Genomic DNA, 57,671 nt, shown 5'->3' on the forward strand with positions numbered 1-57,671 from the left:
CGCGACGACATCCACGAAGCGTTCCTCAGCCTGGCCTGCGGCATCATCTGCTGGCGCCGACTGGTCAACCTCTCACTTTGTTAGGAGTTCTAAGGACGACGTGCATCAGGGGCGGCGCGCCGGTGGGTGTGACGGCCGTCGCCCCACCCCCACCCTGGCTGGAAGCAGGTCGGCGTCATCAGCGGCTCCCCTCTCGATGCTCACGGCGTGTGGCGTCGGCGGGAGGACCCTTCGGCACGGTGGCACGTGGGCTCTTACGGGGCCGTCGGCCGATTCCCGGGAGGGCGTCGCTGTAGCGGAACGCCCCGATTCCTCCGTCATGCTGCGCGTTGAGCCGGTGGATCAGGAACATTCCCGCGATGATCGCGAAGATGATCACGGCGACGGTGACGGCGGTCTCCACGTCCTCACCTCCTCGGGGCGGAACTCGAGATCCCGATCGCGGCTCCGGCCGCCGAAGCGGCTCCGCCGTCGGTCTCCCATTCCTCTTCCAGGATCCGAGCCTCTGTCGCGTCGTGGCTGATGGCCTCGTCGGCCATCAGACCGCTGGCGGTGCGGATACGTCCCGGATCGGTTGCTGCTGCCATCAGCCGGGCGGCGGCGGCCGGCTCCGTCTCCGGAGGGATCACCAGCAGGTCCAGGCGGCCCACCGTGTAGGAGAAGAGCATCACTTTGTTCGGGTCCTGCTCGTCGGCGAACCAGCCGACATGCACCGTGTGCCCCGTGACGGGGACCTTGCGCGGGATGACGGGCCAGTGGGCCGGGTTCACGGTGACGTGGGTGATCCGGCCCCAGCACGCGTCCAGCGCGTCCGTCAGAGTGGGGATCTCCCGGAAGAGATCATGGGAGCGGGGCCACCAGGCACCGTCCAGAAGACCTGGAACCGAGCCGGTCGGGGTCAGGGACAGCCGGGCCGGCGCCGAAGGCAGGCGCTCTTTGATGATCGTAGGTTCGATGGTCGCGGTCATGACGCGGACCTGTCCCCGAGCCTCCTCTCGGAGGCCGGTGTTGCTGCTCGCCGGGAACGACACCGACATGGCGGCCGTTGTGCGAAATACTCCCGGTGCTTTCACTCTACGCCGCTCCGAGGCTCCGGAGCGTGCGCATGAGCAGGCATTTCACCGAGAGACAACGAGTCCGGAACCGTCGGCGAGCGCAGCCGGTGCGGCGGCGCACGACTTACGGTGAGAGGACGAGGTTCCGTGTTCGGCGGCGACTCCGAATCCCGCAGACAGGCGATCAAGGCGGTGCCGCCCGTCGGGGTGGATGTCCGGTAGTGGTGTCCGCTGATGTTCCGCTGGTGCGGGGTGCGCGACATGGCCCGTACTCGGCTGTACCGCGACGGCTCCCTGGTCGAGGAGGACTTCCCGGTCCGGGACATCTCCCGGCATCTGGTGGACCGGTCTTCGACCGTTTGGTTGGACCTGTACCGCCCGGACCGCGCCGAGTTCACGGCGGTCGGCAAGGAACTCGGTCTCCACGAGCTAGCTCTCGAGAACGCGCTGCACGAGAGACAGCGGGCGAAACTCGACAACTACCGCACCCATCACTTCCTCAGTGTCTACGCGGTCGCCGTCGATCCGGACGGCGCAGGACTGACGATGAGCGAGCTCGCGGTCATCCTCACGCCGCGGGCGCTGCTCACCGTCTGCAAGGACCCCACGTTCGCCGTCGACGATCTGGTCGCCCGCTGGGACTGTACCCCGGCTCTGGCAGCACACGGGGTCGCCTTTCTGCTCCACGGCCTGCTCGACCATGTCGTCGACGGGCACTTCGCCGCGGTGCAGCAACTCGACGAACGTATCGAGGAACTGGACGCTCTGCTCTTCGTCGAAGGCGGCCGACAGATCCAGACCGTACAGCGCCAGTCCTACGCCCTGGGGAAATCACTGGTCCGGCTCCGTCGCGTGGTACTGCCCATGCGAGAGGTCGTCAACGCCCTCATGCGCCCCGACCTCGACGTCGTCGACGGCCCCTTGCTGCCGTACTACCGAGATGTGTACGACCACGTGCTGCGTGCCGGCGAGTGGACGGAATCGCTGCGCGACCTGGTGGCCTCGGTGATGGAGACCAACTTGTCGGTGCAGGCGAACCGGATGAACCTGATCATGAAGAAGGTGACGAGCTGGGCTGCGATCATCGCCGTGCCCACGGCGATCACTGGCTTCTACGGACAGAACCTTCCCTACCCCGGCTTCGGACACCAGTCGGGATTCATCGTTTCCAGCGCCGTCATCGTCGTCTCTCTGACGCTGTACTTCGCCTTCAAGCATGGGGACTGGATCTGACCACACGCTCCCGCGTGCTCGTCGACAGACGGGCCCTGGGAGCCGGTTTCTTGAAGGCGGCTCCCAAATGGCTCCCAAAACGGGGCCGTACAGCAAATCAGGCCCGGCGCTGATCTCTCAGCACCGGGCCTGACCTGGTGTTTCTCTGTCGGGGTGGCGGGATTTGAACCCACGACCTCTTCGTCCCGAACGAAGCGCGCTGCCAAGCTGCGCTACACCCCGATGTCACTGCTTGTTGCGGCGACGACGTTTACTTTAGCCCACCGGCGGCTAGAGACGAAATCCGGTTTTCGAGAGGCGGCGGGTGGGGTCCGGGCGGATGTGGTCGAGGGCGACCATGAGGAGGGCCAGGCCGAAGAACGCGAGGCCGAGCAGGAGTGCGTTGGCGAGGACGCTCCTGTAGCCGAGCCGGCCCGCGTCCAGGAACGGGTAGAGGTAGCGCTCCGCGGAGCCTGGTGGGAGTCGTTCCCCGCGGATCAGGGAGAAGAGCAGGTAGGCCAGGGGGTACAGCAGCCACGTTCTCGCCTGCCGCACGCTCAGCGGGGCCGGGCTCGTCAGCGCCAGCCAGTCGAGCAGGGCCGCGACCGGGATCAGTGTGTGCAGAATCTGGTTCGTGAGCGCCTGCCAGAGCGGGTGTGCGCCGGGCTGGCCGGTCAGGGAGAAGGGGCCCGGTTCGTTCACCAGGAGCACGTGGTAGACGAGGCCCGCGATCAGGACGTAGAACACCGTGCCGCCGGTCACCAGCGCGGGGAGCGGCCGCTGGGCCGTCCGTGCTCGCCAGGCCGACAGGGTGAAGACGACCGCGAGCAGCAGGTTGGCCTGGATCGTGAAGTGGCTCAGCACCCGCGCCGGGCTGCCCAGGCGCAGGTCCACGGCCACTGCGGCGACCGCGGTCAGGGCCACCAGCAGGCGGTAGATGCCCGCCTTCGGGCGGTGTACGGGGGTCACCACGGCGGTGGCGGGAACGGCGGACGGCAACACGGTCGGCACGCCCGGTACCGCGGGGAGGTCCGGGATGTCCTTGGGGATCGGCCCGATCATGTCCCTACGCTAAGCAGATCGGGCAAAGCGGGCGATATGGGTGGTCCGGGCGGGTTACGGCGTGGGCCGGCGTCGCCCCCTGCCCGTGTGCGCGCCGGCTCCGCTCACCCTGCCCGCCGGTGTCTCCTCGCTACCCCCTGCCCACCAGCGTCAGCAGGGTCACCTCCGGCGGGCATGCGAACCGTACCCGGGTGTAGCGGTTCGTCCCGCAGCCCGCCGACACGTGCAGATAGGACGTGCGGCCCTCCGCCGTGTGCCGGGACAGGCCCTTCGCCCGGCCCGTGTCCAGGTCGCAGTTGGTGACCAGGGCGCCGTAGAAGGGGATGCACAGCTGGCCGCCGTGGGTGTGGCCGGCGAGGATCAGCGGGTAGCCGTCCGCCGTGAACGCGTCCAGGCTGCGCAGGTACGGCGCATGCACCACGCCCATCGAGAAGTCGGCCGACGCGGAGGGGCCGCCCGCCACCCGCGCATAGCGGTCGCGCTTGATGTGCGGGTCGTCCAGGCCGGTCAGCTCGATCTCCAGGCCCTCGACCTTCAGCGTCCCCCGCGTGTTCGTCAGGTTCAGCCAGCCCGCCGCGTCGAAGCCGTCCCGCAGGTTCTCCCAGGGGTTGTGGACGGCTCCGACCACGGGCCGATTGCCGTTCAGACCGTGCTTTCCCCCGGACTTCTCCAGCAAGTAGCGGGCGGGGTTGCGGAGTCGGGGGCCGTAGTAGTCGTTCGACCCGAAGACGTACGCCCCCGGGAACTCCATCAGCGGGCCCAGTGCGTCCAGCACCTCCGGCACGCCCTCGGGGTCGGAGAGGTTGTCCCCGGTGTTGATCACGAAGTCGGGACGCAGTCCCGCCAGTGAGCGCAGCCAGCGCTGCTTCTTCCGCTGTCCGCTCACCATGTGGATGTCGGAGACCTGGAGCACACGCAGCGGACGTGCCCCCGGCGGCAGCACCGGGACCGTCACCCGGCGCAGCCGGAAGGAACGGGCCTCGAACCCGGCCGAGTACAGCAGTCCGGCGGCGGCCACCGCCGTGATTCCCAGGGGCACTTCGTATCGCGCGCGCATACGACCATCGTGTCAGAACCACGGCACGCCACGCGCCGGCCTGTGGACAAAGGGAGGACTCCCAGAACACCCACACGCCACCGGAAATCATGGGGCGGGAGTCCCGTCACACCTGCGACAATCGGAGCCATGACCACGCTCAAGTCGAAGCTGCAGGAAGACCTCAACGCCGCGATCAAGGGGCGCGACGAGCTCCGCTCCTCGACGCTCCGGCTGACGCTCGCCGCGATCACCAAGGAGGAGGTCGCGGGCAAGGAGAAGCGCGAGCTCTCCGACGACGAGGTCACCAAGGTGATCACCCGGGAGGCGAAGAAGCGCCGCGAGGCCGCCGACGCCTTCGCGCAGGGCGGGCGCGCCGAGCAGGCCGAGCGGGAGAAGGCGGAGGGCGAGGTGCTCGCCACGTACCTGCCCAAGCAGCTGTCCGACGACGAGCTGCGACAGATCGTCGCCCAGGCCGTGGCGGAGGCGAAGGCGGCGGGCGCCGAGGGTCCGCGCGCCATGGGCCAGGTCATGAAGATCGTGAACCCGAAGGTCGCGGGCCTGGCGGAGGGCGGACGCGTCGCCGCCGTGGTCAAGCAGCTCCTCGCGGGGAGCTGACCGGCCCACCCCCTGTCCCGGCGCGTACGACAGCGGGGGCGCCCCTCGGCCGGAGGGGCGCCCCCGTCGTCGTAGGGGACGGTGTGCCGGACCGCGGGGGAGACGGAGTCTTCCGCGGTCCTGAGCGGGGTTAGCCTCGCTGCCCGCCGCCGTGCCCGTTCCTTCCGTTTCCGGTGCCCTGGATCAAGCCCCCCGGGAGGGAGAAGGAGGGCGACGGGAACCTGCCGCCGTTGGCCCCTCCGGTGTCCGGGCCGCCGATCAGTCCGCCCGTGCCCTGCCCGCCGTTGCCGTTGCCGTTCCCGTTGCCGTCGCCCTGTCCCTTGTCGCTGTTGCTCTCGGGGATGTCGACGAGGTTGAAGTTCTCGACCGGCTTGCCCGCCAGCGCGCCCGTCATCATGTCGCGCCAGATCGGCCCCGGGACCTGGCCGCCGTAGACCTTGGCGTAGGGGGTACCGCCGATGGTGATGTCGACCATGCGCCGCTTGTGCGCCGGGTCGCCGACCCAGACCGCGCCCGCCATGTTCGGCGTGTAGCCGACGAACCAGGCCGCGTAGCGGAAGTCCGTCGTACCGGTCTTGCCCGCGCTGGGGCGGCTGCCGAGGCCGGCCTGCGTACCCGTGCCGTCCTCGACCACGCCCTTGAGGATCGTGTTGATCGTGTCGGCGGTGGTCTCCGACATCGCGCGCGAGCACGCCGTCTTCGGGACGGTCAGCGACTTCTTCTGGTTGCCGACGGTCTGCGTGATCGACTCGATGGCGACCGGTGTGCAGTACGTGCCGCGGTCGGCGAACGTCGCGTACGCGCTCGCCATCGTCAGCGGCGACATCTCCTGGGTGCCGAGGGCGATCGACGGAGCCTGGTCGATCTTCAGCCCGTCCGCCCGGTTCACGCCCATCTTCTTGGCCATGTCGATCACCGGGCAGATGCCGATGTCGCCGATCAGCTCCACGTAGTAGGTGTTGACCGACTTGGCGGTCGCCTCCTTCATGCCGTACGGGCCGTGCTCCGACTCGTTCTCGTTCGTGAGCTTGGCGTTCTCCGTGTTCACCCACTGCTTGCCGTCGCAGGCCGCCACGGGGCTCGGATAGTCCATCTCGTACGGCGAGGGGTACTCCTGCGTCGCCGGCTTGCCGCCCTCTATGGCGGCCGCGGCCACGATCGGCTTGAACGTCGAACCGGGCTGGTAGCCCGCGCCGCCGCCCATGTCCTTGTCCACCGAGAGGTTGATCTGCGTCTCGTTCTTGCCGAAGCCGTACGGACGGGACTGGCCCATCGCGAGGATTCTTCCGGTGCCGGGCTCGACGATGGTCGCGGCCGTGGCCACCTCGTCGCTCTTGTTGACGTGGTCCTTGACCGACTGCTCCACCGACTCCTGGGCCTGCGGGTCCAGTGTCGTACGGATCGTCAGACCGCCGCGGTTCCAGATCTGCGCCCGGTCGGCCTTGCTCTTGCCGAACACCGGGTTGTTCAGGAACACCTCGCGGACGTAGTCGCAGAAGAAGCCCGCGCCCTTGACCGCCGTGATACAGCCGTTCTTCGGCTCGCTCACATTCAGCCCGAGGCCCGTCTTCTTGGCGCTGTCGGCCTCGGCCTGGGAGATGTCGTGCACGTCGGCCATGCGCTGCAGCACCACGTTGCGCCGCTTCTTGGCCTCCGCCTCGTCGTTCACCGGGTCGTACCGGGTGGGGGACTGGACGAGGCCCGCGAGGAGCGCGGCCTCCTGGAGGTTGAGGTCCTTGGCATGCTTGGAGAAGTAGCGCTCGGAGGCCGCCTCCACGCCGTAGGCCTGCTGGCCGAAGAACGTGATGTTCAGGTAGTTCTCGAGGATCTTCTTCTTGCCGAGCTTCTGCTCGATCTGGATCGCGTACTTCAGCTCGCGGACCTTGCGGCCGAGGGTCTGCTGGGTGGCCTGGGCGACCTTCGTCGGGTCGTCGCCGGCCTCCTCCACGAAGTAGTTCTTCACGAGTTGCTGTGTGAGTGTGGAGGCGCCCTGGGACACTCCCCCGCTCTGCGCGTTCTGGTTCAGCGCGCGCAGGACGCCCTTCAGGTCGATCGCGCCGTGCTGGTAGAACCGCGAGTCCTCGATCGCGACGATCGCCTTCTGCATGTACGGCGAGATGTCCTTGAGGTCCACCACCGTGCGGTCACGGGAGTAGACCGTGGCGATCTGGCCGCCCTGGCTGTCCAGAATCGTGGTGCGCTGACTGAGCTGGGGGCTCTTCAGGTTGGACGGGATGTCGTCGAATCCCTGGACCGACCCCTTGGCCGCGAGTCCGAGCGCGCCCGCGGCGGGCAGCGCGATGCCGGCCATCACCGCCCCGGCGAGCACACTCACTCCGAGGAACTTGGCGGCCTGCTGCACAGGGGACACTCCCCCGCCCGAGCGCTTCTTTGGCATGAGGGCAGCCTACGTTCTCATTCGCCGGACACGCGTCTAGGCCTTGGCCTAAGCTGCTCTCAACTGTCACAGCAGCAGGGCCACGTATCAAGTACGTCCGGCGACCCCGAATCGTTCCGGTGTTCCCCCGATTTTTTGGTCGGGTGCGTGTCCGAATCCGCCTTGTGTGTCATCAGGCGTCCGTTGTGACGCAGCTGAACTGTGCAGGTTTGTCCCGAAAGTCGCGCATGTCGCCAGCTCACTCCCCCGGGTGATCTGCCGTTTACCCATAGTCCGTTCGGACCATTCAAGATTGGGCCCGCTGGGGGTGTTGCGCTGTGCCTACCTTCCGTAACGTCCTCAACTGGCGGCGGTGAATATGCCGCTGCCGCCGTGGGGGAGCCTCGATTCGGGAGAGGACGGCGCCGGTATGGGCTGGGTAACCGACTGGAGTGCGCAGGCGGCCTGCCGCACTACCGATCCGGATGAACTGTTCGTTCAAGGAGCAGCGCAGAACAGGGCCAAGGCGGTGTGCACCGGATGCCCGGTACGCACGGAGTGCCTGGCCGACGCGCTGGACAATCGCGTCGAATTCGGCGTGTGGGGTGGCATGACGGAGCGGGAGCGCCGCGCGCTGCTGCGCCGGCGGCCGACCGTCACCTCGTGGCGGCGCCTGCTGGAGACCGCTCGTACGGAGTACGAGCGTGGAGCGGGCCTGCTGCCCCTCGACGAGGAAGAAGCGTACGAGAGCTACGCGGCGGTGGGCTGAGGTCGCTCACGGCGGGGCGTGACGGCCCGCCGTCTGAGGGGGCTGCCGGGGTGGGGGAGCGGGTGGTTCGCCGGCTGGTGGATCGCTGTCGCGTAGGGCCGGCAGGTTCTTGCGGGGCCTTGCCGGGCTCTTGTGGGTCCTTGCCGGGCGGGTGGCCGGCCGTGTCTCCGGTGTGCCCTTGAGCGGTTGCGGCATGGCCGTTGAGGGTTTTTTGGGGGGCATGGCCTTGAGGAGGTGGAGCCCCTCGTCGGCCACGGCCTCGAGAGGCGTGCCCGGGGTGCGGCCGTGCTGTGCCGTCGCGGGCATACGGGCGGCCCCGGAGCAGGGCAGGTACCCGGGAGCCCCTACGCGCGCGTCTCGCGCTCCTCGGGGCGCTCCGGCCGGTTGGCCGCGAGGCGGTCCCCGATGTTCCGTAGCCCTACGAGGTCGTGGACGTCGCCGGGCAGCGCGGCCACCTCCGCCACGGCCACCTCGGGATGACGGGCGGTGAAACGGTCACGCGTGCGCTGTTCACGGGAGAGCAGCTGCATGCGTTCGGCATGCAGTCGGAGCAGGCCCTGGGTCAGTTGCTCGACGCTTCGGTCCTGGTCTGTGGAGGCGGGGGAGCCTGCATCGGGAACCGGCGCGTCGGATGAGGGGGAGTCTGAACTGCCGTACGTGTCGGAAGAGTTACGAAGTCCAGCTTTCCCGTCCTGCTGATCCACAATGCGGGGATCTTCAAGATTTTCGGCGGCGGCGAGGGCCCGCTCGGCCGACAGATCGGCGGCGCCGCTGCCGTGCACCCGGTTGAGGACCAGGCCGGCCAGCGGCATGTCCTCGGCGGCCAGACGCTCCACGAAGTACGCGGCCTCGCGCAGCGCGTCCCGTTCCGGAGCTGCCACCACCAGGAACGCCGTGCCCGGCGCCTGCAGCAGCTTGTACGTGGCGTCCGCGCGTGTGCGGAACCCGCCGAACATGGTGTCCATGGCGGCCACGAACGTCTGGACGTCCTTCAGGAGCTGACCCCCGAGCAGCTTCCCCAGGACGCCGGTCATCATCGACATCCCGACGTTGAGGAACTTCATCCCCGCGCGGCCGCCCACCTTCGCGGGAGCCATCAGGACCCGGATGAGCTTGCCGTCCAGGAAGGACCCGAGCCGTTTGGGGGCGTCCAGGAAGTCCAGGGCGGAGCGTGAGGGGGGTGTGTCGACGACGATGAGGTCCCACTCGTCCCGCGCGCGCAGCTGCCCCAGCTTCTCCATCGCCATGTACTCCTGCGTGCCCGCGAAGCCCGCCGAGAGCGACTGGTAGAAGGGGTTGCCCAGGATGGCGGCCGCCCGGTCCGGGTCCGCGTGCGCCTCGACGATCTCGTCGAAGGTGCGCTTCATGTCGAGCATCATGGCGTGCAGTTCGCCGCCCGCGGTGTCCTCGATGCCCTTCACCCGCCGCGGGCTGTTGTCCAGCGCGTCGATGCCCATCGACTGGGCGAGCCGACGGGCCGGGTCGATGGTGAGCACGACCACCTTGCGGCCGCGCTCGGCCGCGCGCAGCCCCAGGGCCGCCGCTGTGGTCGTCTTGCCGACGCCGCCGGAGCCGCAGCACACGACGATGCGGGTGTCCGGGTCGTCGAGGAGCGGGTCGATCTCCAGGGTGGGCACGTGCTTCAACGCGCGCGCAGAGCCCGGGTCGTGGGGCAGCGCCGGGTCCGCCGCGGAGGCGGCACCGCTCGCGGAGGGCGTGTCGGCCGTGGAGGACTCCTCGGCGGAAGCCGTACGGGTGGCGGAGGCCCCCTCGGTGGTGGGGGCCTCGTCGTCGTGCGGAGGGGCCGGGTCCTGACTCATGAGATCCCTTGCTGACGCAGTTCCGTGGCCAGTTCGTACAGGCCCGCCAGGTCCATTCCCTCGGCGAGCAGCGGCAGTTCGTGCAGCGGCAGGCCGAGGTCCGTGAGCACGGCGCGCTGCTCGCGCTCCAGGGCGAAGCGCTCCTCGTACTCGTCGGCCTGCTGGAGCAGCGGGTCCACCAGCCGCTCCGCGAGCCCGCCGCGGCGCGCACCGCCGAGCCCGGCACCCGACAGGGCCTTGGCGAGGGACGTCCGCGGCACGGCGTGCAAGAGGTCCAGCTCCGACTCGTCCAGGACCGCGGGGCGCACCATGTTCACGATCACCCTGCCCACCGGCAGGTTCGCGGCGCGCAGTTCGGTGATCCCGTCCGCTGTCTCCTGGACGGGCATCTCCTCCAGGAGCGCCACCATGTGCACGGCCGTCTCCGGGGACTTCAGCACCCGCATCACCGCCTGGGCCTGATTGTGTATCGGGCCGATCTTGGCGAGGCCCGCCACCTCGTCGTTCACGTTCAGGAACCGGGTGATGCGTCCGGTGGGGGGTGCGTCCATCACCACGTAGTCGTACGCGAACCGGCCGCTTCTGTCCTTCCTGCGGACGGCCTCGCACGCCTTGCCGGTGAGGAGCACGTCCCTCAGACCGGGCGCGATGGTGGTGGCGAAGTCGATGGCGCCGAGCTTCTTCAGGGCCCGTCCCGCGCCGCCCAGCTTGTAGAACATCTGGAGGTAGTCCAGAAGGGCCAGTTCGGGATCGATGGCCAGCGCGTAGACCTCGCCGCCGCCGGGCGCCACGGCGATCTTGCGCTCCTCGTACGGAAGCGCCTCCGTCTCGAAGAGTTGCGCGATGCCTTGTCTGCCCTCGACCTCGACGAGAAGAGTGCGCTTGCCCTCGGTCGCGAGGGCGAGCGCGAGTGCCGCGGCGACCGTGGTCTTTCCGGTCCCGCCCTTGCCGCTGACGACCTGGAGCCTGCTCACGTCTTCGAGCCTAACCAGTCCGCGCGCGGGCTACGCGGGAGGCTGTGGACAACGCAGGTCACAGTCGGCCGCACGCCGGGCCGTGACCGGGCCGGTCGGCCGCATGACCCGGTCGCCGCAGCGGCTACAGTCGGCCCATGACCAAGTGGGAATACGCAACCGTGCCACTGCTCGTCCACGCCACGAAGCAGATTCTGGACACCTGGGGCGAGGACGGCTGGGAGCTCGTCCAGGTCGTGCCCGGGCCGAACAACCCCGAGCAGCTGGTGGCCTACCTGAAGCGGGAGAAGCAGGCATGAGCGCGGTCGAGTCCCGGATCACCGAACTCGGACTGACCCTCCCGGACGTCGTGCCGCCGCTGGCCGCCTACCAGCCCGCCGTGCGGTCCGGGGTGTACGTGTACACCTCCGGCCAGCTTCCGATGGTGGACGGCACGCTCCCGGTGACCGGCAAGGTCGGCGCCGAGGTCACCGCCGAGGAGGCCAAGAACCTGGCCCGCACGTGCGCGCTGAACGCGCTCGCCGCCGTCAAGTCCGTCACGGGTGACCTGGACCGCATCGCGCGCGTGGTGAAGGTCGTCGGCTTCGTGGCGTCGGCCGCGGACTTCACGGGCCAGCCGGGCGTCGTCAACGGTGCGAGCGAGCTGCTGGGCGAGGTCCTCGGCGACAAGGGCGTGCACGCCCGCAGCGCGGTCGGCGTGGCGGTCCTTCCGCTGGACGCACCGGTCGAGGTGGAGATCCAGGTGGAGCTGACGCAGGCGTGACCGCCCGCTGACATCGCGACCTGCGACGACGCCGTCCGGCCGTGACTCCCCGGGGTACGGCCGGTGCGGCCGTGGTTCCCCGGGGTGCGGCCGGTGGCCCGCCCGGGAGCGGCGATCAGTGCCCCTCGAACATCCGCGCACTTAGGGATAGCCTCCGCCCATGGCGAATGGGCAGTGGTTTCCACCGGAGTGGCCGTCGCGGATCCGCGCGCTCGCGGAGGGCACGCTCACCCCGGTCACCCCCAAGCGCGCGGCCACCGTCATGCTGCTGAGGGACACCGACGGTGCCCCCGCCGTGCACATGCTGCGCAGAAGCGCCTCCATGGCCTTCGCCGCGGGCGCGTACGCCTACCCGGGCGGCGGTGTCGACCCGCGCGACCACGACCGCCGGATCGGCTGGGCGGGCCCCACGCGCGCGTGGTGGGCGGACCGCCTCGGCGTCGACGAGTCGGACGCCCAGGCCATCGTCTGCGCCGCCGTTCGGGAGACGTACGAGGAGGCCGGCGTCCTGCTCGCCGGTCCCACCCCGGAGACGGTCGTCGGGGACACCACGGGCGCGGACTGGGAGGCGGACCGCGCCTGCCTGGTCGCCCGGGACCTGTCGTTCGCCGAGTTCCTCGACCGCCGGGGACTGGTGCTGCGCTCCGACCTGCTCGGCGCGTGGACCCGCTGGATCACCCCCGAGTTCGAGCCTCGCCGCTACGACACCTGGTTCTTCGTGGCCGCCCTCCCCGAGGGGCAGCGCACCCGCAACGTCTCCACGGAGGCCGACCGCACCGTCTGGATCCGCCCCCACGACGCGGCAGCCTCGTACGACGAGGGCGAGCTGCTGATGATGCCGCCCACCATCGCGACCCTGCGCCAGTTGGTGCCGTACGCCACTGCCGCCGACGCGCTGACGGCCGCGCCCGGCCGCGATCTGGCCCCGGTGGTGGCCCGGGCCCATCTGGAGGACGGCCGGGTCGTGCTGGTCTGGCCCGGCCACGACGAGTTCACCCAGCACATCCCGACGGGTGGAGCACCCGCATGACCCGCGCGACGGAGGGTTCCCCCGCATGACGGACGCCGTAGCACTCCCCGGCCAGCCGCGCGGCGGGGTCCTCTCCGGTCCCGCGACCACACGCGCCGTGAACGTCCTCGCCCCCAACGCGTCGGCGATGACCCTGGACGGCACCAATACCTGGATAGTCGCCGAGCCCGACTCCGAGCTGGCGGTGGTGATCGACCCCGGCCCGCTCGACGACGGGCATCTGCGCCAGGTGATCGAGACGGCGGAGAAGGCGGGCAGACGGATCGCGCTCACCCTGCTCACGCACGGTCACCCCGATCATGCGGAGGGTGCCGCACGGTTCGCCGAACTGACGCGCACCAAGGTGCGTGCCCTGGACCCGGCGCTCCGGCTCGGCGACGAGGGGCTCGGGCACGGTGACGTGGTCACCGTGGGCGGCCTCGAACTGCGCGTCGTGCCGACGCCGGGCCACACCGCCGACTCCCTGTGCTTCCATCTCCCGGCCGACCGGGCCGTCCTGACCGGTGACACCGTCCTGGGCCGCGGCACGACGGTCGTGGCGCACCCGGACGGCCGCCTGGGGGACTATCTGGACTCCCTGCGCCGTCTGCGGTCGCTCACGGTCGACGACGGCGTCCACACCGTGCTCCCCGGCCACGGGCCCGTCCTGGAGGACGCCCAGGGCGCCGTCGAGTACTACCTCGCCCACCGGGCCCACCGCCTCGCGCAGGTCGAGACGGCGGTCGAGGACGGCCACCGCACGCCGGCCGAGATCGTGGCCCATGTGTACGCGGACGTGGACCGTTCCCTGTGGCCGGCGGCCACGCTGTCGGTACGGGCGCAGCTGGAGTATCTCAGGGAACACGGCCTGATCTGAGCGCCCGGGAGCGGGGTGCTTCGATGTCGGTCTCGCGGGTGAGGCGGGAGCCGGGCCGGTAGCGGGGCAGGCGGCCGGCGAGGTCCTCGCCCAGCAGCGGCGTACACGGGCAGGCGACGAACCACCCCAGGTTGTACGTCTCCAGGTCGCTCAGCAGCCGCGCACGGCTGAACAGCAGCGTGCCGGCACCGTCGGTCTGCGGGAACTCCCTGTCGAGCCGCTCCCCGAGATCCCGAAAATCCCGGCACCTCCGGCAACGGCAGCGGGCCCCGTCTCCTCGGAGGTGTCTCTCCTCGGAGCGCGGGGCCCAGTCGTACGGCCGGGGCCGGGCGTCAGCGGGACCGCTTGGCCAGCCGCTCCACGTCCAGCAGGATCACCGCGCGCGCCTCCAGCCGGAGCCAGCCGCGCTGGGCGAAGTCCGCCAGGGCCTTGTTCACGGTCTCACGCGAGGCGCCGACCAGCTGGGCCAGCTCCTCCTGGGTGAGGTCGTGCACCACGTGGATGCCCTCTTCGGACTGCACGCCGAACCGGCGCGAGAGGTCCAGTAGCGCGCGGGCCACACGGCCGGGCACATCGGAGAAGACCAGGTCGGACATCTGGTCGTTGGTCTTGCGAAGTCGCCGGGCCACCGCGCGCAGCAGCGCCGCGGCCACCTCGGGCCGCGCGTTGAGCCACGGCTGGAGGTCGCCGTGGCCCAGGCCCAGCAGCTTGACCTCGGTCAGCGCGGTGGCCGTCGCCGTACGCGGACCCGGGTCGAACAGCGACAGCTCGCCGATCAGCTCACCGGGGCCGAGCACCGCCAGCATGTTCTCGCGCCCGTCGGGGGAGGTGCGGTGAAGCTTGACCTTGCCGTCCATGACCACGTACAGGCGGTCGCCGGGGTCGCCCTCGTGGAACAGCGAGTCACCGCGGGCGAGGGTCACCTCACTCATGGAGGCGCGGAGCTCCGCGGCCTGCTCGTCATCGAGCGCCGCGAAGAGCGGGGCGCGCCGCAGAACGTCGTCCACGAGTTCTCTCCTTGTCGACCTGCTCAGGGGATCTTGCTCCCCCGGATACCAGGGGACCGTGTTCCCCATTTTGCCGGACGGTCCAAACAGTGTGATCTGTCACAAGGATGCCGCACTGATGTGCCGGGGTATGCGGCAGGGGTCCAATCGGGGGCTGATCCACTGGCTTCGGGACGGATGTCGGCGCAGGGCCTTAGGCTGGCCGGGTGTCCAAATCGCCGGTGAGAGCACAGGTCAAGGGGGCTGGACGGGTGGTTGCACGTCGTGATTCCGCTGTGGGCGAACAGGGCTCCGCGAGCAGAAGAAAAACGGAAAAGCGTGAGAAATCGGCGCCTGCGGAGCAGGGGCCGACGACGCCTGCCCAGACGCCTGCCGGGAAGGCCACCTCCGGGAAGTCCGCTGCCAGGACAGCTGCCGCCAAGACGGCTGCCTCCGGGAAGACCGCTGCCAAGAAGACGGCGCCCGTGAAGACCGCCGCCAAGAAGACGGCGCCCGTGAAGGCCGCGAAGAAGCCGGCCAGGAAGGCGGCGCACGCCGAGGCCGTCTCCACGAAGGCCACCATCGCCGTCGAGAACGTGGCTCCCGCCAGGACCGTCGCCCCGAAGCCTCCCGGGAACGAGACCCGGACCGCCCTCGTCCGCCGCGCCCGCCGGATCAACCGCGAGCTCGCCGAGGTGTACCCGTACGCCCACCCGGAACTGGACTTCGAGAACCCGTTCCAGCTGATCATCGCGACGGTCCTGTCGGCGCAGACCACCGATCTGCGGGTGAACCAGACCACCCCGACGCTCTTCGCCAGGTACCCCACCCCCGAGGACCTCGCGGCGGCCAACCCCGAGGAGATCGAGGAGATCCTGCGCCCGACGGGCTTCTTCCGGGCCAAGACCAGGTCGGTGATAGGGCTCTCCAAGGCGCTGGTGGAGGAGTTCGGCGGTGAGGTCCCCGGTCGGCTGGAGGATCTCGTCAAACTGCCCGGCGTCGGCCGCAAGACCGCCTTCGTGGTGCTGGGCAACGCTTTCGGCCGCCCCGGCATCACCGTCGACACGCACTTCCAGCGGCTCGTCCGCCGCTGGCAGTGGACCGACGAGACGGATCCGGACAAGATCGAGGCGGCTGTCGGCTCGCTTTTCCCGAAGAGCGAGTGGACGATGCTCTCGCACCATGTGATCTTCCACGGCCGCCGCATCTGCCACGCCCGTAAGCCGGCCTGCGGCGCCTGCCCGATCGCCCCGCTCTGCCCCGCGTACGGCGAGGGAGAGACCGACCCGGAGAAGGCGAAGAAGCTCCTGAAGTACGAGAAGGGCGGCTTCCCGGGGCAGCGATTGAAGCCACCGCAGGCCTACCTGGACGCGGGCGGCATCCCGGCACCGCCGCTGGGGGCCGGGTGAGGCGCGCACACGGCCCGGTGCGCGCCCCGGGCAAGGGGTGTTGCCCTGTGGACCGGGTGACGGGACACCCACACGAGGGACGTGCGGAACGATCCGTGGTCCCACGGGCGTTGGGATGGGCAGAACGGGGGTGGCGATGACGCACGCGAGCGATACGGACCACATGAGCGGCACGGACAGCGGGTGGCTGCGGCTGAACACGGAGGGCCTGCCCGGCTGGCTCGACCCGGTCGTGCGGGTCACCCGGACCGTCGAGCCGCTCCAACTCAGCCGTTTTCTTCCGCCGAAGGACGGTGCGGGGCGCCAGTCTGCCGTGCTGATCCTCTTCGGTGAGGGCGACCGCGGCCCGGAGCTGCTGCTGATGGAGCGTGCCAGCTCGCTGCGCTCGCACGCCGGGCAGCCCGCGTTCCCCGGTGGCGCCCTCGACCCCGAGGACGGCGACCCGAAGACCGAGGGGCCGCTGCGGGCCGCTCTCCGCGAGGCCGAGGAGGAGACCGGGCTCGACCCGCGGGGTGTCCAGCTCTTCGGCGTGCTGCCCAAGCTCTACATCCCGGTGAGCGGCTTCGTCGTGACGCCCGTCCTCGGCTGGTGGCGCGAGAGAAGCCCGGTGGGAGCCGTCGATCCGAACGAGACGGCGCGGGTCTTCACCGTCTCCGTGGCGGATCTCACGGACCCGGCCAACAGAGCCACCACGGTGCACCCGAGCGGCCACCGGGGTCCGGCATTCCTGGTCGAATCCGCCCTTGTCTGGGGTTTCACCGCCGGAGTCATCGACCGCCTGCTGCACTTCGCGGGCTGGGAGCGCCCCTGGGACCGCGACAAGCAGGTCCCGCTCGACTGGCGCTCATGACAAGGTGGCCTCCGTGCTGTGGTCTTCCGGGGGACGCTGTGCCCCGCTGCCGCTGCGCGACGGACCGGCCCTCAGGCCGGACGACGGCGACCGGAAAGCGATGAGGCGAGGCTACAAGCAGTGAACGTGCTGGACATCCTGTTGCTGGTCGCCGCCGTGTGGTTCGCGATTGTGGGCTATCGCCAGGGCTTCGTCGTCGGCATCCTCTCGGTGATCGGCTTTCTGGGCGGCGGTCTCGTCGCGGTCTACCTGCTCCCGGTCATCTGGGACAGCGCCACCGACGGCGCCAAGGTGAGCACGACCGCCGCGGTGGTCGCCGTCGTGGTGGTGATCGTCTGCGCCTCCGTCGGCCAGGCCCTGACCACCCATCTGGGCAACAAGCTGCGCCGGTACATCACCTGGTCCCCGGCCCGCGCCCTGGACGCCACGGGCGGTGCGCTCGTCAACGTGGTGGCGATGCTCCTGGTCGCCTGGCTGATCGGCTCCGCCCTCGCCGGTACGACGCTGCCGACGCTCGGCAAGGAGGTACGCGGCTCCAAGGTGCTCCTCGGGGTCTCCCGCGCCCTGCCCGCGCAGGCGGACACCTGGTTCGCGGACTTCTCCTCGGTGCTCGCGCAGAACGGCTTCCCGCAGGTCTTCAGTCCGTTCGTGAACGAACCCATCACCGAGGTCCAGCCTCCCGACCCGGCCCTCGCGAGAAGCATGGTCGCCACACGCGCGCAGCGCTCCGTCGTCAAGGTCGTGGGCACCGCACAGAGCTGCGGCAAGGTCCTCGAAGGCACCGGCTTCGTCTTCGGCGATCGCCGTGTCATGACCAACGCGCACGTGGTCGGCGGCGTCGACGAGCCCACCGTCCAGATAGGCGGCGAGGGCAGGAGGTACGACGCCAAGGTCGTGCTCTACGACTGGCGGCGCGACATCGCCGTACTCGACGTGCCGGACCTGCGGGCGCCGGCGCTGCAGTTCACCTCCGCCGAGGCGTCCGGCGGCAGCAGCGCGATCGTGGCCGGCTTCCCGGAGAACGGGTCGTACAACGTCCAGCCCGCGCGGATCCGGGGCCGTATCACGGCCAACGGCCCGGACATCTACCACCGGGGCACGGTCCGCCGCGATGTGTACTCGCTGTACGCGACCGTCCGCCAGGGAAACTCCGGCGGCCCGCTGCTGACCCCCGAGGGCAAGGTCTACGGGGTGGTCTTCGCCAAGTCCCTCGACGACGCCGAGACCGGGTACGCACTCACCGCGGACGAGGTCCGGGAGGACATCGCCAAGGGGCGTACGGCGAACCAGCAGGTGGACAGCGACAGCTGCGCGCTGTGACACCGGAGGGCGGGGCGGGCCGCCTCCGGGGCCGCCCGATCAGCCGCGTGGGTGGCGCAGCCGTACCGAGACCCAGCGGGCCCGGCGGCGCAGAATGTGCGGGATCCCCACCCGGGGGTCCGTGCTCCGCAGCCGCGGAGCGCCCCTTTGGTGGGAGCCCGGCGCGGTGGCCGAGCGGTGGTCGCGTGCTGCGTCACTGTAGTCGTGCGTCCAGCCCATACCCCGACGTCTGCCCCTGCCCCATGGTCGATAACCGCCTTGCGGGGCTCCAATTGGCCTATGCGGCGGGCATGTGGCCGGTCCTGGAACAGCCGTTCCCGCCCGGGCACCGGCCGCATGTGTACGGTCACCGAACGGGGCGAGGGCGCGTGCGGTGAAGCGGTCACTGGTCGGTCCGACGGACTTCGGTCCGATGGTCTTCAGGCTCGCGGCCTTCGGTCCCACGGCCCTTGGGCCGGCCGGTTCCCGCGTGGGCGGTGACGGGTCAGCGGTCGGGCTCGGGGTCCTTGAGCCAGTTGATCAGCTCGGAGGAGAACATCACCGGGTCCTCCTCGTGCGGGAAGTGGCCCAGCCCGTCGAACAGCCGCCAGCGGTACGGCGCCTCGACGTACTGGCCCGATCCGGCCGCGCTCCTGGTGCGCATGACGGGGTCCAGCGAGCCGTGCAGATGGAGGGTCGGGACCCGAACGGGCCGCTTCATACGCCGGTTGAACTGAACGCCGTCGGGCCGGGCCAGGGAGCGCACCATCCAGCGGTACGGCTCCACGGAGCAGTGCGCCGTCGAGGGAATGCACATGGCGCGCCGGTAGGCCTCCACGGCCTCGTCGTCCGGCAGCCGCGGCCCCGACCAGTCCCGGATGAGCCGGCCGACCAGGGCGCCGTCGTCGGCGGTCAGCCGGCGCTCGGGGATCCAGGGCCGCTGGAAGCCCCAGATGTAGGAACTCGCGGCCGTCTGCTTGACGTCGCCGAGCATCGCCGAGCGCCAGCGCCGCGGATGCGGCATCGAGGAGACGACGAGCCGCCTCACAAGCTTGGGACGCATGGCGGCCGCCGTCCAGGCCAGGTATCCGCCCAGGTCGTGGCCGACGAGTGCGGCGTCGGGCTCGCCCAGGGAGCGCACGACCCCGGTGATGTCGAGCGCCAGGTTCGCGGGGTCGTAGCCGCGCGGCGTACGGTCACTGCCGCCGACTCCGCGCAGATCCATCGCCACGGCGCGGAAGCCCGCCTCGGCGAGCGCCACCAACTGGTGCCGCCAGGCCCACCAGAACTGCGGGAAGCCGTGCAGAAGCAGGACCAGGGGCCCGTCGCCCAGCTCCGCGATGTGAAAGCGCGCGCCGTTGGCCGCGACGTCCCGGTGCGTCACCTCTTTCCCGCCGGGCACGTCGAGCCGTACGACCGAGGTGGCTTGCGCCGAATGGGTGGCGGGGTCCGTCATGAGGACGAGCGTGCCACAGCTTCGGCCGCCTTGCCGGTCGGCTGCGGCTGACGCGGGTGCGGCTTGGCGTGCTGCAGGACGCCCGCGGACTCCTTCATCGACGCGGCGACCTTCTGCGGGCCCTTGCCCTTCTTGGCCTTTTTGGCGAACACCAGGCCGATGAGGGCGAGGAGCCCCGCGACCACCACGTTCGCGGCGAAGGAGAGCAGGAAGCAGACGGCCAGGTTCCAGCCACTCCAGGTCCGGATCCCGTAGGCCAGTGCGAAGTTCAGCATCGGCAGGGAGAACAGCAGCACGGCGCCCGCGCCGGAGAACGCGCCCCCGCTCGTCGCACCTCGCTTGACGTCCCGTTTGAGCTGAGCCTTCGCCAGCGCGATCTCGTCGTGCACCAGTGCGGACAATTCGGTCGTCGCCGAGGCGAACAGCTGGCCGATGCTGCGTTCGGCGCCGACCGGGCTGCCGTCGGGTGCGCTCATCGCGGTCTCCCTGCTCTCTGCGTGGCTACTCCGCCCGTACTGCGGAGTGGTGTGGATGTGTCAGATCATGCCGGACGGCCGTTCTGTCCGCTTGCCCTGCCCGTCACTTCGGCCGGCGTGCCGTTGCGGTCTCAACTCGGCCAGTGGTCGCGGGTTTCGGACGGGTGGGCCGTTCCGGGCCCGGCCGGCGTCCCGCTCGCGGCGGTGCCGAGCGCGGCGCGCCTGCGGTGCTCGGCGGCCTTGCGCTCGTGGATCTCGGCCATGCGCAGGTGGTAGGCCGGGTCGCCCTCCTCGTAGACGTCGGGGACGCCGTCCATGTCGTCGTCGCGCTCCTCCTCCGCGCACAGGGCGCGGTACTTGGCGTTGCGGACCTTCAGCAGCGCGGTCGCACACACGGCCGCGATCAGCGACCCGACGAGGACGGCGGCCTTGACCTCGTCCGCGAGCGCCGGATCGCCGTCGAACGCGAGTTCGTCGATGAGCAGGGAGACGGTGAAGCCGATACCGGCCAGGGAGGCCACGGCGAACACATCGGCCCAGGCGAGGCCCTCGCTGAGCGAGGCCCGGGTGAAGCGGACCGTGAGCCATGTCCCGCCGAAGATGCCGACCGTCTTGCCGACGACCAGGCCCAGTACGACGCCGAGCGTCTCCGGCTTGGCGAACACATCCCCAAGGGCTCCGCCCGAGACCGCGACGCCCGCGCTCAGCAGGGCGAACAGCGGAACCGCGAGACCGGCCGACAGGGGCCGTACGAGATGTTCCATGTGCTCGCCGGGGGAGTGCTCCTCGCCCTCGTGGCGGTGGCAGCGCAGCATGAGCCCCATGGCGACGCCGGCGATGGTGGCGTGGACACCGCTGTTGTACATCAGCCCCCAGATGACCAGCGCGAGCGGGACGTACACGTACCAGCCGCGCACGCCCTTGCGCAGCAGCACCCAGAACACGGCGAGGCCGGCGAAGGCGCCGCCGAGGGCCGCGAGGTTCAGGCGGTCCGTGAAGAAGACCGCGATGATCAGGATGGCGAACAGGTCGTCGACGACGGCCAGCGTGAGCAGGAACGCGCGCAGCGCGGACGGCAGTGAGGTGCCGATGACCGCGAGGACCGCGAGCGCGAAGGCGATGTCGGTGGCCGTGGGGACCGCCCAGCCGGCGAACGATCCGCCGCCCGCGGCGTTGGTGAGGGTGTAGACGGCCGCGGGCGCGGCCATCCCGCAGAGCGCGGCGACGACGGGGAGCACGGCCGCACGGGGATCCCGTAGATCGCCGGCGACCAGTTCGCGCTTGAGTTCGATCCCGGCGACGAAGAAGAAGATCGCGAGGAGCCCGTCGGCGGCCCAGTGCTGAAGGGACAGGTCGAGGCCGAGGGCGGCGGGCCCGATGTGGTAATGGCGCACACTCTCGTAGCTGCCCTGCAGCGCGGGTATGTTCGCCCAGACCAGCGCGGCGACCGCGGCCAGGAGGAGCAGCACACCACCGACCGTCTCGGTGCGCAGCGCGTTCGCGACGAACGTCCGCTCGGGCAGGGAGAGCCGTCCGAGGAACGTGCGGGTACGGGTGCGAGGCGCGGCCACGATGGAAACCTCCGGTCGGGTACGGCTGACTGACCGCCGTCACGAAAACGCGCGGCGGTTCGCCGACCAGACTTCCCGGCACACCTTGACTTGAGTATTTTACCCGGTCCTTACGATCGCGAGTCGACCTTTCGGATCGGCGGGACGGGCGGGCTGAGAGGAGCGAGGGCGGGACTCCCCGGCGACACAGCGGAGCTCCTGCACGGAACAAGGGCGCCCGGCGTGCTGCCGGGCGCCCTCCCGGGACGTAGGGGACTCAGTCCTCGCTCGGTGTCGCCGGCAGCTTCGCCTGGATCAGGTGCATCACCGTCGAGTCCGTCAGCGTCGTGACGTCCCCGAGCTCGCGGTTCTCCGCGATATCGCGCAGCAGTCGCCGCATGATCTTCCCGGACCGGGTCTTCGGCAGCTCCGCCACCGGCAGGATCCGCTTCGGCTTGGCGATCGGGCCGAGTGTGGCGCCCACGTGGTTGCGCAGCTCGCCCATGAGGTTCTCGTCCTCGGAGACCGTGCCGCGCAGGATCACGAAGGCGACGATCGCCTGGCCGGTCGTCTCGTCCGCCGCGCCGACCACGGCCGCCTCGGCGACGGCGGGGTGGGACACGAGCGCGGACTCCACCTCGGTGGTGGAGATGTTGTGCCCGGAGACGAGCATCACGTCGTCGACGCGGCCGAGGAGCCAGATGTCCCCGTCGTCGTCCTTCTTCGCGCCGTCGCCGGCGAAGTACTTGCCCTCGAACCGCGACCAGTACGTGTCGATGAACCGCTGGTCGTCGCCCCAGATGGTGCGCAGCATCGACGGCCACGGCTCGGTGAGCACCAGATAGCCGCCGCCTCCGTTCGACACCTCGTTCGCCTCGTCGTCGACCACGGTCGCGGAGATGCCCGGCAGGGGCCGCTGCGCCGAGCCCGGCTTGGTCTCGGTCACGCCCGGCAGCGGCGAGATCATCATCGCGCCGGTCTCGGTCTGCCACCAGGTGTCCACGATCGGCGCACGGTCTCCGCCGATGTGCTTGCGGTACCAGATCCACGCCTCGGGGTTGATCGGCTCGCCGACGGATCCGAGGACCCGGAGGCTGCTGAGATCGAACTTGGCGGGGATGTCGTCGCCCCACTTCATGAACGTGCGGATCGCCGTGGGCGCCGTGTACAGGATCGTGACCCCGTACTTCTGCACGATCTCCCAGAAGCGGCCCTGGTGCGGCGTGTCGGGCGTGCCTTCGTACATGACCTGGGTCGCGCCGTTGGCCAGCGGCCCGTAGACGATGTACGAGTGCCCGGTGACCCAGCCGACGTCCGCGGTGCACCAGTACACGTCGGTCTCCGGCTTGAGGTCGAAGACCGCCCAGTGCGTGTACGACGCCTGGGTGAGGTAGCCGCCGGAGGTGTGCAGGATGCCCTTGGGCTTACCCGTCGTACCGGACGTGTAGAGGATGAACAGCGGGTGCTCCGCGTCGAACGCCTCCGGCGTGTGCTCGGTGGACTGGCGCGCGACCATCTCGTGCCACCACAGGTCCCGGCCCTCGATCCAGGCGACCTCCTGGCCGGTACGGCGGACGACGAGCACATGCTCGACGTTGTCCACGCGCCCGATCGCGTCGTCGACGGCCGGCTTGAGGGCGGACGGCTTGCCGCGCCGCCAGCCGCCGTCGGAGGTGATGACGACACGCGCGTCGGCGTCCTGGATGCGGGTGGCGAGCGCGTCCGCCGAGAAGCCGCCGAAGACGACGGAGTGGGCGGCGCCGATACGAGCGCAGGCCAGCATCGCGATCGCGGTCTCCGGGATCATCGGCATGTAGACGGCGACCCGGTCGCCCTTCCGGACGCCCAGCTCCAGCAGCGCGTTCGCCGCCTTGGACACCTCGTCCTTCAGCTCCGCGTAGGTGATGGCGCGACTGTCCCCGGGTTCGCCCTCGAAATGAAGGGCGACGCGGTCGCCGTGGCCCGCCTCGACGTGCCGGTCGACGCAGTTGTACGCGACGTTGAGCTTGCCGTCCTTGAACCACTTCGCGAACGGCGGGTTCGACCAGTCGAGGGTCTCGGCCGGCTCCACCGCCCAGGTCAGCCGCCGGGCCTGCTCGGCCCAGAAGCCGAGCCTGTCAGCCTTGGCCTGTTCGTACGCCTCTGCCGTGACGTTGGCGCCTGCGGCCAGGTCGGCCGGGGGCGCGAACCTGCGTTCTTCCTTGAGCAGGTTGGCCAGGCTTTCGTTGCTCACGACATCTCGCTTTCCCCGGGTGTCCGTTGTGTCCCAGGCCACAGCTCACCAGACCGGGGGCTCGGTGACAAGGGCTTGCCTCGAAATTGGTTTAGACCTGTTGCGCATGCGTGGCCCGCGGGTCAGCCCAGGATGACGTGGCCCGCCACCCTGGCTCGCCGGTGGTGGTCCTGGGCCCGGCGACCCGGGGCCCAGGACCACATCACCCCGGTGTCATGCCGGGCTGCGTGCCTCCCCGGCCGCGCCCACGCGTCCGAAGACGTCGCCCTCCTGGGACCCGGTGAGCAGGTATGCCTGAGCCTCGCCCACGTGGAAGTACATGCCATGCAGTTCGAGCGCGCCCTCGTCGAGGGCCCGGGCCACCGACTCGTGCGCTCTGAGGTGCTCCAGCTGTTGCACCACATTGGTCAGGCACAGTTGCTCCACCGTGTCGGCCGGCTCCCGCCCGGCGATCCGGGGCCAGGGCCGCTCCTCGTCGGCCATCCGCTCCAGACTGGGCGCCCCGTGGCGCAGCCATCGCTCGAGCGGGGTCCGCGCGCTGCCCGGCTCCGACGCGAGCAGCGCCTGCATCGCCCCGCAGCCGGAGTGCCCGCACACCGTGATGGAGCACACCTTCAGGCCGTCCACCGCGTACTCGATGGCGGCCGCCACCGAGTCGTCGCCGCGCTCGGCGCCGGGCAGTGGCACGAGGTTGCCGACGTTGCGGACGACGAACAGGTCGCCGGGGCCGCTTGAGGTGATCATCGATGTGACGAGCCGTGAGTCGGCGCAGGTCAGGAAGAGCTGCGACGGCCGCTGCCCCTCACGCGCCAGACGGGCCAGCTCGCTCCGCACCAGCGGTGCGGTGTTCCGCTGGAACGCGCTGATTCCCCGTGCGAGTTGCCGACCGCTCGGCCCGGACCCGCCGGCCGGCCCGCCCGGATGGTCGCCGGACGGCGCGGTCGGAGGTCGCTCGCACTGGTGGTCGCGCCAGGGCGTCCAGGGCCGGCACCGGCACGCGGACGCCTCTGCGGGCTCCTGGCTTCCCCTGAGCGCGGGGGCGCCCAGAGCAGGGGCCGCGACCGGGTTTCCGGCCCGGCCGGTGAGGGCCACCGTGCCGCCCTGCGCGCGGTGCGTCCGCTGCCAGTCCTGCAGGGACTCGTACGCCGCGTGGTCCATGAACGATCCGTCCAGCTCCACGACGGCGTCCGCCCCGGCGGGCACCAGGTGCAGCGTCCGGCTGAGCCGGGGCACCGCGAGAAAGGTCAGCTGTCCTCGGACTCGTACGTGATGGACTCCTTTCCTGTCCTCGTGGGTGATGCGGGTGCGGGTGAGGCGGTGCAGGGACACCGCGACGGCCACGGCGACGCCCAGGGCCACGCCCTCCAGGACGCCCAGGAGGGCGACGCCGAGTGTGGTGACGGCGTAGACCAGTACTTCTCGGTGGCGGGTGACCGTGCGGATGTGGTGCAGGGACACCATCTGGATGCCGACGGCCATCACCAGCGCGGCGAGTGAGGCGAGGGGGATCAGCTCGAGCACCGGGACCATCAGCAGCGCGGCCACCACTACCCAAACGCCGTGCAGCATCGTGGAGTTCCGGCTGACGGCGCCGGCTCGGACATTCGCCGAACTTCTCACGGCGACGCCCGCGAGCGGCAGTCCGCCGAGTGCTCCTGAGACGACGTTCGCGGCCCCCTGTCCGAGCAGCTCGCGGTCAAGGTCCGAGCGTCCGGGGTGCGGATGGCGCCCCGCGGCCAGCTTGTCCACGGCGACGGCGCCGAGCAGAGACTGCACACTGCAGACCAGCGTGGTGGTCAGGACGGCGGCGGCGAGGCCCGGGACGGAGCCCTCGGGAAGCCCGGCCAGTGCGTGGCTGTGCCAGGACGGCAGATCGACCCTGAGCAGCGGGAACCCCGCGAGCGAGGCGGCCGCGGTCGCCCCGGTGACGGCGGCGAGCGCGGCCGGGACCCTGCGCAGGCGATGTCCGGTCCGTCCGGGCAGTCGTGGCCAGACGAGCAGCAGGGCCAGGGTCAGTGCGCTGACCGAGACGGCGGCCGGCTGAAGGTGGGCCAGCTGGGCGGGCAGCGCACGCAGGTTGTCGAGGACGGCGCTGTGCGGGGTGCCCCCGAGCACGATGTGCAGCTGGGCGACGGCGATGGTGACGCCGATGCCCGCGAGCATGCCGTGCACGATCGCGGGGCTGACCGCGAGCGCCGTACGCGCCACGCGCAGGCAGCCGAGGCCCAGTTGGGCGAGGCCGGCGAGGACGGTGATGGCGCAGGTGGTACGCCATCCGTAGCGGTGGATGAGGTCGGCGGTGACCACGGTGAGCCCGGCGGCGGGGCCGCTGACCTGGAGCGGGGAGCCGCCGAACCGGCCTGCGACGAGGCCGCCGACGGCTGCGGCCACGAGGCCGGACTGGAGCGGGGCGCCGGTGGCGAGGGCGATGGCGAGGGACAGGGGGAGGGCGATCAGGAAGACCGCGAGGGAGGCCGACACATCGGCGCCCGCGATGCGGAAGCGGCGGGGCCGGGACGGCGGGGGGCTGTGGGGCTGGCGCAGGCGCTTCGTCCGAGTCGGGTCGGCGGCGCGGGTGGGGACGCAGGCGGGCATGTTCCCGTCTCCTCCGGGGTGGCGCGGTCGCGGAATGGGTGGTTCCCGGCCGACGGGCCGGGGGGCGGGGCGCGGCCGTGGGTCACGGTGTACAGCGGCGGGATGCTTCAACGCTCGGTAAATGGATCGTAATGCCAAGTAAAGGAAATGTATCCGATATTCGAGCAAATAGGGCAACGAATCGCTCGATGGAGTGAATTGGTAACTTTATCGGCTTGTCATATAAATTCCGCTGATGCCCCATGCGACCTTGGTCGGGCTGCGCGTGGAGGCGGGCCGCCGCCGCACCGCACGGCTGATCAGCGTGGCCCCGACTGAAGGAAGAAGGTGAGCGGAAGATGGCCGCCAACCAGAGGATCGCCGCGAGCGTCGCCCTGGCGGCGGCCTGTGCCACGGCGTTCGCCGGCTGCTCGACCGACAGCACCGCTTCCGGGCAGGGCGCGGCGAAGGCGCCCGGCGCACCGGCGCCGGGGAGCGCGGTCCGTCTGATCGGCGACGGCTCCACGGCGTACACCGGTATGCAACCGCATCTGCCCCGACCCGAACGGCTGAAGCCCGGTCAGCGGCCCCCGCAGTTCGTGGTCTTCTCCTGGGACGGGGCCGGTGAGGACAGTCGGAAGCTGTTCTCGCACTTCCGCAAGGTCGCCAAGGCCAACAACGCGACGATGACGTACTTCGTGAGCGGTGTGTACATGCTGCCGGAGGAGAAACGCGACCTGTACCGGCCGCCCCGGCACTCCCCGGGCCGATCGGACATCGGCTTCAACGACGAGAAGGGGATCCGGGACACCATTCGGCAACTACGCCTCGCCTGGCTGGAGGGCAATGAGATCGGCACCCACTTCAACGGCCACTTCTGCGGCAGCGACGGCGGGGTCGGCCAGTGGTCGGTCGAGGAGTGGAAGGACGAGATCGCCCAGGCGAAGTCGTTCGTGAAGTCCTGGAAGACCAATGCGGACCTGAAGAGCGAGCCCCCACTGCCCTTCGATTACGACAAGGAGCTCATCGGTGGCCGCACGCCCTGCCTGGAGGGGCGGAAGAACTTCGTGCAGGCGGCCCGCGACCTGGGCTTCCGCTACGACACCTCCGGCATCGACAACCAGGTCTGGCCCGGCAAGCAGGACGGCCTGTGGGACCTCTCCATGCAACTCGTGCCCTTCCCCGGGCACTCCTACGAGCAGTTGACGATGGACTACAACTTCATGACCGACCAGTCGGGCACCCGAGCCCAGGGTGATCCCGACAAGTTCGGGGTGTGGGGCGACCAGTTGCGCGACGGCCTGCTCCAGGGTTTCCAGCGCGCGTACGACGGAAACCGGGCGCCCTTGGTCGTCGGCAACCACTTCGAGTCCTGGAACGGCGGCGCATACATGCGCGCCGTCCAGGAGGTCGTCGAGCGCGTCTGCACCCTGTCCGAGGTGCGCTGTGTCTCCTTCCATCAACTCGCCGACTGGCTGGACGCGCAGGACCCGCAGGTCCTGCGGAAGCTGCGCACGCTCAAGGTGGGCCAGGCCCCCAGGGAGGGCTGGGAGTCCTTCCTGGCGGCCCACCCCGCACCGGAACCCAAAGGGGTCCCGGGCGCGCCGCCGGTCAGGCCGTAGGCGCGGGGCGGCTGTTGTCCGATCGGCACCGGCGTCCATGCCGGGGCAGGGGCGCCGGTGCCGATCGGACCGTCCAAGTCGGCGAGGCCGGACGGATGTTGCTCACACGGCGGTGACCAGCCCCTCCCTGAGGATGAATCCGGGGTCGATCTGCGCCGCCAGGTCGGCCCCCGTGCGTTCGTTGCCCCAACTGGTCGCGTTCCGCAGGTGGAAGTGCACCATCTGGCGTGTGTACCGCTCCCAGTCCCGCAGTTCGTACATGGCGTCGGCGGCGACCTGAAGAATGCGCAGAGAGCGCCGGTTCGCATCCTCCAGGAACTCGAACCGGGGCGGACGACCCTTCTCCATGGAACGCACCCAGTCCGAGTGCCCGACGGTCACGAGCAGGTCGTCACCGACCTCGGCGCGGAGGAAGTCGATGTCGTCCTGGCCCTGCACCTTGTTGCCGACGACCTTCAGGACGACCCCGAAGTCGCGGGCGTACTCCTTGTACTGGCGATAGACGGAGACCCCCTTCCGGGTCGGCTCGGCGATGAGGAACGTGACGTCGAAGCGGGTGAACATGCCGGAGGCGAAGGAGTCCGAGCCTGCCGTCATGTCGACCACCACGTACTCGTCGCGGCCGTCCAGCAGGTGGTTCAGGCACAGCTCCACCGCTCCCGTCTTGGAGTGGTAGCACGCGACCCCCAGGTCGGCGTCGGTGAAGGGGCCGGTGACCATCAAACGGACGGCGCCGCCGTCGAGTTCCACCGGGCGCGCGCAGGCGTCGTAGACCGGGTTGTTCTCCCGTACCCGCAGCAGGCGTGACCCCTCGCCGGGCGGAGTCGTCTTGATCATCGTCTCGGCGGAGGCGATCCGCCGGTTGCTGCCCCGGAGGTAGTCCTTGATCAGCCGCAGCCGTTCCCCCATGGCCGGCAGTGCCGCGGCCTCTTCCTCGTCCAGCCCCAGGGCGGCCGCGAGGTGCTGGTTGATGTCCGCGTCGATCGCGACGACGGGCGCTCCGGCGGCCGCGAGGTGGCGAATGAACAGGGACGACAGGGTCGTCTTGCCGCTGCCGCCCTTCCCGACGAAAGCAATTTTCATGTTCACCAAGCGTAGTCGTATGATTGCGGTGCGTTGCAATACGGCGTGAAGAAGACCACTCCTTCGAAGGAGGGGCGCACAGGTGCGTAGTGTCGTACTCATGAGTACGACAGGTGCGACCGCTGATCCGCTCGCCGTCCTGGCGGCGCTGCCCGGCGTGGCCGAGTCCGTGGAGTCCGTGCGCAAGGCCGTGGACCGGGTCTACGGTCACCGGGTCATGCGGCGCCGCAGTAACGAGATCACCTCCGAGGCGGCACTGCGCGGCGCACGCGGCTCGGCGGCGCTCGCCGGGGCCGACTGGGCTCTGGAGGAGGTGCGCCGGCGTACCGACTTCCGTGGTGACGACGGGGCCAGGACGGTCGGCGCGGCCCTCAGGCTGACCGCCGAGGCGGGACAGCTCCTGTCGATCTGGCGGCAGTCGCCCCAGCGGGTGCTGGCCCGGCTGCACCTGGTGGCGGCCGCGGACGCCGACCCCCGCGTGGGGCGCCCCCGGCAGAAGGGGGAACCGGTCGAGGAGCCGCTGGTGGAGCTGCCGCTGCCGGATGCCGAGGAGGTCCCCGGCCGCCTGGAGGGGCTCTCCCGACTGGTTGTCGCGGGCAGTGCGGCCCCTGCCCTGGTGACGGCGGCCGTCGTGCACGGGGAACTGCTCGCCCTGCGCCCCTTCGGCTCCCACAACGGCCTGGTCGCGCGTGCGGCTCAGCGCATCGCCCTCGTGGGCAGCGGTCTCGACCCGAAGGCGGTCTGCTCGGCGGAGGTCGGTCATGCGGAGCTGGGCCGTGCGACCTATGGTGCCGCGCTGGAGGGCTATGCGTCGGGCACCCCCGAGGGCATGGCGGCATGGATCGCCCACTGCGGAAAGGCGGTCGAGCTGGGGGTCCGGGAGTCGACCGCGGTCTGCGAGGCGTTGCAGCGCGGGGCGGCGTAGTCCCGGGCGGATCACCCCGGACAGGAGAAAAGGCCCTCATCGAGGGCCTTTCGCATGGTTGCGGCGGCACGAATGCTCGTACCGCCGCTGGCATGCTCACCGGGTTACCAAGCGTCCTCGATATGTGCCCATCAGGCCGGGAACTGCTGCCCGTGCCTGGTGCGGCTGGCCCGTAATCGACGGGTCGACGTCGCGTGGGTGCTCGATGTCCATGCTCGGTCCGTGGGGCCAATTTCGTGTTTAAAGGCGATCCCTTCGGATGTTTTCCTTTGGTCTCGCGGGCCGCTAAATCCTTTGTACTCCTGGGCTGGGATGAGCGGAACCCCTCGCCGGAAGTTCTTTACTTTTAGGTTCAAAGGGGTGTGAATCGGTCGCTGATGCGCGTCCCGTACGCGTGCCGGGGCCCATGCGGCCCCTGTGGGGGGGGCGCGGCCCGTGCGGGGGCTCACATGGCCGGTGCGCGGCGCCTGCTCGCGTACCACATGAGTCCCGCCGTGGCCGCGGCCGCGCCTATCGCCGCGACAGCGAGGAGGGCCGGCCGTGGTGGCACGGCCAGCCGCTGCTTCAGCCGGACCGGGCGGTGGAAGTCCAGAATCGGCCACCCGCGCGCGAGTGCCTCGCGCCGCAGGGTCCGGTCCGGGTTCACGGCGTGCGGATGACCGACCGCCTCCAGCATCGGCAGGTCGGTGGCGGAGTCGCTGTAGGCGTAGCAGCGCGAGAGGTCGTATCCCTCGGACTCGGCGAGTTCCTTGACCGCCTCCGCTTTCGTCGGTCCGTAGGCGTAGTACTCCACCTCGCCCGTGAAGCAGCCGTCGTCGCCCACGACCATGCGGGTGGCCACGACACGGTCGGCGCCGAGCAGCTCGCCGATCGGTTCGACCACCTCGGCGCCCGACGTGGACACGATCACGACGTCGCGCCCGGCGGTGTGGTGCCTCTCGATGAGGGATGCGGCCTCGTCGTAGATGATCGGGTCGATCAGTTCGTGGAGGGTCTCGGCGACGATCTCCCTGACCTGCTGGACATTCCAGCCACGGCACAGCGTGGACAGGTACTCGCGCATCCGTTCCATCTGGTCGTGGTCGGCGCCGCCCACCAGGAACACGAACTGGGTGTACGCGGTGCGCAACGCGGCCCTGCGGTTGATCAGACCGCCTTGGTAGAAGGACTTGCTGAAGGTGAGCGTGCTCGACTTCGCAATGACCGTCTTGTCCAGGTCAAAGAAGGCCGCTGTGCGGGGCAAGGAGTGGTTTTCCACGGGCCTGAGCATAGGGGCCCACCATTCGGCGTAAGGTGGGGCGCGTGGGTTTGCCTGAGAGGGCTCTCGGGTACACCATGGAAGTCACGGATCGTTCGCGACCGTGCTAACCCGGTCCGACTCCTCCCCCCCCGAGTCGGCCGTGGGGACGACCCCCGCTCTCCCCCCCGGCGGGGGTCGTCGCATGTCCGGGTGGGTTTTTCCCCTGTGTGATGCGGTCCCCCGGGCCGCTGGGCCCCTCTCCTGGCCTCGGCGCTGACGTACCCGGGATCTGTCACCGTGTGTAGCCGTCGCGCTGCTCTGTGGAAGCCGTCTCGCTCTGCACCGCCCTCACCGGCGGGAGTGAACGCGATATTCACAATCACTGAGTTGTCCACAGTTATCGACCAAGATCCACATGATTTCCGGGAACGCTGCACCGTGATTCCAGCGCGCCCCACCGGCGGCGAGTTCATGGCCGGTTCCGGTTTGTCGGGTGCGTATGGCCGGTTCGTATCGGCCGCTCATATGGAAGCCGGTTGCCGGTTCTTCACACAAGCGGGAAGCGCGGGGCCCGTGGGCCCGCGGACCGGGCGGAAGACACGGCAAGAAGCAGCGAAGGGGGCTGGAGATCGTGACGGGAGCCATCACACACGACGGACCGGACGCCGACGAACAACGGCGGAGTGGTCCACTCATCGTCACCGAGGACGCCGAACTCCTCGACGACCTGCTGCGTCTGTGCGCGGCCGCGGGCGCCAGACCGGAGGTCCACCCGGGGATTCCGGCGCGCCCAGGCGGCTGGGAGGCGGCGCCGCTCGTCATCGTCGGCGACGACGCGGTGCGCCGTGTGCGCGGGGCCGTGCGCAGGCGTGGAGTGGTGCTGGTAGGGCGGGATCAGGACGATTCCGGGGTCTGGCGGCGTGCCGTGGAGATCGGCGCCGACCACGTCCTCATGCTGCCGGACGGTGAGCAATGGCTGGTCGACCGCATCGCCGACGTGGCCGAAGGGGTCGGCCGACCGGCGCTCACCGTCGGGGTGATCGGCGGCCGCGGCGGGGCCGGTGCGTCCACGCTCGCTTGCGCCCTGGCCGTCACCTCCGCACGCGAGGGAAGGCGCACGCTCCTCGTGGACGCGGATCCGCTGGGCGGCGGACTCGACGTACTCCTCGGCGGGGAGACCACGGCAGGGCTGCGCTGGCCGGCGTTCGCCGCCTCCCGCGGACGGGTCGGCGGCGGCGCCCTGGAGGAGTCGCTGCCCGAACTGCACGCCCTGCGGGTGCTGAGCTGGGACCGCGGCGACACCGTGTCCGTTCCGCCCCAGGCGGTCCGTGCGGTCCTTGCCGCCGCCCGCCGCCGCGGCGGCACAGTGGTCGTCGACCTCGCGCGCCGTGTCGACGAGGGGGCCGCCGAGGTCCTCGCCCAGGTGGACGTCGGGTTACTGGTGGTCCCTGCCGAATTACGAGCCGTCGCGGCCGCGCGGCGGGTGGCGTCGGCCGTCGGCATGGTCCTGGGCGACCTGAGGGTCGCGGTACGGGGGCCGTACGCACCGGGGCTCGACGACCGCGAGGTGGCGCGGCTGCTGGGGCTGCCGCTGCTCGGCGAAGTCCCGCACGAACCACCGCCCCACGACGGTTCCGTACCGCCCGGGGGAGCGGCGCGGGGGCCGCTCGCCCGGTTCTGCGCGGCGTTCTGGGAGCGTGCGCTGGCCGAGGCGGGTGACTGACCCATGAGCATGGGCTGGGACGCGGCGGTGCGGGGCTGGGATACAGGGGCGCAGGGCTGGGACGCGGCGGTGCAGACGGACCGCGGCGCGGCAGCCGGGTCCCGGACGGACCCGGGCCCCGAGCGCACGGGCGGAATCAGTGACGGCACACGGCTGCTGGACGGCGTGCGGCAGTGGCTGGTGGAGAGCGGGGCCGAGCCGACTCCCGCGCGCGTGGCACAGGCCCTGCGCGAGCAGGGACGGGTGCTGGGGGACGCGGAGGTGCTGGGCGCGGCCCGGCAACTGCGTTCCGAGCTGGTCGGCAGCGGCCCCCTGGAGCCGTTGCTCGCCGACCCGTCCGTCACCGACGTCCTGGTGTCGGCACCCGACCGGGTGTGGGTGGACCGGGGTGGCGGACTGGAACTGACGGCGGTGTCCTTTCCGGACGCGGCGGCCGTCCGGCGCCTCGCGCAGCGGCTGGCTGCCGTGGCGGGGCGGCGGCTCGACGACGCCCGGCCGTGGGTCGACGCCAGGCTGCCGGACGGCACTCGACTGCATGCGGTGTTGCCCCCGGTCGCCGTCGGCTCCACCTGCCTGTCCCTGCGCGTGGTACGGCCCCGGGCGTTCACCCTGGACGAGTTGGTGGCGGCCGGCACGGTGCCCCCGGGAGGGGACCGGGTGCTGCGGGCGCTGATCGCCGCCCGGCTCTCCTATGTGATCAGCGGAGGCACCGGATCCGGCAAGACCACGCTCCTGAGCGCGCTGCTGGGCGTGGTGGGACCGGCGGAGCGCATCGTGCTCGCCGAGGACTCGGCGGAGCTGCGCCCGGACCACCCGCATGTGGTGCGCCTGGAGGGCAGGCCCGCGAACCAGGAGGGCGTGGGGCTCGTCGAGCTCCAGGACCTGGTGCGGCAGGCACTGCGGATGAGACCCGACCGGCTCGTCGTCGGAGAGGTGCGTGGCGCCGAGGTGGTGTCCCTGCTGGCCGCGCTGAACACGGGGCATGAGGGCGGCTGCGGGACGCTCCACGCGAACGCGGCTGCGCAGGTGCCCGCCCGCCTTGAGGCGCTCGGCACGGCCGCGGGCCTGGACCGGGCCGCGTTGCACAGCCAGTTGGCGGCAGCCCTGTCGGTGGTCCTCCATCTTGTGCGCGACCGGGCGGGACGGCGCCGGATCGCGGAGGTGCATGTGCTGGAGCGGGACGTGTCAGGGCTGGTGGTGACGGTGCCCGCGTTGCGATGGGGGCCCAAGGCGTTCTTGCGCGAGCAGGGGTGGGAGCGGTTGCGGGAACTGCTGCGGAACGGGAGCGACGGAAGTGACGTGGGCGCGGCATGTGATGAAGGCGATGGGAGTGCATGGCTGTGACGGGGATCGGTCAGATGTCGGTCGGTGCGGGACTGGTGTGCGCCGGCGCGGCGGCCTGGATGACGAGCGGCGCGAACGCGGGGGCGCACCGCGCCCGGCTGCTGTTCGCGGGTGGTGGCGCGGCGGCGGGGGTCGGCCCGCCGCTCTGGGAACGGATCGTCGGCCGGGTGCGGAGGCTGACGCCCGAATGGTGGTCGCTTGCCGTGGGTGCGCTTGTCACGGTGCTCGGCGCGTCCGTGCTGCCCCTGCTGATGGGGGCCGTGGGAGTGCCCGTCCTGCGCAGGGTGCGGCTGGCGCGGGAGGCGCGACGGGTGCGGGACGGGCGCGGTGCGGCCGTGATCGCGCTGTGCGCGTCGCTGGCCGGGGAGGTGCGCGCGGGGCGTCAGCCGGGTGAGGCGCTGTTGCGGGCCGCGCGCGACTCGGGCGGGCTCGGCGAGGCCCACGCGGCGGTGTTGGCGGCGGCCCGGTTCGGCGGGGACGTGCCGGGCGCGCTCGCGGTCGCGGCACGGCAGCCGGGGGCCGATGGTCTGTCGGGGCTCGCGGCCTGCTGGCGGGTGGCCGTGGACCGGGGCGCGGGCCTGGCCGCCGGGCTGGACCGGCTGGAGGCGGCCCTGCGCGCCGAGCGTGACCAACGGGCCGACCTACGGGCCCAGTTGGCGGGTGCCCGGTCGACGGCGGTTCTGCTCGCGGGGCTGCCGGTCCTCGGCCTGCTGCTGGGTACCGCGCTCGGCGCCCACCCGCTGCATGTGCTGTTGCACACCGGCGCCGGACTGGCCTGCCTGGTGATCGGCGGCGTGCTGGAGGGCGCGGGGTTGTGGTGGGCGCTGAGGATCGTGCGAGGGGCGGAGGCGGCATGACTGCCGACGTTGTCCACAGGCTGTGGGCACTGTGCGGGATCCCGGTGCTGTGGTGGTCGGCGTGGCTCCTCGCCGCCACGCGGCGCGAGAGGAGGGTGCGGCGGCGGCTGAGTGTGCTGCTGATACGGGACGGTGCGCCTGCGGAGTCGGGGGAGTCAAGAGACCGGGCACGTGGCGCACTCCCTGAACGGCGGGGCTCCGGGGCGCGAGGTGCCGTTCTGGCGGGGCGGCGAGCCGTGGTGCGTCGGGGCGGTGGGCGGGACGTCGGGGTGCCGAGTACGGGATGGCGACGAGCCGCGGTGCCGCGCGGCGCGTGGTGGCGGAGCGAGGCGCCGGTATCGACTGCTTGGCGGGGCGGCGGGGTGCGGCTGCAGCGGGACGTCCCGCGACGGTGGCTGCCGGTCATGGGGGCGTTGTGTGCCGGTTGGCTGTTCGTCGGAGGGCTGGGCGGGGCGGCGGTCGGACTGGTCACCGGGGCTGCCGTGGTGCGGTGGCGTGCCCGACAGGAGCGCGACCGCCTTGCCCAGAAGTACGACGCTGCCGTGGCAGCCCGCCAACTTCCCCTGGCAGCTGATCTGTTGGCGGCGTGCATTGCGGCCGGTGCGAGTCCCGTGGCGGCTGCCCAGGCCGTGGGCGAGGCACTTCGGGGGCCGGTCGGGGAGCGGCTGGAGCGGGGCGCGGCCGAGGTGCGGCTGGGCGGTGAACCGGCTGACGCCTGGCGGCGGCTTGCCTCTCTTCCCGGTGCCGCAGCACTGGCTCGACTCCTGGAGCGGACGGGTGATTCCGGTGTACCGGCAGCCGCGGCTGTCGGGCGTCTCGCGACGGAGGCCCGCGCCGAGTGGGGCCGCACGGCGACGGCTCGTGCACGTCGGGCGGGTGTCATGGTCACCGCCCCGGTGGGGCTGTGCTTCCTGCCCGCCTTCATCGCGGTCGGGGTGCTGCCCGTGGTGATCGGACTCGCGGGCGGGCTCCTGGGAGGAGGTGGTCGCTGACGACGAGCGGCTACGACGGGCGGCGACCGACCAAGTCGGGGAGTTGCCGATGAAGACGGACGGTCGCTGACAAAACAGGACGGACATCGGCGATTCAGACAGATACCGGCAACTGCGACGGATGACCGGCGATGAAGACGCACGATCCAGCCGAACGAACGATTGCCGTCGAAAACGATTGCCGTCGAAGACGGACGACGGACGACGTGTGGATGGAGCGGACGGTGCAGGTCGAACGGCGATCGCGTGAACCGAACAGATCAATGGAATGGCAACGGCAGAGCAACTGACGGGGGTTGGCATGAACAAGGTGGTACGAGTAGTGGTTCGGATGCGTGCGCTGGTGCGCTGGGTACGGCCGGCGGTGCGCGGGGATGCGGGCATGGTCACATCTGAGTACGCGGTAGGGATCATCGCTGCGGTGGCCTTCGCGGCGCTTCTCTACAAGGTGCTGACGAGCGGGCAGGTCAGCTCGGAACTGCAGGACATCGTGAAGCGGGCGCTCAGTGTCCGGATGTGACGGGTCGCCGGCCTGCCGAGGAGGGGGCCGTCGTCGGGACCGGGGATTCGTGACGGCGGAGGCCGCTGTCGTCCTGCCGGCCCTGGTGCTCTTCGCGATGGCCCTTCTGTGGGCCCTGCTGGCCGCGTCCGCACAGATCCAGTGCGTGGACGCGGCCCGGGCGGGGGCCCGGGCCGCGGCTCGGCAGGAGCCCGCCGACGTGGTTCGGAAAGTGGCTCGGCAGGCCGCGCCGGATGGAGCGAGGGTCACGGTGAGCAGGCAGGGCGACCTGGTGCACGTGGTGGTCGTCGCTCGCCCACCGGGCCCGAGTGCCCTGCCTCTCGAACTGCACCACGAGGCAGTGGCGTTGGCGGAGGACACCGTGGGGGTGAATCGGTGAGCGGGTGTGAACCGGTGGGTGGGCGAGGACCGATGAAGGGGTGCGGGGAGGCGTGGCGGATGAGCGGGGGTGATGGACGTGCATGGGTTCGTGGCCAATCCAGGGTGACCGGGAGGGGAGGGTTCGTGGCCGAGCGGGGGTGACAGGGATGGATGGGCTGGCGGATGAACGGGGGTGACGGGGATGGATGGGCCGACGGATCAGTGGGGGATGAGGGACATGGGTGGGCCGGTGGATGAGCGGGCTGTAACGGACGGGCGCGGGGCGGTTGACCGGTGTGGTGCTGAGGGAGAGCACAGGTTGGCGGGTGGACGCCGGTTCGGCGGTGCCCGCTCCCTGCCCGGGCTGCTCGCGGCGCTGGACGCCCACGCGGACCGCGTCCGGAAGGCGCGCTCGGAGGGCGTCCGTTCGGACCGCGGTTCGGCGACCGTGTGGGTCGTGTGCCTGACCGGAGCGCTCTGTGCCGTCTTCGGCGTACTGCTGGCTCAGGGGGAGGCCGTGCTTGTCCGCCATCGTGCGGCTGCTGCGGCCGACCTGGCCGCGTTGGCGGCTGCCGACCACTGGATGGAGGGAGGCGAAGCGGCGTGTACCAGGGCAGGCCGTGTGGCGGGAGCCCAGGGGGATCGACTCATACGGTGCGTCGTCGCGGGGGAGGTCTCCGATGTCACGGTGGCATCGGTACTGGGGCCCTTCACCGCCGAGGTACGGGCGAGGGCGGGCCCTGCGGAACCGAGGGCGCCGGAGGGAATCCCCGTGCCCCCGACGTCCCCGCCGCGACGGTCCCATGCCCTTGCCGATCCGGGGCCCCGGCCGAACTGGTTCCCGGCGCGAGCCCCCGGCCCGGCGGCCCGTCACCTCCGTCGCCCTGACCTGCGCTACGGCCCCGCCGGAAGCTACTGCCCCTCCGGGACGCCCGCTGTGCCCTCGGTCCGCTCGGCAACGCCCGTTTCGGGCCCTTTCGCCTCCGGAGCGCGCGCTTCACGGTCCGCCTCCGCTGGGACTTCCGTCTCGCTGTCCGCCCCCGTTGAGGCTTCCGGCTCACCGTCCCCCTCCGCGCGGACTCCCACCTCGCCCTCCGTCACCTTTGGCGCCCCGCGCAGCAGCACCGTGAGGAGTCGTACGGCGCCTCTCTTGTGCAGCGGGTCGTTCCCGTTGCCGCACTTGGGGGACTGGATGCAGGACGGGCAGCCGGCGTCGCACTCGCAGGACGCGATGGCCTGGTGGGTGGCGGCCAGCCAGGCGCGGGCCGTGCGGAAGGCCCGCTCCGCGAAGCCGGCCCCGCCCGGGTGGCCGTCGTACACGAACACCGTGGGCAGCAGGGTGTCCGGGTGGAGGGGGACGGAGACGCCCCCGATGTCCCAGCGGTCACAGGTGGCGAAGAGCGGGAGCATGCCGATCGAGGCGTGTTCGGCGGCGTGCAGGGCGCCGCCGAGGATCTCCGGGCTGATCCGGGCCTCGTCGAGCTGGTCCTCGGTGACCGTCCACCACACGGCACGGGTGCGCAGCGTGCGAGGAGGGAGGTCGAGTTTGGTCTCGCCCAGCACTTCACCGGTGATGAGACGGCGGCGCAGAAAGGAGACGACCTGGTTGGTGACCTCGACGGAGCCGTAGCAGAGCCGACCCTCGCCCCAGGGGACCTCGAGGTCCGTCTCCAGGACGGAGATGGACGTCGTGTCGCGGGCCACCGTCGAATACGGCGGGTTGGCCTCCTCGACCAGGGCGACCGAGTCCTCCAGGTCGAGTGACCGCACCAGATAGGTGCGGCCCTGGTGCAGATGGACCGCGCCCTCGTGCACCGTGGTGTGCGCGGCGCCCGCGTCGACCGTGCCGAGCAGCCGCCCGGTGCCGGCCTCGACGACCTGGACCGGGCGCCCGCCCTGCCCGCGGATGTCCGCGAGGTCGGCGGCCCGCTCCCGGCGCGTCCAGTGCCAGGCTTTCGTGCGGCGGCGCAGCAGCTTCGCTGCCTCCAGCTGCGGCAGCAGCTCCGCGCACGCGGGGCCGAACAGCTCCAGGTCCTCTTCCGTCAGCGGGGACTCGGCGGCCGCCGCACACAGGTGCGGGGCCAGGACGTAGGGGTTGTCCGGGTCGAGGACCGTGGACTCCACCGGCTGGTCGAACAAGGCCTCGGGATGGTGGACGAGGAACGTGTCCAGCGGGTCGTCGCGGGCGACGAGGACCGCGAGGGCGCCCTGCCCGGCGCGGCCGGCGCGGCCCGCCTGCTGCCACAGCGACGCCCGCGTCCCCGGGTAGCCGGCGATGAGGACGGCGTCCAGGCCGGAGATGTCGACGCCGAGTTCGAGGGCGGTGGTGGCGGCGAGGCCGAGGAGTTCTCCGGAGTGGAGGGCGCGTTCGAGGGCGCGGCGTTCCTCGGGAAGATAGCCGCCGCGGTAGGCAGCCACGCGCCGGGCCAGGGGGCGGTCGACCTCGGCCAGACGCTCCTGGGTGATCACCGAGATCAGTTCGGCGCCGCGGCGGGAGCGGACGAAGGCGACCGAGCGTACGCCCTGCACGGTCAGGTCGGTCAGCAGGTCGGCGGTCTCGGCGGTCGCCGTACGCCGAACGGGTGCGCCTTTCTCGCCGTGGAGCTCGGTCAGCGGCGGCTCCCAGAGGGCGAAGACCAGTTCGCCGCGCGGGGAGGCGTCGTCCGCGACCTCGACGACCGGGAGGCCGGTGAGGCGGCGGGCGGCCACCGAGGGCTCGGCGGCGGTCGCGGAGGCCAGCAGGAAGACCGGAGAGGAGCCGTAGCGGGCGCACAGGCGGCGCAGGCGGCGCAGCACCTGGGCGACATGGGAGCCGAAGACGCCACGGTAGGTGTGGCACTCGTCGATGACGACGTACTTCAGGGCACGCAGGAAGGAGGACCAGCGCGGATGTGAGGGCAATATGCCGCGGTGCAGCATGTCGGGGTTGGTCAGGACGTAGTTGGCGTACTGGCGTACCCATTCACGTTCCTCGGGCGGCGTGTCGCCGTCGTACACGGCGGGGCGGACCGCCGCACCCAGGGGTTGTGAAAGTTCCTTCACGGACCGGTGCTGATCCGCCGCGAGGGCTTTCGTGGGGGCCAGGTAGAGGGCGGTCGCGCCGCGCCCGTTCGGGGCCTGGGCGCCGTCCAGCAGACAGGACAGTACCGGCGCGAGGTAGGCGAGCGACTTGCCCGACGCGGTGCCCGTGGCGACGACCACCGAGTCGCCGTCCAGGGCGTGCTCGGCGGCGAGCGCCTGGTGGGCCCAGGGGTGCTCGATGCCCGCGTCCCGTACGGCGGCGATGACCTCCGCGCGGATCCGGTCCGGCCAGACGGCATGGCGGCCCTCTCGCGGGGGCAAGTGCTCCGTATGAGTGATGCGCGCAGCCCGGCTCGGTCCCGAGGCGAGCCGGTCCAGCACCGTGTCCGGCGCGAGGCGGGACACGGGGTCCGTCGGGGGTCGTTCGGATCGGTGATTCTTGGCCATTGGCACCGAGTGTGTCACTGGCGTGACGGACAATGGACCCAAGGCGTCGTGCACGCCTGCCGGTAAGTGATTGAATGCCATCGCGGCTGGCGAACCGTCCCGGGGCTCTGCCGAGGTGTCCCATGGGGCAACCGCTCGATAGCAAGGTGCTGGAGGATCCGTGGACCTGTCCCTGTCGACCCGTACCGTCGGCGATCGTACGGTCGTCGAGGTTGGTGGCGAAATCGACGTATATACCGCGCCCAAGCTGCGCGAGCAGCTGGTCGAGCTGGTGAACGACGGGAATTTCCACCTCGTCGTCGACATGGAGGGCGTGGACTTCCTCGACTCCACCGGGCTCGGCGTGCTCGTGGGCGGCTTGAAGCGTGTGCGGGCCCATGAGGGCTCCCTGCGCCTGGTGTGCAACCAGGAGCGCATTCTCAAGATCTTCCGCATCACCGGTCTCACCAAGGTGTTCCCGATCCACACCTCGGTCGAGGAAGCGGTAGCGGCCACCGACTGACCCCGCTTCCGGGCCGTAGTACCCGGACGGTCGAAGTAAGAGCGGGGGACCGGGCCCAGGTGGCCCGGCCCCCTGATCGCACGCCCGAGTTCCGAGGGGGACGCATGGCCACCGTTGAACTCCGCTTCAGCGCGCTGCCCGAGCACGTCAGGACCGCCCGACTGGTGGCGGCAGCGGTGGCGCGCAGGGCTGGAGTGGAGGAGGCCGTACTCGACGAGGTCAGGCTCGCCGTCGGCGAGGCCTGCACCCGGGCCGTCGGACTGCACCAGAGCAACGGCATCTCGGCGCCGGTGCGGGTGCTGCTGACCGAGGAAGAGAAGCAGTTCTCCATCGAGGTCGGCGACGAGGCGCCGCACCTGGCGCCCGGTGACAAGACGCCCGGTGCCGCCGGGACCGTCGACGACGCCGAGGCCGAGGAGGACGAGATGGGCCTCGCGGTCATCAGCGGCCTGGTGGACGATGTCGAGGTCTCCGCCGGGGAGGACGGCGGACTGATCAGGATGAGCTGGCCGACCACGCCGCCCGCCACGCTCCCGGCCTGACAGATCTCGTACGCCTCCCCCGTCCCATAGCCGTCATCACGGCTTCGAAGGGCCCTGCAGTGTGCAGGGCCCTTCTCTTTGTCCAGTCGTAGCGTTATTCGTGAATTCCTTCACGATCAATCACCCTATAATTTGATCAAGCGCTCATCCAGTCAATGCTTTTGGGGTATTACCCCTTTCGGGTTCTGTGTCTCGCGTGCGATCTTTTACTGGAGAGCACGTGACGGCTGATTCCGCTTACCGTGCACTGTTTTGATCAGGTTCCGGTACCTACAATCCGTCCACATCTTGAGCTCAGCCCAAGCGTCAAGGAGGACGAATGGCGGGGCTTTCTACCCCTCAACAGTTTGACCACCCCACGACCCTCGCAGCGGCAGTACTGACCGACAGCAACCGCCTGATCGTGATCGTCATCGGCGCGGTCGCCCTCGCGGCCCTCGTGGTCGCCGGGATTCTGGTGCGCCAGGTACTCGCGGCGGGCGAGGGCACCGACAGCATGAAAAAGATCGCCGCGGCGGTCCAGGAAGGCGCCAATGCCTATCTGGCCCGGCAGCTGCGCACGCTCGGCGTATTCGCCGTGGTCGTGTTCTTCCTGCTCATGCTGCTGCCTGCGGACGACTGGAATCAGCGTGCCGGACGGTCGGTGTTCTTCCTGATCGGTGCGGCGTTCTCGGCGGCCACCGGCTATATCGGCATGTGGCTCGCCGTGCGCAGCAATGTGCGGGTCGCGGCCGCGGCACGCGAGGCGACCCCGGCGAAGGGTGAGCCCGAAAAGGATCTCACCACCGTCTCGCACCGAGCCATGAAGATCGCATTCCGTACGGGCGGCGTCGTCGGCATGTTCACGGTGGGGCTCGGTCTGCTGGGCGCCTCCTGTGTGGTGCTGGTGTACGCGGCGAACGCCCCGAAGGTCCTCGAGGGCTTCGGTCTCGGCGCGGCACTGATCGCCATGTTCATGCGTGTCGGCGGCGGCATCTTCACCAAGGCCGCTGATGTCGGCGCCGACCTGGTCGGCAAGGTCGAGCAGGGCATTCCGGAGGACGACCCGCGAAATGCCGCGACCATCGCCGACAACGTGGGCGACAACGTCGGCGACTGCGCGGGCATGGCGGCCGATCTCTTCGAGTCGTACGCGGTGACGCTGGTCGCCGCGCTGATCCTCGGCAAAGCCGCGTTCGGCGACTCGGGACTGGCGTTCCCGCTGATCGTGCCCGCGATCGGGGTCGTGACCGCGATGATCGGCATCTTCGCGGTGGCGCCCCGGCGCGCCGACCGCAGTGGCATGTCCGCGATCAACCGGGGCTTCTTCATCTCGGCCGTGATCTCGCTGGCGCTGGTCGCCGCGGCCGTCTACGCCTATCTGCCGTCGTCGTACGCCGCCCTGAAGGGCATCTCCGACGCGGCGATCCGGGCCAAGGACGGCGACCCGCGGATCCTCGCGCTCGTCGCGGTGGCCATCGGCATCCTGCTCGCCGCGCTGATCCAGCAGCTGACCGGCTACTTCACCGAGACCAGCCGCCGTCCGGTGCGGGACATCGGCAAGACCTCGCTGACGGGACCCGCCACCGTCGTTCTCGCCGGTATCTCCGTCGGCCTGGAATCGGCCGTGTACACGGCGCTGCTGATCGGGCTCGGGGTGTACGGAGCGTTCCTGCTGGGCGGCACGTCGATCATGCTCGCGCTGTTCGCGGTGGCGCTGGCCGGCACGGGCCTGCTCACCACGGTCGGCGTGATCGTCGCCATGGACACCTTCGGCCCGGTCTCCGACAACGCGCAGGGCATCGCCGAGATGTCCGGCGACGTCGAGGGCGCGGGCGCGCAGGTGCTCACCGACCTGGACGCCGTGGGCAACACCACCAAGGCGATCACCAAGGGCATCGCCATCGCCACCGCCGTTCTCGCGGCCTCGGCGCTGTTCGGCTCCTACCGCGACGCGATCACCACGGCCGCACAGGGCGTGGGCGTGAAGGTCGGCAACGGCGGACCGATGAGCCTGGTCATGGACATCTCACAGCCCAATAACCTGGTCGGTCTCATCGTGGGCGCGGCGGTCGTCTTCCTCTTCTCGGGGCTGGCGATCAACGCGGTGTCGCGGTCCGCCGGGGCGGTGGTCTTCGAGGTGCGGCGGCAGTTCCGTGAGAAGCCCGGGATCATGGACTACACGGAGACGCCGGAGTACGGCAGGGTCGTGGACATCTGCACCAAGGACGCCCTCAGGGAGCTGGCCACCCCCGGTCTGCTCGCCGTCATGGCGCCCATCGCCCTGGGGTTCACGCTGGGCGTCGGCGCGCTCGGAGCGTACCTCGCGGGCGCGATCGGCACCGGTACGCTGATGGCGGTCTTCCTGGCCAACTCCGGTGGGGCCTGGGACAACGCCAAGAAGCTCGTCGAGGACGGGCATCACGGCGGCAAGGGCAGCGACGCGCATGCCGCGACGGTGATCGGCGACACGGTCGGCGACCCCTTCAAGGACACCGCGGGCCCGGCGATCAACCCGCTGCTCAAGGTCATGAACCTGGTGTCGCTGCTCATCGCGCCGGCGGTCGTCAGGTTCTCGTACGGCAGCGACAAGAGTCTCGCCGTCCGGATCCTGGTCGCGGTCATTGCCCTTGTCGTGATCGCGGGCGCGGTCTACATCTCCAAGCGGCGCGGAATCGCCGTGGGTGACGAAGACAGCGCCGAGCGGGTCACCAAGTCACCCGACGCGGCGGTGGTTTCGTAGCCGGTCCCACGGCACCCGCTCTTCCGTCTGGTCGGGTACGGCACGAACGGGCGGGCGTACGGCGCTCATCGCGAGCCCGGGCGCCCGCCCTGTCCGTGTTCATGCCTCTCTGCGTGACCCTTCTCTCCCTTGGTGCAAATAACCGCAAGAGCGGGCATGGCCGACAACCGTCACCCGGCCGTCGACCGGTTGGCGTGTATCTTCCGGGGCCGAGAGAGCCATGGAAGGGACCAATCCGGTGAACAAGAAGCTCGCAGCCGCACTGTCCGGCGGTGCGGTACTGGTACTGGCGCTGTCGGGATGCACCAGCGGCGGCAAGAGCAGCGCGATCGATGACAAGCTCGGTCCGTGGGCCAAGCAGGTCTGTGACGCGGTGCAGCCCCAGGCGAAGAAGATCGCCGACGCCAGCACCGCGATCCAGAAGCAGACCTCGGACAACAGCACGCCCAAGCAGGTCCAGACGACGGACTCCCAGGCCTTCCAGGACATGTCCGACGCCTACAAGGCGATCGGCGCGGGCGTCGAGAGAGCGGGCGCGCCCGAGGTCGAGGGCGGTGCGGCCAAGCAGAAGAACGCGGTCAAGGAGCTCGACGGCATCTCCACGGCGTACGCCGATCTCAAGAAGCAGATGGACGGGCTCGACACGAAGGACCAGGCGAAGTTCGCCGACGGGCTCAAGGGGATCGCGACCCAGCTCGACAAGCTGAGCAAGGGCGGGAACGACGCGCTCAAGCAGTTGGAGGCGGGCGACGTCGGCGCGGCGATGTCGAAGCAGGCGAGCTGCACGAGTGCCTCCTCGTCCGCCTCGGCCCCGGCGACGGCCGGCTGAACGGCGCGCTTCGGGTACCCGACGCTGCGGTCGGCGCAGGCCTCCCCGAGCCACAATGGGGGGCGTGAGTAACTCCAGTCTGTCCACGCTGCCCTCCACCGACCGAGCAGACGTCACCGCACGGCTGCGGGACGCCCTGCTGGCGGCCTCCTTCACCGCCGACGGGCTGCTCGAACTGCTCGGCGCGCCCGCGTACGCGGCGCTCGCCCGGAGCGAGACCGTGCCCGCGCTCCGGGCCACACGCGGGGACACACCGCTGGAGACCCTCGTACGGCTGTTCCTGCTGCAACAGCCGGTACCGCACGCGCGCGTGGCGGGCGTCCTGCCCGTCGACGCGTGCGTGGACGCCGGCTGGCTGGTGCCCGCCGGGGGCGACGAACTCGCCGCGACCTTGGACGTCCGGCCGTACGGCGGACCCGATGGCGAGGACTGGTTCATCGCCTCCGACCTCGGGTGCGCGGTCGGCGGGGCGGGCGGTATCGGCAGCCGGGACGAGGAGGTCGTCCTGGGGGTCGGCGGCGCCTCCACCACCCTCGCCGCGATCACTGTCCGCACTCCCGTCGGCTCCGCCCTCGATCTCGGCACCGGTTCCGGTGTCCAGGCGCTGCACGCCGCCCGGCACGCCACGCGCGTGACCGCGACCGACGTCAACCCGCGTGCCCTGCGCATCGCCGCGCTGACCCTGGCGCTGTCCGGCGCCCCGGCCGCGGACATGCGCCAGGGCTCGCTGTTCGAGCCGATCCGGGACGACGAGGCGTACGACCTGATCGTCTCCAACCCGCCGTTCGTGATCTCGCCGGGCGCCCGGCTCACCTACCGCGACGGCGGGATGGGCGGGGACGATCTGTGCCGCACGCTCGTTCAGCAGTCGGGGGAGCGGCTGAACAAGGGCGGGTTCGCGCAGTTCCTCGCCAACTGGCAGCACGTCGAGGGGGAGGACTGGCAGGACCGGCTGCGCTCATGGGTGCCGCGCGGCTGTGATGCCTGGATCGTGCAGCGTGAGGTCCAGGACGTCACGCAGTACGCCGAGTTGTGGCTGCGGGACGCGGGCGACCACCGCGGCGACACGGCGGAGTACCAGGCGCGGTACGACGCCTGGCTCGACGAGTTCGAGGCACGCAAGGTCCGGGCGGTGGGCTTCGGCTGGATCGCGCTGCACCGGACGGACGCCGCCGAGCCGTCGATCACGGTCGAGGAGTGGCCGCACCCGGTCGAGCAGCCGCTCGGCGCCACGGTGCGCGCACACTTCGACCGCATCGACTATCTGCGGGAGCACGACGACGCGGCTCTGCTCGCCGGGCACTTCAGGCTCGCCGCCGAGGTCGTCCAGGAGCAGGTCGGGCTGCCTGGCGCGGAGGACCCCGAGCATGTCGTGCTGCGCCAGAACCGGGGGATGCGGCGTGCCACGAAGGTGGACACGGTCGGCGCGGGCTTCGCCGGTGTCTGCGACGGCACGCTGAGCGCGGGGCGGATCCTCGACGCCATCGCCCAACTCGTCGGCGAGGACCCCGTATTGCTGCGCGACCGGACCCCCGCGCAGATCCGGCTGCTGGTCGAGCAGGGGTTCCTGGAACCGGCGCGCTAGCAGGGGGTCCTGGGACGGGCGCGCGCCGGCGGACGTCCTGGAGCAGGCATGTGCCGGCGGGGGCCCGGGCCGGCGCGATCGCGGAGCGCGTACGGTGCCGCGCCCGTTCGGGTCGTGTGCGCCCCGCGTGACTGTTCGGGCCGCTAGCGTCCGCGCGCCCCTTCGGACGGTTCGCCTCCGCGTGGACCGGTGCTCGGGGCGGGGGCCGCGAGCCGGGGCGGCCCGGGGCGTGAAACCGGCCGACATCCTCCGGGTGCGGGCCGCCGGGACCACGCACCCGCGGCGCTGGGACTTTGTGCGTGCCGCCACCGGGACTGTGCGCGTGCCACGCCGAAACTGCGTGCGTGCGGCACAGGTGCCTGAGGCCGGTCTGTGGCCGGAGTCGTGCGCTCCCCGCGGCCCGCACGGCTTATGGCGGGCTGAGGGGCCTACGGTTCGGTGCCGCGTCAGGGGGGCGCATGGGGGACCTATGGCGGGTCGTCCGCCGTGTGTTCACCCCGGTTTCGCGCGCACGCTTCCCGGACGTGTCAGCCTCCCGTTCGCCGGGCAGTCCAGAAGCGGAAGGAGCGGGGCATGGAGAGCGGGCCGGCGATCTTCGCGGGCACGGTGTTCGCCCTGTTCGGGGCCGGGCTGCTGACCTGGGCCGCGACCCGGCTGCACCGCCGCGGACGCGTCGCCGAGGGTGTGAGCCCCATCGCATCCGCCGCCCTCGCGAGCCTCGTCGGCCTGGCCGCGCTCGCCGCCGGGGCATGGTGCCTCACGCGCCTGTGACATCACGGTTCGGGGCCCTTTGACGACCGGGACTCCGGTAACTGGGAGATCACCCTCCGGATAGGTCCGGAGAGGCTGTCCACCACTCCGGGCGGCAGGAATGCCGGTAGTCGGGTTACCGTTCGAGTGGCCGTTGCGGGCTTTTCCCGTTTGACACGGGGGCGGGATGTACCGTCACACTCCGCAGCGTCACCATGACCCGACCCCGGGACGAAGGCCTGGGGAGGCCCCAGCCGACCGGAGAGAAGAGCGAAGTTGTCCCCGACCAGCGAGACCGCACAGGGCGGTCGCCGACTCGTCATCGTCGAGTCGCCTGCCAAGGCGAAGACGATCAAGGGCTACCTCGGCCCCGGCTACACCGTCGAGGCGAGCGTCGGGCACATCCGCGACCTTCCGAACGGCGCCGCGGAGGTGCCGGAGAAGTACACGGGTGAGGTGCGCCGCCTCGGCGTGGACGTCGAGCACGACTTCCAGCCGATCTACGTCGTCAACGCGGACAAGAAGGCGCAGGTCAAGAAGCTCAAGGATCTGCTGCGCGACTCCGACGAGCTCTTCCTCGCCACCGATGAGGACCGCGAGGGCGAGGCCATCGCCTGGCACCTCCAGGAGGTGCTGAAGCCGAAGGTCCCGGTCAAGCGGATGGTCTTCCACGAGATCACCAAGGACGCGATCCAGCAGGCCGTGCGCAATCCGCGCGAGCTGAACCAGAAGCTCGTGGACGCCCAGGAGACCCGCCGCATCCTCGACCGCCTCTACGGCTACGAGGTCTCGCCGGTCCTGTGGAAGAAGGTCATGCCGCGGCTGTCGGCGGGCCGCGTCCAGTCCGTGGCGACCCGCCTGGTCGTGGAGAGGGAGCGGGAGCGCATGGCGTTCCGCTCCGCCGCGTACTGGGACCTGACCGGCACCTTCGGCACCGGCCGCGCGGGCGACCCGTCGGACCCGTCGACGCTGGCGGCCCGGCTGGCGACGGTCGACGGCCGGCGTGTCGCGCAGGGCCGTGACTTCGACTCGCTGGGCCGGCTGAAGAGCGCGAACACCCTCCATCTCGACGAGGCGAACGCCCGGTCGCTCGCCGCCGCCCTGGAGAACACCCGGTTCTCGGTCCGGTCGGTCGAGTCCAAGCCGTACCGCCGCTCGCCGTACGCGCCGTTCCGCACGACGACGTTGCAGCAGGAAGCCAGCCGCAAGCTCGGCTTCGGCGCGAAGGCCACCATGCAGGTCGCGCAGAAGCTGTACGAGAACGGCTTCATCACGTACATGCGTACGGACTCCACGACCCTGTCCGACACGGCGGTCACCGCGGCCCGCGCCCAGGTCACACAGCTGTACGGGGCGAACTACCTGCCCGAGCGGCCGCGCACCTACGCGGCCAAGGTCAAGAACGCCCAGGAGGCACACGAGGCGATCCGGCCCTCGGGCGATCGTTTCCGCACCCCGGCGGAGACGGGCCTGACCGGCGACCAGTTCAAGCTCTACGAGCTGATCTGGAAGCGGACCGTCGCCTCCCAGATGAAGGACGCCACCGGTAACTCGGTCACCATCCGCATCGGTGGCACCGCCGCCGACGGACGGGACGCCGAGTTCAGCGCGTCCGGCAAGACGATCACCTTCCACGGCTTCCTGAAGGCCTACGTCGAGGGTGCCGACGACCCGAACGCGGAGCTGGACGACCGCGAGCGCCGGCTGCCGCAGGTCGCCGAGGGCGACGCGTTGACCGCCGGGGAGATCACCGCCGACGGCCACTCGACCAAGCCCCCGGCTCGCTACACCGAGGCGTCGCTGGTCAAGGAGCTGGAGGAGCGCGAGATCGGCCGCCCGTCGACGTACGCGTCGATCATCGGCACGATCCTCGATCGCGGCTATGTGTTCAAGAAGGGCACGGCCCTCGTGCCGTCCTTCCTGTCCTTCGCCGTGGTCAACCTCCTGGAGAAGCACTTCGGGCGGCTCGTCGACTACGACTTCACCGCCAAGATGGAGGACGACCTCGACCGCATCGCGCGCGGTGAGGCCCGGGCCGTGCCGTGGCTGAAGCGGTTCTACTTCGGCGAGGGCACGGTCGAGGGCGTCGCCGCGGACGCCGGCAACGGCGACGGCGACCACCTGGGCGGCCTCAAGGAGTTGGTGACCGACCTGGGCGCGATCGACGCGCGCGAGGTGTCGTCGTTCCCCGTCGGCAACGACATCGTGCTGCGGGTCGGCCGCTACGGCCCGTACATCGAGCGGGGCGAGAAGGACTCCGAGCAGCACCAGCGCGCCGACATCCCGGCCGATCTGGCGCCGGACGAGCTGACCGTCGAACTGGCCGAGGAACTGCTCGCGAAGCCGAGCGGCGAGCGCCCGCTGGGCACGGACCCGGAGACGGGCCGCCCGATCGTCGCCAAGGACGGCCGCTACGGCCCGTACGTCACGGAGATCCTCCCCGAGGGCACCCCGAAGACGGGCAAGAACGCGATCAAGCCGCGCACGGCCTCGCTGTTCAAGTCGATGTCCCTGGACACGGTGACCCTCGATGACGCGCTGCGGCTGATGTCCCTGCCGCGGGTCGTCGGCGCCGACGCCGACGGACAGGAGATCACCTCGCAGAACGGGCGCTACGGCCCGTACCTGAAGAAGGGCACGGACTCGCGCTCCCTGCAGTCCGAGGACCAGATCTTCACGATCACGCTGGAGGAGGCGCTGGCGATCTACGCCCAGCCCAAGCAGCGTGGCCGCGCGGCCGCCAAGCCGCCGCTGAAGGAACTGGGCGAGGACCCGGTCAGCGGGAAGCCCGTCGTCGTGAAGGACGGCCGCTTCGGGCCGTACGTCACCGACGGCGAGACGAACGCGACCCTGCGCTCCGGCGACAGCGTCGAGACCATCACCCCGGAGCGCGGCTTCGAGCTGCTCGCGGAGAAGCGCGCCAAGACGCCCGCCAAGAAGACGGCGAAGAAGGCTGCCGCGAAGAAGGCGCCGGCCAAGAAGACCACGGCGACGGCGGCGAAGAAGACGGCGGCCAAGAAGACCACCGCGAAGAAGACGACGGCGGCCAAGAAGACGGCGTCGACGGCGGCGAAGAAGACCGCGGCGGCGAAAACGGCGGCGGCCTCGCGGAACACCGCCGGGGACTGAGCCCCGCCCCCGTGCCTCGCATGGGCGCCCTGCGGCGGAAACGCCGCACGGGCGCCCTGTGGGCGGAGTCCGCGCGCATCCGGCGCACGGGATCACGTCCGCTTCGCGGAAGTTCGCTGAGGCATCATTTCTATGACAGGCGGGCGCACGTTCGGGTGCCTGACGCAGGCTGTCGGTGGCTGCCGATAGGCTGAAAGCATGACGCGAGCCGAGCAGCCAACGGCCCACCACCCGGCCCCCGACGACGCCCTGGTCGCGGATTCCCGCGAGCGCGCCGTCCGCGCCCTGCTGCGCCGTCCGCAGCTGAAGCGGCTGTGGAGCGCCCAGCTCGTGGGCGGGGTGGGGGACGGTCTCGCCCTCTTCGTCCTTGTCATGCTCGCCCTTCAGGCGGCCATCGCCGAAGGTTCCTTCGGCGGCGGCTACCGAGGCGTGGCGTTCGCGATCGCGACCGTCCTCGGCGCGCGCGTCCTCGCCATCGTGCTCTTCGGGGCCGTCCTCCTCGGCCCGCTCACCGCGCTGACCTCCCAGGAGGGACCGCTCGACCGCCGGTGGACCATGGTCGGCGCGGACGGGCTCAGGGCCGCCCTGCTGATCGTCGCCCCCCTGTGGATCGACTGGACGCCGGGCAACGTGCTGCCGGTGCTGCTGGTCACCGCCTTCGTCACCGGTGTCGCCGAGCGTTTCTGGACGGTGTGCCGTGAGAGCGCGGCACCCGCCCTGCTGCCCACACCGCCCCTCGAGGGCGCGGCGGTGCGCCCGCTGCCGGATCACATGGACGCGCTGCGGCGCCTGTCGCTGCGTACGGGATTCGTGGCGGTGCCGCTGGCGGCCGCCGCACTCGTCCTCGTGTCGCTCGTGAGCAACCTGCTGGGCGCGGGCATCGTCTGGTTCTCGCTGCACCAGGCGGCCCTGGCCTCGTACGTCGCGGCCGGTCTGTTCGCCGCGTCCCTGTCCGTCGTCACCTCTCTCGAACTGCCCGACGCCCGCACCCCGCGCGCGCGGTCACCGCTGGAGGGCCTGCGCCGCCCCAGGGCGGGCGCGGGCGTCGACAAGGGTCGTACGGGCGCGATCCCGCTGCTGGTGCCGGCCTGCGCGGCCGTCGCCGGAGCCGTCTCGGGCGCCGTCGCGGTCTCCGTGCTGCTGGCCAAGGACCTGGGCGGCGGCCCGGTGACGTACGGCCTGCTGGTCCTCGCGCTGACCGGCGGCACGGCCGTCGGCATCCGTACGGCGCCCCGCATGCTGCCGTCGCTGTCGCGGCGCCGGCTGCTCGCCCTGGCGATCGCGTTCACCGGGGTCGCGCTGCTCGCCGGCGGGCTCGTCCCGGACGTCACCACCGTGCTGCTGATCGCGGCGCTCGCGGGCGTCGGCGCGGGCGTCGCGGCGCACACCGGGCACACGCTTCTCGACCAGGAGGCCGAGGACCACCGGCGGGCCCGGATCACCGAGCACCTGCAAGCGGTCGTACGGGTCTCCATCGCCCTCGGCGCGCTGGTGGCGCCGGTGGTGGCCGCGGCGATCGGGCCCCACCGGCTGCAGAACGGCAAGTTCGTGTTCGCGCACGGGGGCGCCGCCTTCACCCTGATGCTGGTCGGCGCGCTGCTGCTGCCGGTGGCGGCGCTCGTCCTCGCCAAGGTCGACGACCGCTCCGGGGTGCCGCTGCGGCACGACCTGCGCGATGCGCTGCGCGGCGACGACCCGGTGGAGGCGTCCGCGGACAGCGGCTTCTTCATCGCCCTGGAGGGTGGCGACGGAGCCGGGAAGTCCACCCAGGCCGAGGCGCTCGCCGAGTGGATCCGCGCCAAGGGGCACGAGGTCGTGCTGACCCGTGAGCCGGGGGCCACGCCGGTCGGCAAGCGCCTGCGGTCGATCCTGCTGGACGTCTCCAGCGCCGGTCTGTCGCATCGCGCGGAGGCGCTGCTGTACGCGGCGGACCGCGCGGAACATGTCGACACGGTCGTACGGCCGGCCCTGGGGCGGGGCGCGGTCGTGATCTCCGACCGGTACATCGACTCGTCCGTGGCCTACCAGGGAGCCGGCCGGGACCTGTCCCCGACCGAGATAGCCCGGATCAACCGGTGGGCGACCAACGGTCTCATCCCCCATCTCACCGTGCTGCTGGACGTGGCCCCCGAGACGGCGCGGGAGCGGTTCACCGAGGCGCCGGACCGGCTCGAGTCGGAGCCGGCCGAGTTCCACGCGCGCGTACGGTCCGGTTTCCTCACCCTGGCCGCTGCCGACCCCGGGCGCTATCTGGTCGTCGACGCCGGTCAGGAGCCCGAGGCGGTCACGACGGTCATCCGGCACCAGCTCGACCGGATGCTGCCGCTGTCCGAGGCCGAGGTGAAGGCCCAGGAGGAGGCGCGCCGCAAGGCCGAGGAGGAGGCCCGGCGCAAGGCCGAGGAGGAGGCCGCGCGCAAGGCCGAGGAGGAGCGGCTGGAGCGCGAGCGCCAGGAGCAGCTCGCCAGGCTCCGGGCCGAGGAGGAGGAGCGCAAGCGGCGCGAGCTGGAGGAGGCGCAGCGCCGCGAGGCGGAACGGCAGGCGGAGGAGGCGCGGCAGCGGGCCGAGGAAGCCCATCGGCGCGCCGAGGAGGAGCGGGCACGCCTGCTCGCGGAGGAGCAGGCCAGGCAGGCCGAGGAGGCCCGGCGCAAGGTCCGGGAGGAGGCGCGCCGCAGGCAGGCCGAGGAGGAGGCCCGGCTGCGGGCCGAGGCCGAGAAGCGCCGTCTGGAGAAACAGCGCAAGGCCGAGGAGGCGTTGCTGCGGGCCGAGGAGGCACGCCGGGCCGCGGCCGACGCGGCGGCTTCGGCTGCGGCGGCTTCGGGTACGGCCGGTGCCGGAGCGTTCGGTTCCGGGGGCACGCCCTCGCGGGGTTCCTCGGCCTCCCCGCCGGACAATGAGATCACCGTGCCCACGCCGCTCGTGACGCCGTCGAACGCGTCCGGCGGGCCGGCGGACGAGACCGCGGTTCTGCCGCCGGTGCGGCCGGGGGAGAGCGAGGCGGAGACCACGGCGCAGCTGCCGAGGCCGCCGGAGCCGCAGAGTGCCGCCGACGAGACGGCTGTGCTGCCGCCCGTGCGGGACGGCGGTGCGGGTGATCCGGCAGACCGGGTGCCGTCGGGCTTCTTCCGGGACGAGCGGGCGGTACCGCGGCCCGACGGGACCGAGGACCGTACGCGTGAGCTGCCGCAGATGGACACCGAGGGCCGCCCGCGGCGCCGGCCCCGTCCGGACTGGGCGGAGGAGACCCCGCTGGACGACCTTCCGACCCTGGCGGACGAGTTGCTCGGCTCCCGTGAGGACGAGGGCTGGGACGACGACCGGGGGAGGGGCCGACGCGGCTGAGAGGGAAGCTGCCGCCGGAGTCTTCGGGCCGTCCGGCCGGGGCGGCGTCTTTCGATTCCTGCTCTCCCCCGGGCGGGCAGGGCCGGTGAGTCTCCCGGCGCCGGGTACGTGCCCCGGCGCCCGGGATCGCCCCGTGTCCGGCCGTACCCGGCTCGCCGCGCCTCCGCGTGCGGGCTGTCCTAGTGCCCCGACAGGCAACGTTCGCCCCGTCGCGACGCCCGGCACGCTCCCCCAAGCTCTTCGAGCAGGGGGTACCCCCACTCGCCGCACCGCCCGAAAGCCCAAGTACATCCAGTACGAGGACTTCCGGCCGGCACGCCGAGAGCACGCACCGGACGCCGCTCCTTAACGGGCAAACGTTGCCTGCCGCGGCACTAGCCGCCCTCTGCCTCCCCTTCCGCCCCGTGTGGCGCCCGCCTGCCGGCTGTCCCGGCCGCCCGGCTCGCTGCCGTGGTGAGCCGCACAGTCGTCAGCGGTGATGCGCCCGGTTGTCAGTGGCGACCCGCACAATGGATCGCGGCAGGGCAGGTGCGATGGAAAGACGGAAAACGGAAAGACGGAAAGGCGGTGCCCCGTGACCGTGTGGGACGACCTCGTGGGGCAGGAGAAGGTGAGCGAGCAGCTCGACGCGGCTGCCCGCGACGCCGACGCCCTCGTCACCGCGGCCGCCGCAGGCACCCCGCTGCCCGAGGCGTCCAAGATGACGCACGCCTGGCTGTTCACGGGCCCGCCCGGCGCGGGGCGTACGCAGACGGCACGGGCGTTCGCCGCGGCGCTGCAGTGCGTGAGCCCCGACCGCGCACTCGGGGGCGCCCCCGGCTGCGGCTTCTGCGACGGCTGCCACACCAGCCTGATCGGCACGCACGCGGACGTGACGACGGTGGCCGCCGTGGGCACGCAGATCCTCGCCGACGACATGCGCGACACGGTCCGCAAGTCGTTCACGTCGCCGGCGAACGGCCGCTGGCAGGTGATCCTCGTCGAGGACGCCGAGCGGCTGAACGAGAAGTCGGCCAACGCGGTCCTGAAGGCGGTGGAGGAACCCGCTCCGCGCACGGTCTGGCTGCTGTGCGCCCCGTCCCTGGAAGACGTCCTGCCGACGATCCGCTCCCGCTGCCGCCACCTCAATCTGCGCACCCCGTCGGTGGAGGCGGTCGCGGACATGCTGGTGCGGCGCGATGGCCTCGACCCGGAGATCGCGTTCGCCGCCGCCCGCGCCACCCAGGGCCATGTCGACCGCGCCCGCCGGCTGGCCACGGACGAGCGTGCCCGAGCCCGCCGGGCCGCCGTACTGAAGCTCCCGCTCCGGGTCGACGACATCGGCGCCTGCCTCCGGGCGGCTCAGGAGCTGGTCGACGCGGCCACGGAGGACTCCAAGCAACTCGCCGAGGAGATGGACGTCAAGGAGACGGAGGAGCTGAAGGCGGCGCTGGGCGCGGTGCAGGGAGGCCGGATGCCCCGTGGCACGGCGGGTGTGATGAAGGAACTGGAGGACAAGCAGAAGCGCCGTAGAACGCGTACGCAGCGCGACAGCCTCGACCAGGCCCTCACCGACCTCACGGGCTTCTACCGCGATGTCCTCGCCCTCCAGCTCGGCTCCCGCATCGCCCTGGCCAACGCGGACGCGGAGGACGCCCTCGAACGCCTGGCCAGGGGCGGCACGCCCGAGTCGACACTCCGTCGTATCGAGGCGATCGCCGCCTGCAGGGAGGCCCTGGACCGCAATGTGGCGCCCCTGCTCGCGGTGGAGGCCATGACGATGGCGCTACGGACCGGGTGAGGCGGTAAGGGGGAATCCGGACGCACGTGAGGGGGAATCGCCCGTGAGGGGAATCCGGCTCGCGGCGGATTGACCGTGTCACTCGTACGAAGGGCCGACATGGCGGAGAGCAATCAATCCGTCGCCCACGGTTACGCTCGCGGAATGCAGACCAGGCGCATCACCGGACCGTCCCTCTCGCCCCGCCCTCGCCGTCCCCGCTCCCGTCCGTTCCGCCTCCTCCGTCTTCTCCGTCCGCCCCAGGCGATGCGTACGGGCGGCGCGCTGCTCGCCGCCGCCGCGCTGCTCGCATCGGGCTGCTCCGCCAGGGGCGCGACGACGGCGACCACAGCGGATGCGGAGCTGGCCGCACTGCCCCGGGCCACGCCGTCGGCGCTGTCCCCGTACTACGCGCAGAGGCTGACCTGGCGTCCCTGCACGGCCCCCGGCTTCGAGTGCGCCACGATGAAGGTGCCCCGCGACTACGCGAGGCCGGCCGCGGGCGACGTGAGGCTGGCCGTAGCCCGCAAACGGGCCACGGGCCACAGCAGACCCCTCGGCTCGCTGCTGGTGAACCCGGGCGGGCCGGGCGGCTCGGCCATCGGCTATCTGGAGCGGTACGCGGGCGTCGGCTACCCGCCGGAGATCCGCGCCCGGTACGACATGGTGGGCGTGGACCCGCGCGGCGTGGGCCGCAGCGAGCCGGTCGAGTGTCTCAACGGGCGCCAGATGGACGCGTACGCGCAGACCGACCTCACGCCCGACAACCCGGCGGAGGTGAACCGGCTGATCGCCGCGGACAAGAAGTTCGCCGAGGGCTGCGGGCGGCACTCGGCGAACCTGCTGCGCCATGTCTCGACGGTCGAGGTGGCCCGTGACATGGACATCCTGCGCGGGGTGCTGGGCGACCCGAGGCTGAACTATGTGGGGGCGTCGTACGGGACGTTCCTCGGGGCGACGTACGCGGGGCTGTTCCCGCACCGCGTGGGCCGGCTGGTGCTGGACGGCGCGATGGACCCATCCCTGTCCGCCCGCAAGCTCAACGAGGACCAGACGGCGGGCTTCGAGACGGCGTTCCAGTCCTTCGCCGAGGACTGTGCCCGGCGGCCCGACTGTCCGCTGGGCGGCCCCGGTACGTCGCCGGCGAAGGTCGGCGACCACCTGAAGGCGTTCTTCGCGAAACTCGACACGTCCCCGCTCCCGACCCGCGACAGCAGTGGCCGCAGGCTCGGCGAGGCCCTGGCCACGACCGGGGTGATCGCCGCGATGTACGACCAGGTGGCCTGGCCCCAGCTACGTGAGGCGCTGACTGCGGCGTTGAAGCATCGCGACGGGGCCGCGCTGCTCGCCCTGTCCGACAGCTACTACGAGCGGGACACACACGGCAGATACGCGAACCTCATGTTCGCCAACGCGGCCGTGAACTGTCTGGACCTGCCGTCGGCCTTCGCCGACCCGGGGGAGGTGGAGGAGGCGCTTCCGGCGTTCGAGAAGGCGTCGCCGGTGTTCGGCAGGGGGCTGGCCTGGGCGTCACTGAGCTGCGCGTACTGGCCGGTGCAGGCGACGGGCCGACCCCACCGCATCGCGGCCAAGGGCGCGGCGCCGATCGTGGTGGTCGGCACGACCCGCGACCCGGCGACCCCGTACCCCTGGGCCAGGGCCCTGGCGTCGCAGCTCTCCTCCGCCAGGCTCCTGACGTACGACGGCGACGGGCACACGGCGTACGGCCGCGGCAGCAGGTGCATCGACGCGGCGATCGACGCGTACCTGCTGCGGGGCACACCGCCGGCGAAGGGAAAGCACTGCTCGTAGCGGCTCCCACCCCCCGGAGGTGTCGCTTCCGGGGGGTGGTCGGAGCGCCACCGGAAACTGTGTAGACTTACCGACGTCGCTGATCGCACCATAGTGCGGACGGCTCGCCGCCTTAGCTCAGATGGCCAGAGCAACGCACTCGTAATGCGTAGGTCTCGGGTTC

At 71.1% G+C, this 57,671-nt stretch carries 45 protein-coding genes, 2 tRNA genes and 2 pseudogenes (1 of these 49 running past the window's edge); 30 read left to right on the top strand and 19 right to left on the bottom strand.

Annotation, left to right across the window (positions count from 1 at the left end):
- Positions 1–178: 178 nt before the first annotated feature.
- Positions 179–403, bottom strand: coding sequence for a hypothetical protein (locus ACWD5Q_RS22845; RefSeq protein ID WP_351925801.1), 225 nt, complete (start codon positions 401–403; stop codon positions 179–181).
- A gap of 4 nt (positions 404–407) precedes the next feature.
- Complete coding sequence (locus ACWD5Q_RS22850; protein ID WP_351925799.1) at positions 408–968, bottom strand: DUF5994 family protein; 561 nt, start codon at positions 966–968, stop codon at positions 408–410.
- Between the two features lie 348 nt (positions 969–1,316).
- On the opposite strand from ACWD5Q_RS22850, the gene ACWD5Q_RS22855 reads away from it, so the two are divergent.
- Positions 1,317–2,288 carry a magnesium transporter CorA family protein gene (locus ACWD5Q_RS22855; protein ID WP_351925797.1) on the top strand — a complete coding sequence of 324 codons (972 nt, stop codon included), beginning with the start codon at positions 1,317–1,319 and terminating at the stop codon, positions 2,286–2,288.
- A gap of 148 nt (positions 2,289–2,436) precedes the next feature.
- Here ACWD5Q_RS22855 and ACWD5Q_RS22860 read toward each other — a convergent pair.
- The 3 genes from ACWD5Q_RS22860 to ACWD5Q_RS22870 form a co-directional block, all read right to left on the bottom strand.
- A tRNA-Pro gene (locus ACWD5Q_RS22860) sits at positions 2,437–2,510 on the bottom strand.
- Positions 2,511–2,558: 48 nt separating this feature from the next.
- Positions 2,559–3,329 carry a Pr6Pr family membrane protein gene (locus ACWD5Q_RS22865; RefSeq protein WP_451428882.1) on the bottom strand — a complete coding sequence of 257 codons (771 nt, stop codon included), beginning with the start codon at positions 3,327–3,329 and terminating at the stop codon, positions 2,559–2,561.
- A gap of 130 nt (positions 3,330–3,459) precedes the next feature.
- Positions 3,460–4,386: a metallophosphoesterase gene (locus ACWD5Q_RS22870; protein ID WP_451428883.1), complete on the bottom strand. Its 927-nt coding sequence runs from the start codon at positions 4,384–4,386 to the stop codon at positions 3,460–3,462.
- Positions 4,387–4,515: 129 nt separating this feature from the next.
- On the opposite strand from ACWD5Q_RS22870, the gene ACWD5Q_RS22875 reads away from it, so the two are divergent.
- Positions 4,516–4,983 carry a GatB/YqeY domain-containing protein gene (locus ACWD5Q_RS22875; RefSeq protein WP_451428884.1) on the top strand — a complete coding sequence of 156 codons (468 nt, stop codon included), beginning with the start codon at positions 4,516–4,518 and terminating at the stop codon, positions 4,981–4,983.
- Between the two features lie 130 nt (positions 4,984–5,113).
- Here the strand turns inward: ACWD5Q_RS22875 and ACWD5Q_RS22880 are convergent, their stop codons facing one another.
- A complete protein-coding gene (locus ACWD5Q_RS22880; RefSeq protein WP_451428885.1) occupies positions 5,114–7,381 on the bottom strand; it encodes a transglycosylase domain-containing protein in 2,268 nt (755 codons plus the stop codon).
- Positions 7,382–7,790: 409 nt separating this feature from the next.
- Here ACWD5Q_RS22880 and ACWD5Q_RS22885 point away from each other — a divergent pair, with 409 nt between their 5' ends.
- Positions 7,791–8,129 (top strand): WhiB family transcriptional regulator, encoded by a 339-nt coding sequence (locus ACWD5Q_RS22885; RefSeq protein WP_451428932.1) that lies wholly within the window; start codon positions 7,791–7,793, stop codon positions 8,127–8,129.
- 344 nt (positions 8,130–8,473) lie between these two features.
- Here ACWD5Q_RS22885 and ACWD5Q_RS22890 read toward each other — a convergent pair whose 3' ends face one another.
- Together ACWD5Q_RS22890 and ACWD5Q_RS22895 are read right to left on the bottom strand one after the other, a co-directional pair.
- Positions 8,474–9,949, bottom strand: a complete 1,476-nt coding sequence (locus tag ACWD5Q_RS22890; RefSeq protein WP_451428886.1) for an ArsA family ATPase — start codon at positions 9,947–9,949, stop codon at positions 8,474–8,476.
- Positions 9,946–10,923, bottom strand: a complete 978-nt coding sequence (locus tag ACWD5Q_RS22895) for an ArsA family ATPase (protein WP_451428887.1) — start codon at positions 10,921–10,923, stop codon at positions 9,946–9,948. The genes ACWD5Q_RS22890 and ACWD5Q_RS22895 overlap by 4 nt, the downstream gene beginning before the upstream one ends.
- Positions 10,924–11,060: 137 nt before the next feature.
- Between ACWD5Q_RS22895 and ACWD5Q_RS22900 the strand changes: the two genes are divergently transcribed.
- The 4 genes from ACWD5Q_RS22900 to ACWD5Q_RS22915 all read left to right on the top strand — a co-directional run bounded on the left by ACWD5Q_RS22900 (position 11,061) and on the right by ACWD5Q_RS22915 (position 13,572).
- On the top strand, positions 11,061–11,222 hold the full coding sequence (locus ACWD5Q_RS22900) for a DUF4177 domain-containing protein (protein WP_003975360.1): 162 nt from the start codon (positions 11,061–11,063) through the stop codon (positions 11,220–11,222).
- Entirely contained in the window at positions 11,219–11,686 is a 468-nt protein-coding gene (locus ACWD5Q_RS22905) for a RidA family protein (RefSeq protein WP_451428888.1), read from the top strand. The genes ACWD5Q_RS22900 and ACWD5Q_RS22905 overlap by 4 nt, the downstream gene beginning before the upstream one ends.
- Before the next feature lie 160 nt (positions 11,687–11,846).
- The gene (locus ACWD5Q_RS22910; RefSeq protein WP_451428889.1) at positions 11,847–12,716 is read left to right on the top strand and encodes an NUDIX hydrolase; all 870 of its coding nucleotides are present in this window, start codon (positions 11,847–11,849) and stop codon (positions 12,714–12,716) included.
- A 25-nt stretch (positions 12,717–12,741) separates the two neighbouring features.
- The gene (locus ACWD5Q_RS22915) at positions 12,742–13,572 is read left to right on the top strand and encodes an MBL fold metallo-hydrolase (RefSeq protein ID WP_451428890.1); all 831 of its coding nucleotides are present in this window, start codon (positions 12,742–12,744) and stop codon (positions 13,570–13,572) included.
- Positions 13,573–13,597: 25 nt separating this feature from the next.
- Here ACWD5Q_RS22915 and ACWD5Q_RS22920 read toward each other — a convergent pair.
- Positions 13,598–13,807, bottom strand: a pseudogene (locus ACWD5Q_RS22920) (nucleotidyltransferase); the annotation flags it as partial.
- A gap of 97 nt (positions 13,808–13,904) precedes the next feature.
- On the bottom strand, positions 13,905–14,579 hold the full coding sequence (locus ACWD5Q_RS22925; protein ID WP_311694886.1) for a Crp/Fnr family transcriptional regulator: 675 nt from the start codon (positions 14,577–14,579) through the stop codon (positions 13,905–13,907).
- 251 nt (positions 14,580–14,830) lie between these two features.
- On the opposite strand from ACWD5Q_RS22925, the gene nth reads away from it, so the two are divergent.
- The 3 genes from nth (at position 14,831) to ACWD5Q_RS22940 (ending at position 18,137) form a co-directional block, all read left to right on the top strand.
- The gene (gene nth / locus ACWD5Q_RS22930; protein ID WP_451428933.1) at positions 14,831–15,967 is read left to right on the top strand and encodes an endonuclease III; all 1,137 of its coding nucleotides are present in this window, start codon (positions 14,831–14,833) and stop codon (positions 15,965–15,967) included.
- A gap of 163 nt (positions 15,968–16,130) precedes the next feature.
- A complete protein-coding gene (locus ACWD5Q_RS22935) occupies positions 16,131–16,817 on the top strand; it encodes an NUDIX hydrolase (RefSeq protein WP_451428891.1) in 687 nt (228 codons plus the stop codon).
- 120 nt (positions 16,818–16,937) lie between these two features.
- On the top strand, positions 16,938–18,137 hold the full coding sequence (locus ACWD5Q_RS22940; protein ID WP_451428892.1) for a MarP family serine protease: 1,200 nt from the start codon (positions 16,938–16,940) through the stop codon (positions 18,135–18,137).
- A 39-nt stretch (positions 18,138–18,176) separates the two neighbouring features.
- Here ACWD5Q_RS22940 and ACWD5Q_RS22945 read toward each other — a convergent pair whose 3' ends face one another.
- The 6 genes from ACWD5Q_RS22945 to ACWD5Q_RS22970 form a co-directional block, all read right to left on the bottom strand.
- Positions 18,177–18,356 (bottom strand): hypothetical protein, encoded by a 180-nt coding sequence (locus tag ACWD5Q_RS22945; RefSeq protein ID WP_451428893.1) that lies wholly within the window; start codon positions 18,354–18,356, stop codon positions 18,177–18,179.
- Positions 18,357–18,621: 265 nt separating this feature from the next.
- The gene (locus ACWD5Q_RS22950; protein WP_451428894.1) at positions 18,622–19,572 is read right to left on the bottom strand and encodes an alpha/beta fold hydrolase; all 951 of its coding nucleotides are present in this window, start codon (positions 19,570–19,572) and stop codon (positions 18,622–18,624) included.
- Positions 19,569–20,048: a phage holin family protein gene (locus ACWD5Q_RS22955; protein ID WP_451428895.1), complete on the bottom strand. Its 480-nt coding sequence runs from the start codon at positions 20,046–20,048 to the stop codon at positions 19,569–19,571. Before ACWD5Q_RS22955 ends, ACWD5Q_RS22950 begins: the two co-directional genes overlap by 4 nt.
- Before the next feature lie 131 nt (positions 20,049–20,179).
- Complete coding sequence (nhaA, locus tag ACWD5Q_RS22960) at positions 20,180–21,619, bottom strand: Na+/H+ antiporter NhaA (protein WP_451428896.1); 1,440 nt, start codon at positions 21,617–21,619, stop codon at positions 20,180–20,182.
- A gap of 256 nt (positions 21,620–21,875) precedes the next feature.
- A complete protein-coding gene (gene acs / locus ACWD5Q_RS22965) occupies positions 21,876–23,831 on the bottom strand; it encodes an acetate--CoA ligase (RefSeq protein WP_451428897.1) in 1,956 nt (651 codons plus the stop codon).
- 213 nt (positions 23,832–24,044) lie between these two features.
- Positions 24,045–26,426 carry a bifunctional SulP family inorganic anion transporter/carbonic anhydrase gene (locus tag ACWD5Q_RS22970; protein WP_451428898.1) on the bottom strand — a complete coding sequence of 794 codons (2,382 nt, stop codon included), beginning with the start codon at positions 26,424–26,426 and terminating at the stop codon, positions 24,045–24,047.
- A gap of 338 nt (positions 26,427–26,764) precedes the next feature.
- Between ACWD5Q_RS22970 and ACWD5Q_RS22975 the strand changes: the two genes are divergently transcribed.
- Positions 26,765–28,027, top strand: coding sequence for a hypothetical protein (locus ACWD5Q_RS22975; RefSeq protein ID WP_451428899.1), 1,263 nt, complete (start codon positions 26,765–26,767; stop codon positions 28,025–28,027).
- A gap of 102 nt (positions 28,028–28,129) precedes the next feature.
- Here ACWD5Q_RS22975 and ACWD5Q_RS22980 read toward each other — a convergent pair whose 3' ends face one another.
- The gene (locus ACWD5Q_RS22980) at positions 28,130–29,110 is read right to left on the bottom strand and encodes an ATP-binding protein (protein ID WP_451428900.1); all 981 of its coding nucleotides are present in this window, start codon (positions 29,108–29,110) and stop codon (positions 28,130–28,132) included.
- Between the two features lie 100 nt (positions 29,111–29,210).
- Between ACWD5Q_RS22980 and ACWD5Q_RS22985 the strand changes: the two genes are divergently transcribed.
- Positions 29,211–30,035, top strand: coding sequence for an oxidoreductase (locus tag ACWD5Q_RS22985; RefSeq protein ID WP_451428901.1), 825 nt, complete (start codon positions 29,211–29,213; stop codon positions 30,033–30,035).
- 445 nt (positions 30,036–30,480) lie between these two features.
- Here ACWD5Q_RS22985 and ACWD5Q_RS22990 read toward each other — a convergent pair whose 3' ends face one another.
- Complete coding sequence (locus tag ACWD5Q_RS22990) at positions 30,481–31,305, bottom strand: HAD family hydrolase (protein ID WP_451428902.1); 825 nt, start codon at positions 31,303–31,305, stop codon at positions 30,481–30,483.
- A 601-nt stretch (positions 31,306–31,906) separates the two neighbouring features.
- Here ACWD5Q_RS22990 and ssd point away from each other — a divergent pair.
- From ssd to ACWD5Q_RS23025, 7 genes and pseudogenes are all read left to right on the top strand, one after another.
- Entirely contained in the window at positions 31,907–32,998 is a 1,092-nt protein-coding gene (gene ssd, locus ACWD5Q_RS22995; RefSeq protein WP_451428903.1) for a septum site-determining protein Ssd, read from the top strand.
- A 3-nt stretch (positions 32,999–33,001) separates the two neighbouring features.
- On the top strand, positions 33,002–34,342 hold the full coding sequence (locus ACWD5Q_RS23000; protein ID WP_451428904.1) for a TadA family conjugal transfer-associated ATPase: 1,341 nt from the start codon (positions 33,002–33,004) through the stop codon (positions 34,340–34,342).
- On the top strand, positions 34,333–35,199 hold the full coding sequence (locus ACWD5Q_RS23005) for a type II secretion system F family protein (RefSeq protein WP_451428905.1): 867 nt from the start codon (positions 34,333–34,335) through the stop codon (positions 35,197–35,199). Before ACWD5Q_RS23000 ends, ACWD5Q_RS23005 begins: the two co-directional genes overlap by 10 nt.
- A gap of 119 nt (positions 35,200–35,318) precedes the next feature.
- On the top strand, positions 35,319–36,191 hold the full coding sequence (locus ACWD5Q_RS23010) for a type II secretion system F family protein (RefSeq protein ID WP_451428934.1): 873 nt from the start codon (positions 35,319–35,321) through the stop codon (positions 36,189–36,191).
- Between the two features lie 301 nt (positions 36,192–36,492).
- Entirely contained in the window at positions 36,493–36,711 is a 219-nt protein-coding gene (locus tag ACWD5Q_RS23015; RefSeq protein ID WP_451428906.1) for a DUF4244 domain-containing protein, read from the top strand.
- A complete protein-coding gene (locus tag ACWD5Q_RS23020) occupies positions 36,698–37,090 on the top strand; it encodes a TadE family type IV pilus minor pilin (RefSeq protein WP_451428907.1) in 393 nt (130 codons plus the stop codon). Before ACWD5Q_RS23015 ends, ACWD5Q_RS23020 begins: the two co-directional genes overlap by 14 nt.
- A gap of 219 nt (positions 37,091–37,309) precedes the next feature.
- Positions 37,310–37,753: pseudogene (locus tag ACWD5Q_RS23025) on the top strand (Rv3654c family TadE-like protein); the annotation flags it as partial.
- A 230-nt stretch (positions 37,754–37,983) separates the two neighbouring features.
- Here the strand turns inward: ACWD5Q_RS23025 and ACWD5Q_RS23030 are convergent.
- Positions 37,984–40,620, bottom strand: coding sequence for a DEAD/DEAH box helicase (locus ACWD5Q_RS23030; RefSeq protein ID WP_451428908.1), 2,637 nt, complete (start codon positions 40,618–40,620; stop codon positions 37,984–37,986).
- Positions 40,621–40,699: 79 nt separating this feature from the next.
- Here ACWD5Q_RS23030 and bldG point away from each other — a divergent pair, with 79 nt between their 5' ends.
- The 11 genes from bldG to ACWD5Q_RS23085 all read left to right on the top strand — a co-directional run.
- A complete protein-coding gene (gene bldG, locus ACWD5Q_RS23035) occupies positions 40,700–41,041 on the top strand; it encodes an anti-sigma factor antagonist BldG (protein WP_010986038.1) in 342 nt (113 codons plus the stop codon).
- A 104-nt stretch (positions 41,042–41,145) separates the two neighbouring features.
- Positions 41,146–41,583, top strand: coding sequence for an ATP-binding protein (locus ACWD5Q_RS23040; protein ID WP_451428909.1), 438 nt, complete (start codon positions 41,146–41,148; stop codon positions 41,581–41,583).
- Positions 41,584–41,902: 319 nt separating this feature from the next.
- Positions 41,903–44,305 carry a sodium-translocating pyrophosphatase gene (locus ACWD5Q_RS23045; RefSeq protein WP_451428910.1) on the top strand — a complete coding sequence of 801 codons (2,403 nt, stop codon included), beginning with the start codon at positions 41,903–41,905 and terminating at the stop codon, positions 44,303–44,305.
- A gap of 220 nt (positions 44,306–44,525) precedes the next feature.
- Entirely contained in the window at positions 44,526–45,134 is a 609-nt protein-coding gene (locus tag ACWD5Q_RS23050) for a small secreted protein (RefSeq protein WP_451428911.1), read from the top strand.
- Positions 45,135–45,198: 64 nt separating this feature from the next.
- Positions 45,199–46,719, top strand: a complete 1,521-nt coding sequence (locus ACWD5Q_RS23055; protein ID WP_451428912.1) for a DUF7059 domain-containing protein — start codon at positions 45,199–45,201, stop codon at positions 46,717–46,719.
- Between the two features lie 573 nt (positions 46,720–47,292).
- A complete protein-coding gene (locus ACWD5Q_RS23060; RefSeq protein WP_451428913.1) occupies positions 47,293–47,490 on the top strand; it encodes a hypothetical protein in 198 nt (65 codons plus the stop codon).
- A 255-nt stretch (positions 47,491–47,745) separates the two neighbouring features.
- The gene (gene topA / locus ACWD5Q_RS23065; protein ID WP_451428914.1) at positions 47,746–50,598 is read left to right on the top strand and encodes a type I DNA topoisomerase; all 2,853 of its coding nucleotides are present in this window, start codon (positions 47,746–47,748) and stop codon (positions 50,596–50,598) included.
- Between the two features lie 198 nt (positions 50,599–50,796).
- Positions 50,797–53,937: a dTMP kinase gene (tmk, locus tag ACWD5Q_RS23070; RefSeq protein WP_451428915.1), complete on the top strand. Its 3,141-nt coding sequence runs from the start codon at positions 50,797–50,799 to the stop codon at positions 53,935–53,937.
- 574 nt (positions 53,938–54,511) lie between these two features.
- Positions 54,512–55,717, top strand: a complete 1,206-nt coding sequence (locus ACWD5Q_RS23075) for a DNA polymerase III subunit delta' (RefSeq protein ID WP_451428916.1) — start codon at positions 54,512–54,514, stop codon at positions 55,715–55,717.
- 144 nt (positions 55,718–55,861) lie between these two features.
- The gene (locus ACWD5Q_RS23080; protein WP_451428917.1) at positions 55,862–57,508 is read left to right on the top strand and encodes an alpha/beta hydrolase; all 1,647 of its coding nucleotides are present in this window, start codon (positions 55,862–55,864) and stop codon (positions 57,506–57,508) included.
- Positions 57,509–57,614: 106 nt separating this feature from the next.
- Positions 57,615–57,671 (top strand) — tRNA-Thr (locus tag ACWD5Q_RS23085) (it continues 17 nt past the right edge of the window).

It is taken from the genome of Streptomyces sp. NPDC002513 (assembly GCF_053595355.1).

Coding starts and splice junctions, on each gene's coding strand:
- ACWD5Q_RS22850 (WP_351925799.1), bottom strand. CDS start 968: ATGACCGCGACCATCGAACCTACGATCATCAAAGAGCGCCTGCCTTCG.
- ACWD5Q_RS22855 (WP_351925797.1), top strand. CDS start 1,317: ATGGCCCGTACTCGGCTGTACCGCGACGGCTCCCTGGTCGAGGAGGAC.
- ACWD5Q_RS22865 (WP_451428882.1), bottom strand. CDS start 3,329: ATGATCGGGCCGATCCCCAAGGACATCCCGGACCTCCCCGCGGTACCG.
- ACWD5Q_RS22870 (WP_451428883.1), bottom strand. CDS start 4,386: ATGCGCGCGCGATACGAAGTGCCCCTGGGAATCACGGCGGTGGCCGCC.
- ACWD5Q_RS22875 (WP_451428884.1), top strand. CDS start 4,516: ATGACCACGCTCAAGTCGAAGCTGCAGGAAGACCTCAACGCCGCGATC.
- ACWD5Q_RS22880 (WP_451428885.1), bottom strand. CDS start 7,381: ATGCCAAAGAAGCGCTCGGGCGGGGGAGTGTCCCCTGTGCAGCAGGCC.
- ACWD5Q_RS22885 (WP_451428932.1), top strand. CDS start 7,791: ATGGGCTGGGTAACCGACTGGAGTGCGCAGGCGGCCTGCCGCACTACC.
- ACWD5Q_RS22890 (WP_451428886.1), bottom strand. CDS start 9,949: ATGAGTCAGGACCCGGCCCCTCCGCACGACGACGAGGCCCCCACCACC.
- ACWD5Q_RS22900 (WP_003975360.1), top strand. CDS start 11,061: ATGACCAAGTGGGAATACGCAACCGTGCCACTGCTCGTCCACGCCACG.
- ACWD5Q_RS22905 (WP_451428888.1), top strand. CDS start 11,219: ATGAGCGCGGTCGAGTCCCGGATCACCGAACTCGGACTGACCCTCCCG.
- ACWD5Q_RS22910 (WP_451428889.1), top strand. CDS start 11,847: ATGGCGAATGGGCAGTGGTTTCCACCGGAGTGGCCGTCGCGGATCCGC.
- ACWD5Q_RS22915 (WP_451428890.1), top strand. CDS start 12,742: ATGACGGACGCCGTAGCACTCCCCGGCCAGCCGCGCGGCGGGGTCCTC.
- ACWD5Q_RS22935 (WP_451428891.1), top strand. CDS start 16,131: ATGAGCGGCACGGACAGCGGGTGGCTGCGGCTGAACACGGAGGGCCTG.
- ACWD5Q_RS22945 (WP_451428893.1), bottom strand. CDS start 18,356: ATGGGCTGGACGCACGACTACAGTGACGCAGCACGCGACCACCGCTCG.
- ACWD5Q_RS22950 (WP_451428894.1), bottom strand. CDS start 19,572: ATGACGGACCCCGCCACCCATTCGGCGCAAGCCACCTCGGTCGTACGG.
- ACWD5Q_RS22955 (WP_451428895.1), bottom strand. CDS start 20,048: ATGAGCGCACCCGACGGCAGCCCGGTCGGCGCCGAACGCAGCATCGGC.
- ACWD5Q_RS22970 (WP_451428898.1), bottom strand. CDS start 26,426: ATGCCCGCCTGCGTCCCCACCCGCGCCGCCGACCCGACTCGGACGAAG.
- ACWD5Q_RS22975 (WP_451428899.1), top strand. CDS start 26,765: ATGGCCGCCAACCAGAGGATCGCCGCGAGCGTCGCCCTGGCGGCGGCC.
- ACWD5Q_RS22980 (WP_451428900.1), bottom strand. CDS start 29,110: ATGAAAATTGCTTTCGTCGGGAAGGGCGGCAGCGGCAAGACGACCCTG.
- ACWD5Q_RS22985 (WP_451428901.1), top strand. CDS start 29,211: ATGAGTACGACAGGTGCGACCGCTGATCCGCTCGCCGTCCTGGCGGCG.
- ACWD5Q_RS22990 (WP_451428902.1), bottom strand. CDS start 31,305: ATGCTCAGGCCCGTGGAAAACCACTCCTTGCCCCGCACAGCGGCCTTC.
- ACWD5Q_RS23000 (WP_451428904.1), top strand. CDS start 33,002: ATGAGCATGGGCTGGGACGCGGCGGTGCGGGGCTGGGATACAGGGGCG.
- ACWD5Q_RS23005 (WP_451428905.1), top strand. CDS start 34,333: ATGGCTGTGACGGGGATCGGTCAGATGTCGGTCGGTGCGGGACTGGTG.
- ACWD5Q_RS23015 (WP_451428906.1), top strand. CDS start 36,493: ATGAACAAGGTGGTACGAGTAGTGGTTCGGATGCGTGCGCTGGTGCGC.
- ACWD5Q_RS23030 (WP_451428908.1), bottom strand. CDS start 40,620: ATGGCATTCAATCACTTACCGGCAGGCGTGCACGACGCCTTGGGTCCA.
- ACWD5Q_RS23040 (WP_451428909.1), top strand. CDS start 41,146: ATGGCCACCGTTGAACTCCGCTTCAGCGCGCTGCCCGAGCACGTCAGG.
- ACWD5Q_RS23045 (WP_451428910.1), top strand. CDS start 41,903: ATGGCGGGGCTTTCTACCCCTCAACAGTTTGACCACCCCACGACCCTC.
- ACWD5Q_RS23050 (WP_451428911.1), top strand. CDS start 44,526: ATGGAAGGGACCAATCCGGTGAACAAGAAGCTCGCAGCCGCACTGTCC.
- ACWD5Q_RS23060 (WP_451428913.1), top strand. CDS start 47,293: ATGGAGAGCGGGCCGGCGATCTTCGCGGGCACGGTGTTCGCCCTGTTC.
- tmk (WP_451428915.1), top strand. CDS start 50,797: ATGACGCGAGCCGAGCAGCCAACGGCCCACCACCCGGCCCCCGACGAC.
- ACWD5Q_RS23080 (WP_451428917.1), top strand. CDS start 55,862: ATGCAGACCAGGCGCATCACCGGACCGTCCCTCTCGCCCCGCCCTCGC.